At 69.8% G+C, this 55,911-nt stretch carries 55 protein-coding genes, 1 tRNA gene and 1 other RNA gene (2 of these 57 running past the window's edge); 31 read left to right on the top strand and 26 right to left on the bottom strand.

Translation table 11 applies throughout. From position 1 onward, the window contains the following. Positions 1-215, bottom strand: the 5' portion of a protein-coding gene (gene speA / locus ABOD76_RS05810; RefSeq protein ID WP_350243854.1) for a biosynthetic arginine decarboxylase. It extends 1,696 nt beyond the left edge of the window; only the first 215 of its 1,911 coding nucleotides appear in the window; the start codon lies at positions 213-215; the stop codon falls past the left edge of the window. A 224-nt stretch (positions 216-439) separates the two neighbouring features. After that, a tRNA-Asp gene (locus tag ABOD76_RS05805) sits at positions 440-515 on the bottom strand. Between the two features lie 158 nt (positions 516-673). On the opposite strand from ABOD76_RS05805, the gene ABOD76_RS05800 reads away from it, so the two are divergent. After that, positions 674-1,723, top strand: coding sequence for a GGDEF domain-containing protein (locus ABOD76_RS05800; RefSeq protein ID WP_350243853.1), 1,050 nt, complete (start codon positions 674-676; stop codon positions 1,721-1,723). A 58-nt stretch (positions 1,724-1,781) separates the two neighbouring features. Here the strand turns inward: ABOD76_RS05800 and ABOD76_RS05795 are convergent, their stop codons facing one another. From ABOD76_RS05795 to ABOD76_RS05765, 7 genes are all read right to left on the bottom strand, one after another. Beyond that, on the bottom strand, positions 1,782-3,185 hold the full coding sequence (locus ABOD76_RS05795) for a molybdopterin-dependent oxidoreductase (RefSeq protein ID WP_350243852.1): 1,404 nt from the start codon (positions 3,183-3,185) through the stop codon (positions 1,782-1,784). Positions 3,186-3,297: 112 nt separating this feature from the next. After that, positions 3,298-4,227 carry a phospho-N-acetylmuramoyl-pentapeptide-transferase gene (locus ABOD76_RS05790; RefSeq protein ID WP_350245226.1) on the bottom strand — a complete coding sequence of 310 codons (930 nt, stop codon included), beginning with the start codon at positions 4,225-4,227 and terminating at the stop codon, positions 3,298-3,300. Positions 4,228-4,317: 90 nt separating this feature from the next. Beyond that, complete coding sequence (locus tag ABOD76_RS05785) at positions 4,318-5,049, bottom strand: hypothetical protein (protein WP_350243851.1); 732 nt, start codon at positions 5,047-5,049, stop codon at positions 4,318-4,320. Further along, positions 5,046-6,323 carry a UDP-N-acetylmuramoyl-tripeptide--D-alanyl-D-alanine ligase gene (gene murF / locus ABOD76_RS05780; RefSeq protein ID WP_350243850.1) on the bottom strand — a complete coding sequence of 426 codons (1,278 nt, stop codon included), beginning with the start codon at positions 6,321-6,323 and terminating at the stop codon, positions 5,046-5,048. The genes ABOD76_RS05785 and murF overlap by 4 nt, the downstream gene beginning before the upstream one ends. 121 nt (positions 6,324-6,444) lie before the next feature. Further along, positions 6,445-8,049 (bottom strand): DAK2 domain-containing protein, encoded by a 1,605-nt coding sequence (locus ABOD76_RS05775; RefSeq protein ID WP_350243849.1) that lies wholly within the window; start codon positions 8,047-8,049, stop codon positions 6,445-6,447. Next, positions 8,042-8,374, bottom strand: coding sequence for an Asp23/Gls24 family envelope stress response protein (locus ABOD76_RS05770; protein ID WP_350243848.1), 333 nt, complete (start codon positions 8,372-8,374; stop codon positions 8,042-8,044). The genes ABOD76_RS05775 and ABOD76_RS05770 overlap by 8 nt, the downstream gene beginning before the upstream one ends. Before the next feature lie 241 nt (positions 8,375-8,615). Further along, the gene (locus ABOD76_RS05765) at positions 8,616-8,822 is read right to left on the bottom strand and encodes a hypothetical protein (protein WP_350243847.1); all 207 of its coding nucleotides are present in this window, start codon (positions 8,820-8,822) and stop codon (positions 8,616-8,618) included. On the opposite strand from ABOD76_RS05765, the gene pelF reads away from it, so the two are divergent. The 8 genes from pelF to ABOD76_RS05725 all read left to right on the top strand — a co-directional run bounded on the left by pelF (position 8,812) and on the right by ABOD76_RS05725 (position 18,211). Next, positions 8,812-10,272, top strand: a complete 1,461-nt coding sequence (gene pelF, locus ABOD76_RS05760) for a GT4 family glycosyltransferase PelF (RefSeq protein WP_350243846.1) — start codon at positions 8,812-8,814, stop codon at positions 10,270-10,272. The two genes, ABOD76_RS05765 and pelF, sit on opposite strands and share 11 nt — an antisense overlap. After that, on the top strand, positions 10,269-11,582 hold the full coding sequence (locus ABOD76_RS05755; protein WP_350243845.1) for a hypothetical protein: 1,314 nt from the start codon (positions 10,269-10,271) through the stop codon (positions 11,580-11,582). Before pelF ends, ABOD76_RS05755 begins: the two co-directional genes overlap by 4 nt. Before the next feature lie 40 nt (positions 11,583-11,622). Then, positions 11,623-12,660 carry a GDP-mannose 4,6-dehydratase gene (locus tag ABOD76_RS05750; protein WP_350243844.1) on the top strand — a complete coding sequence of 346 codons (1,038 nt, stop codon included), beginning with the start codon at positions 11,623-11,625 and terminating at the stop codon, positions 12,658-12,660. A 41-nt stretch (positions 12,661-12,701) separates the two neighbouring features. Further along, positions 12,702-13,442, top strand: a complete 741-nt coding sequence (locus ABOD76_RS05745; RefSeq protein WP_350243843.1) for a nucleotidyltransferase family protein — start codon at positions 12,702-12,704, stop codon at positions 13,440-13,442. Continuing rightward, positions 13,442-14,314 carry an NAD-dependent epimerase/dehydratase family protein gene (locus tag ABOD76_RS05740; protein ID WP_350243842.1) on the top strand — a complete coding sequence of 291 codons (873 nt, stop codon included), beginning with the start codon at positions 13,442-13,444 and terminating at the stop codon, positions 14,312-14,314. The genes ABOD76_RS05745 and ABOD76_RS05740 overlap by 1 nt, the downstream gene beginning before the upstream one ends. Before the next feature lie 72 nt (positions 14,315-14,386). Beyond that, complete coding sequence (locus ABOD76_RS05735; protein WP_350243841.1) at positions 14,387-16,552, top strand: hypothetical protein; 2,166 nt, start codon at positions 14,387-14,389, stop codon at positions 16,550-16,552. 1 nt (position 16,553) lies between these two features. Then, entirely contained in the window at positions 16,554-17,306 is a 753-nt protein-coding gene (locus ABOD76_RS05730) for an endo alpha-1,4 polygalactosaminidase (RefSeq protein ID WP_350243840.1), read from the top strand. Then, positions 17,303-18,211 carry an MJ1477/TM1410 family putative glycoside hydrolase gene (locus tag ABOD76_RS05725; protein WP_350243839.1) on the top strand — a complete coding sequence of 303 codons (909 nt, stop codon included), beginning with the start codon at positions 17,303-17,305 and terminating at the stop codon, positions 18,209-18,211. Before ABOD76_RS05730 ends, ABOD76_RS05725 begins: the two co-directional genes overlap by 4 nt. 60 nt (positions 18,212-18,271) lie before the next feature. On the opposite strand, the gene ald is transcribed toward ABOD76_RS05725, so the two are convergent. Continuing rightward, on the bottom strand, positions 18,272-19,378 hold the full coding sequence (ald, locus tag ABOD76_RS05720) for an alanine dehydrogenase (RefSeq protein WP_350243838.1): 1,107 nt from the start codon (positions 19,376-19,378) through the stop codon (positions 18,272-18,274). A gap of 143 nt (positions 19,379-19,521) precedes the next feature. Between ald and ABOD76_RS05715 the strand changes: the two genes are divergently transcribed. Beyond that, on the top strand, positions 19,522-20,001 hold the full coding sequence (locus ABOD76_RS05715; protein WP_350243837.1) for an Lrp/AsnC family transcriptional regulator: 480 nt from the start codon (positions 19,522-19,524) through the stop codon (positions 19,999-20,001). Between the two features lie 265 nt (positions 20,002-20,266). Here ABOD76_RS05715 and ABOD76_RS05710 read toward each other — a convergent pair whose 3' ends face one another. Both ABOD76_RS05710 and truB read right to left on the bottom strand, forming a co-directional pair. Beyond that, a complete protein-coding gene (locus ABOD76_RS05710; protein WP_350243836.1) occupies positions 20,267-21,139 on the bottom strand; it encodes an alpha/beta fold hydrolase in 873 nt (290 codons plus the stop codon). Between the two features lie 16 nt (positions 21,140-21,155). Further along, complete coding sequence (gene truB / locus ABOD76_RS05705; protein ID WP_350243835.1) at positions 21,156-22,091, bottom strand: tRNA pseudouridine(55) synthase TruB; 936 nt, start codon at positions 22,089-22,091, stop codon at positions 21,156-21,158. 46 nt (positions 22,092-22,137) lie between these two features. On the opposite strand from truB, the gene ABOD76_RS05700 reads away from it, so the two are divergent. The 5 genes from ABOD76_RS05700 (at position 22,138) to rnpB (ending at position 24,717) form a co-directional block, all read left to right on the top strand. Then, positions 22,138-22,485, top strand: coding sequence for a hypothetical protein (locus ABOD76_RS05700; RefSeq protein ID WP_350243834.1), 348 nt, complete (start codon positions 22,138-22,140; stop codon positions 22,483-22,485). A gap of 3 nt (positions 22,486-22,488) precedes the next feature. Beyond that, positions 22,489-23,250, top strand: coding sequence for a pseudouridine synthase (locus ABOD76_RS05695; protein ID WP_350243833.1), 762 nt, complete (start codon positions 22,489-22,491; stop codon positions 23,248-23,250). Positions 23,251-23,315: 65 nt separating this feature from the next. Further along, entirely contained in the window at positions 23,316-23,822 is a 507-nt protein-coding gene (locus ABOD76_RS05690) for an AAA family ATPase (protein WP_350243832.1), read from the top strand. Between the two features lie 249 nt (positions 23,823-24,071). Beyond that, positions 24,072-24,248 (top strand): hypothetical protein, encoded by a 177-nt coding sequence (locus tag ABOD76_RS05685; RefSeq protein ID WP_350243831.1) that lies wholly within the window; start codon positions 24,072-24,074, stop codon positions 24,246-24,248. Positions 24,249-24,301: 53 nt separating this feature from the next. Continuing rightward, positions 24,302-24,717, top strand: an RNA gene (gene rnpB, locus ABOD76_RS05680) — RNase P RNA component class A. 39 nt (positions 24,718-24,756) lie between these two features. On the opposite strand, the gene ABOD76_RS05675 is transcribed toward rnpB, so the two are convergent. Continuing rightward, on the bottom strand, positions 24,757-25,125 hold the full coding sequence (locus tag ABOD76_RS05675) for a DUF423 domain-containing protein (protein ID WP_350243830.1): 369 nt from the start codon (positions 25,123-25,125) through the stop codon (positions 24,757-24,759). A gap of 262 nt (positions 25,126-25,387) precedes the next feature. Between ABOD76_RS05675 and mraZ the strand changes: the two genes are divergently transcribed. The 6 genes from mraZ (at position 25,388) to ABOD76_RS05645 (ending at position 30,673) form a co-directional block, all read left to right on the top strand. Beyond that, on the top strand, positions 25,388-25,816 hold the full coding sequence (gene mraZ, locus ABOD76_RS05670; protein ID WP_350243829.1) for a division/cell wall cluster transcriptional repressor MraZ: 429 nt from the start codon (positions 25,388-25,390) through the stop codon (positions 25,814-25,816). A 26-nt stretch (positions 25,817-25,842) separates the two neighbouring features. After that, positions 25,843-26,724 carry a 16S rRNA (cytosine(1402)-N(4))-methyltransferase RsmH gene (gene rsmH, locus ABOD76_RS05665; protein WP_350243828.1) on the top strand — a complete coding sequence of 294 codons (882 nt, stop codon included), beginning with the start codon at positions 25,843-25,845 and terminating at the stop codon, positions 26,722-26,724. After that, positions 26,721-27,353, top strand: coding sequence for a cell division protein FtsL (locus ABOD76_RS05660; RefSeq protein WP_350243827.1), 633 nt, complete (start codon positions 26,721-26,723; stop codon positions 27,351-27,353). Before rsmH ends, ABOD76_RS05660 begins: the two co-directional genes overlap by 4 nt. Next, positions 27,238-28,407 (top strand): peptidoglycan D,D-transpeptidase FtsI family protein, encoded by a 1,170-nt coding sequence (locus tag ABOD76_RS05655; RefSeq protein ID WP_350245325.1) that lies wholly within the window; start codon positions 27,238-27,240, stop codon positions 28,405-28,407. Before ABOD76_RS05660 ends, ABOD76_RS05655 begins: the two co-directional genes overlap by 116 nt. 475 nt (positions 28,408-28,882) lie before the next feature. Beyond that, positions 28,883-29,416: a hypothetical protein gene (locus ABOD76_RS05650; RefSeq protein ID WP_350243826.1), complete on the top strand. Its 534-nt coding sequence runs from the start codon at positions 28,883-28,885 to the stop codon at positions 29,414-29,416. Positions 29,417-29,530: 114 nt separating this feature from the next. Beyond that, entirely contained in the window at positions 29,531-30,673 is a 1,143-nt protein-coding gene (locus ABOD76_RS05645) for an ABC transporter permease (RefSeq protein WP_350245323.1), read from the top strand. Positions 30,674-30,785: 112 nt separating this feature from the next. On the opposite strand, the gene ABOD76_RS05640 is transcribed toward ABOD76_RS05645, so the two are convergent. Both ABOD76_RS05640 and ABOD76_RS05635 read right to left on the bottom strand, forming a co-directional pair. Continuing rightward, entirely contained in the window at positions 30,786-31,799 is a 1,014-nt protein-coding gene (locus ABOD76_RS05640; protein WP_350243825.1) for an HD-GYP domain-containing protein, read from the bottom strand. A gap of 224 nt (positions 31,800-32,023) precedes the next feature. After that, on the bottom strand, positions 32,024-32,173 hold the full coding sequence (locus ABOD76_RS05635) for a hypothetical protein (protein WP_350243824.1): 150 nt from the start codon (positions 32,171-32,173) through the stop codon (positions 32,024-32,026). 34 nt (positions 32,174-32,207) lie between these two features. On the opposite strand from ABOD76_RS05635, the gene ABOD76_RS05630 reads away from it, so the two are divergent. From ABOD76_RS05630 to ABOD76_RS05605, 6 genes are all read left to right on the top strand, one after another. Continuing rightward, positions 32,208-34,118: an SARP family transcriptional regulator gene (locus ABOD76_RS05630; protein ID WP_350243823.1), complete on the top strand. Its 1,911-nt coding sequence runs from the start codon at positions 32,208-32,210 to the stop codon at positions 34,116-34,118. Positions 34,119-34,187: 69 nt separating this feature from the next. Then, a complete protein-coding gene (locus ABOD76_RS05625; protein WP_350243822.1) occupies positions 34,188-34,967 on the top strand; it encodes a TIGR00282 family metallophosphoesterase in 780 nt (259 codons plus the stop codon). Beyond that, complete coding sequence (locus ABOD76_RS05620) at positions 34,964-37,456, top strand: phosphoenolpyruvate carboxylase (RefSeq protein WP_350243821.1); 2,493 nt, start codon at positions 34,964-34,966, stop codon at positions 37,454-37,456. Before ABOD76_RS05625 ends, ABOD76_RS05620 begins: the two co-directional genes overlap by 4 nt. A gap of 162 nt (positions 37,457-37,618) precedes the next feature. Next, entirely contained in the window at positions 37,619-38,161 is a 543-nt protein-coding gene (locus ABOD76_RS05615) for an NYN domain-containing protein (RefSeq protein ID WP_350243820.1), read from the top strand. Beyond that, the gene (gene queA / locus ABOD76_RS05610; RefSeq protein WP_350243819.1) at positions 38,158-39,237 is read left to right on the top strand and encodes a tRNA preQ1(34) S-adenosylmethionine ribosyltransferase-isomerase QueA; all 1,080 of its coding nucleotides are present in this window, start codon (positions 38,158-38,160) and stop codon (positions 39,235-39,237) included. Before ABOD76_RS05615 ends, queA begins: the two co-directional genes overlap by 4 nt. A 457-nt stretch (positions 39,238-39,694) precedes the next feature. Continuing rightward, the gene (locus ABOD76_RS05605; protein ID WP_350243818.1) at positions 39,695-40,150 is read left to right on the top strand and encodes a tellurite resistance TerB family protein; all 456 of its coding nucleotides are present in this window, start codon (positions 39,695-39,697) and stop codon (positions 40,148-40,150) included. Here ABOD76_RS05605 and ABOD76_RS05600 read toward each other — a convergent pair. Continuing rightward, positions 40,119-40,931 (bottom strand): hypothetical protein, encoded by an 813-nt coding sequence (locus ABOD76_RS05600; RefSeq protein WP_350243817.1) that lies wholly within the window; start codon positions 40,929-40,931, stop codon positions 40,119-40,121. The two genes, ABOD76_RS05605 and ABOD76_RS05600, sit on opposite strands and share 32 nt — an antisense overlap. Beyond that, positions 40,928-41,926, bottom strand: a complete 999-nt coding sequence (locus ABOD76_RS05595) for an N-acetyltransferase (RefSeq protein WP_350243816.1) — start codon at positions 41,924-41,926, stop codon at positions 40,928-40,930. Before ABOD76_RS05595 ends, ABOD76_RS05600 begins: the two co-directional genes overlap by 4 nt. A gap of 123 nt (positions 41,927-42,049) precedes the next feature. Here ABOD76_RS05595 and ABOD76_RS05590 point away from each other — a divergent pair, with 123 nt between their 5' ends. Together ABOD76_RS05590 and ABOD76_RS05585 are read left to right on the top strand one after the other, a co-directional pair. Next, on the top strand, positions 42,050-44,119 hold the full coding sequence (locus ABOD76_RS05590; RefSeq protein ID WP_350243815.1) for a M3 family metallopeptidase: 2,070 nt from the start codon (positions 42,050-42,052) through the stop codon (positions 44,117-44,119). Between the two features lie 35 nt (positions 44,120-44,154). After that, entirely contained in the window at positions 44,155-45,303 is a 1,149-nt protein-coding gene (locus ABOD76_RS05585; RefSeq protein WP_350243814.1) for a sensor histidine kinase, read from the top strand. 135 nt (positions 45,304-45,438) lie between these two features. Here the strand turns inward: ABOD76_RS05585 and gyrA are convergent, their stop codons facing one another. Further along, complete coding sequence (gene gyrA, locus ABOD76_RS05580) at positions 45,439-47,868, bottom strand: DNA gyrase subunit A (RefSeq protein WP_350243812.1); 2,430 nt, start codon at positions 47,866-47,868, stop codon at positions 45,439-45,441. Positions 47,869-48,109: 241 nt separating this feature from the next. On the opposite strand from gyrA, the gene ABOD76_RS05575 reads away from it, so the two are divergent. Continuing rightward, complete coding sequence (locus ABOD76_RS05575) at positions 48,110-48,802, top strand: tyrosine-protein phosphatase (protein WP_350243811.1); 693 nt, start codon at positions 48,110-48,112, stop codon at positions 48,800-48,802. On the opposite strand, the gene ABOD76_RS05570 is transcribed toward ABOD76_RS05575, so the two are convergent. The 8 genes from ABOD76_RS05570 to ftsE all read right to left on the bottom strand — a co-directional run bounded on the left by ABOD76_RS05570 (position 48,795) and on the right by ftsE (position 54,612). After that, positions 48,795-49,394, bottom strand: coding sequence for an LON peptidase substrate-binding domain-containing protein (locus ABOD76_RS05570; protein WP_350243810.1), 600 nt, complete (start codon positions 49,392-49,394; stop codon positions 48,795-48,797). The genes ABOD76_RS05575 and ABOD76_RS05570 overlap by 8 nt on opposite strands. Before the next feature lie 45 nt (positions 49,395-49,439). Beyond that, entirely contained in the window at positions 49,440-50,261 is an 822-nt protein-coding gene (gene trmD / locus ABOD76_RS05565) for a tRNA (guanosine(37)-N1)-methyltransferase TrmD (RefSeq protein ID WP_350243809.1), read from the bottom strand. Beyond that, a complete protein-coding gene (gene rimM / locus ABOD76_RS05560; protein WP_350243808.1) occupies positions 50,258-50,788 on the bottom strand; it encodes a ribosome maturation factor RimM in 531 nt (176 codons plus the stop codon). The genes trmD and rimM overlap by 4 nt, the downstream gene beginning before the upstream one ends. 3 nt (positions 50,789-50,791) lie before the next feature. Beyond that, positions 50,792-51,034: a KH domain-containing protein gene (locus ABOD76_RS05555; RefSeq protein ID WP_350243807.1), complete on the bottom strand. Its 243-nt coding sequence runs from the start codon at positions 51,032-51,034 to the stop codon at positions 50,792-50,794. Between the two features lie 92 nt (positions 51,035-51,126). Next, on the bottom strand, positions 51,127-51,375 hold the full coding sequence (gene rpsP / locus ABOD76_RS05550; protein ID WP_350243806.1) for a 30S ribosomal protein S16: 249 nt from the start codon (positions 51,373-51,375) through the stop codon (positions 51,127-51,129). Between the two features lie 132 nt (positions 51,376-51,507). Next, entirely contained in the window at positions 51,508-53,058 is a 1,551-nt protein-coding gene (locus tag ABOD76_RS05545) for a murein hydrolase activator EnvC family protein (RefSeq protein ID WP_350243805.1), read from the bottom strand. Then, positions 53,055-53,918 carry a cell division protein FtsX gene (locus ABOD76_RS05540; protein WP_350243804.1) on the bottom strand — a complete coding sequence of 288 codons (864 nt, stop codon included), beginning with the start codon at positions 53,916-53,918 and terminating at the stop codon, positions 53,055-53,057. Before ABOD76_RS05540 ends, ABOD76_RS05545 begins: the two co-directional genes overlap by 4 nt. A gap of 10 nt (positions 53,919-53,928) precedes the next feature. Then, positions 53,929-54,612: a cell division ATP-binding protein FtsE gene (gene ftsE, locus ABOD76_RS05535; protein WP_350243803.1), complete on the bottom strand. Its 684-nt coding sequence runs from the start codon at positions 54,610-54,612 to the stop codon at positions 53,929-53,931. Positions 54,613-54,884: 272 nt separating this feature from the next. Here ftsE and ABOD76_RS05530 point away from each other — a divergent pair, with 272 nt between their 5' ends. Next, a protein-coding gene (locus ABOD76_RS05530; protein WP_350243802.1) for a S41 family peptidase crosses the window boundary here: on the top strand, positions 54,885-55,911 show its 5' portion. 323 nt of this gene lie beyond the right edge of the window; the window shows 1,027 of its 1,350 coding nt (coding positions 1-1,027); its start codon is at positions 54,885-54,887; its stop codon lies beyond the right edge, outside the window.

Raw genomic sequence — 55,911 nt, 5'->3', positions numbered from 1 at the left:
GCGGTGAGCACCTGGGGGAAGCGCAGGATCACCGGGAGGCTTTCGCCCCGGTCCACCAACTCATCCACCACATCGGCCAGCACGGTGCGCAGGCCCGGGGACGGCGTGACCTCCACCTGACCCGTATCGCTGACCCGGAAGTACCCGCCGCTCCAGCTGGGAATGCTGTACAGCTCGGCGGCGTCGGTGGCGGAAAAGGAACTTGACGTTTTCAATGCAGGCGTCCTCCAGAGAAGTGCCCGTGCCAGCAGACCGCTGGTCGGGGCCGGGATGGCGCTCGCCGTGCGCGGGTCTGGGGCCGGGTGCGGCAGTGCCCTGGAAGCCGTGCGAAACCGCTTCGAATAATACGGCCTGTGCGGCGCGAAAACGTCAGGGAAGCACACATGGGCAACAACAATGAAGTGGAGCTCCCACCTGGGGAACTCCACTTCACTGGCTCTGGCGGTCCGGACGGGATTTGAACCCGCGACCTTCTGCGTGACAGGCAGATATGCTAACCGCTACACTACCGGACCAGGCCTGGCTGCATTTGCAGCGGGATTAAGGATAGCCGCCCCCACCGGGCTTGTCAAATGCCAGTCGAGAACGCCACCGCCGATTGGGGGCAAACCGTTCAGCATTAAGCATATTCGCGCTCTGGCGGTCCGGTGAGCCGTTAGGATGGAGTGTCAGCATGTCCGCCCCTTCCTCCACCGACGCCTCTGCGGACCAGCTCGCCACCACCATTGAGCGTGGGCGCCGTCTGCTGCTGCTGCTGACGGCCGGCGGCTACCTGCTGTTCCTGCTGAGCCTGCGGGTGCTGCTGCCGGGGGTGCCGCTGCGTCCGCTGAGCGCCGAGATGCTGACCGGCTACGTGGCGCTGCTGGGCAGCGTGCTGGTGAGTATTCCCGGCATCAACCTGCGACTGCTGACCCTGATCCTGCTGCTGCTGACCGTCGTCCTACTGTTCACCCAGTTCCGCAGTGCCCTGACCACCCACGAGTGGCCGCTGGCCGCACTGAGCTGGCTGCCGCTGATGATCGTGCTGGCCTACGCCCTGCTCGGCTGGCGGCTGGGCGGGCTGGTGGTGGCCCTGGGGGTGGTGGGGGTGGGCGTGGCGGCCGCCCTGTCGCGGGCGGGCGGGGAGCTGATTTTCAGCCTGTGGCTGTCGAGTTTTTTTGTGCTGCTGGTGCTGGGGCTGATGGGCCTGCTGGTGACCCGCTTCATCGAGGAGCGGATCGAGACGGCGTACCGCGACAGCGAGCGGCTTCAGGCGGCCCGGATGGACAGCCTCACCGGCACGTTGGGCCGGGCGGCCATCCAGGAGGCGCTGCAGGACGGGCTGGCCTACGCCGAGCAGGGCCGCGGGCCGCTGAGCCTGGTGGTGTGCGACCTGGACAATTTCAAGACCATCAACGACCGGCACGGCCACAACATCGGGGACGAGGTGCTGCGGCTGGCTGCCCGTCGGCTGCGGCGCAATCTGGGCCGCAACGACCAGATGGGCCGCTGGGGCGGCGAGGAATTCCTGGTGGTGCTGCCGGGCGTCTCCAAGACCGACGCCCTGGCCATCGCGGAGCGGCTGCGCCGGGAGATTGCGGCGGCGCCGCTGGCCGGCCTGAACGTAACGGTCAGTCTGGGCGTCTCGGCGTGGCGGCTGGGCGACACCGTGAGCACCATCTTTGAGCGTGCCGATCAGGCGATGTACGAGGCCAAGGCTGCCGGCCGCAACCTGGTGAGATAAGGGCGGCGCGGCTGAGCAACAGGTGCGCCGCGGCACCGGATGCCGCCGGGAACCTTCTTTAGCTGACCGTGACCACCAGCTGATGGTAGCCGGTGGCCCCCTCCGGCAACGCCTCTCGCGCCGACGGGGTCTGGACCGTGGCGCCGCTGTAGGCCCGCACCATCAGCGAGTAGGTGCCGGGCGCCGGTGTCCACAGCAGTTCCCAGGGCGTCCAGGCGTACCGGGACCGGGGCGGCACCAGCCGGGCGTCCTGCCAGTGCTGACCGTTGTCGGTGCTGACCTCCACCCGCGTGACCGGACGGTTGCCGTAGAACGCCACACCCCGGATGGCGCCGGGTCCGGCCGGTGCCTGCGGATTGTCGGGGGACGGCTGGTCAATGCGGCTCATCAGCTCCACCCGCGCCTCTTTGCTCCAGCCGCGCTCGGCCCAGTAGCCGGGCTTGTCGGTGGCCGACAGGCGGATGCCGGTGATCCAGCGCGGCTGCTTCATGCCGTAGCGCCCCGGAATCAGCACCCGCAGCGGGAAGCCGTGCCGCTGGGTGAGCGGCTGGCCGTTCAGCCGGGTGACCAGCAGCACGTCCGGCTCCAGTGCCTGCCCCAGCGGCAATGACTCGGTGTAGCCGTCGGCGGCCTCCCACAGCACGTAGCGCGCCTGCGGCTGGATGCCTACCTGCCGCAGCAGGTCAGCCAGCCGGAAGCCCTCCCACAGCCCGTTGCTGATCAGCGGGCCGCCCACCGGGTTGCTGATGCACGACAGGGTCAGTTCCTGGCGCACCGCTGGGAACTGCGCCAGATCCGACAGGCGGAAGGTGGCAGGCCGCTGCACCAGCCCGCCCACCTGCAGGCTCCAGTCCTGGACGTTCAGGCGCGGATCAAAGATCTCCAGGTTCTTGGAAACGTAATAGAAGTGCTCCACCGGCGTCACGGCGAACGGCAGGGCGTCGCCGGCGACCGGGGCCGCCTCGTCGGCGGGGGTCTGGTCCTGGCGGAACAGGGCCACCAGACCGCCTCCGGCCAGCGCTGCGGCGCCCGCCGCCAGCACGCCAGTCAGGCTGCGCCGGGCCGGGTCGGGGACACGCCCGCCCGCCGGGGTCAGCCGCCGCGCCACCCCCCACAGCAGCGCGGCGAAGACGACGCCGTAGCCCACCGCCGTCTGCCAGGGCGCCAGCAGCAGGCACAGCACGGCGGTCACGGCGCCGGCTGTCAGTGGGCGCTGCAGGCCGCCCAGCAGCGTCAGCCCGCCCAGCCACAGCAGCGTCACCCCGCTGAAGGCGAAGATCTTGCCGCCCTGCCCCAGCCCGAACACCGCGTGGACCAGCTGGAACACCGCCGGCACCCCCAGCAGCTGGGTCAGCACCCCGTACAGCCGCAGCGGCGGAAACGCCCACCCGGCCTGCATCAGCAGCAGGTAGCCCAGCACACTCAGCAGCACGGCGGCGATCCAGGCTTGCAGCAGACGCATCAGGTTCTCCTTGAACGGCAGGTGTTCTGGTTATAGGCGGCTGCGCCCACCGCCGGCTGTCTGGAGCCTTACAGTGAGCGCAGCAGGTGGGGCCGGGCCGTCTGCGGGCAGGTCAGGGGACCAGAGGCGTCAGGCCGCGCAGGATGGACCACACGAGGGCGGTGCCCAGCGCCGTGACCAGCCAGAAGCGCAGCGTGACGTGCGTCTCGGGCCAGCCGAGTTCCTCGAAATGGTGCTGGATGGGCGACATGCGGAACAGCCGTTTGCCCTTGGTCTGCCGGAAGTACGCCACCTGCAGCACCACGCTCAGCACCGCAGCCACCGGGATAATGGCCGAGATCGGCAGCAGCCACACGTCGGCGTGCAGGATATACGCGCCCGCCGCCACCCCGCCGATGGCGTGCGAGCCCATGTCGCCCATGAACACCCGGGCCGGGTGCGCGTTGAACCACAGGAAGCCCAGCAGCACCCCCACCAGCAGGGCGCTCACCGGCGAGACCGCCAGCAGCGGCAGCAGCACGATGATGCTCAGGCCGCCCAGCAGGCTGTCGAGCCCGTCCGCGAAGTTGAAGGCGTTGACCGCGCCCACCATCGCCAGGGTGTACAGCGCGATGTCGCCGACGTGCCCCCAGCTGTGCACCCACAGGTGCGGGGCCAGCGGCGCGGCCAGCACCGCGAAGATCAGGCCCACCAGAAACTGCAGCGGGAACTTCTCGCGGGCCAGCAGTTCCTTCTTGCCGCCCACCATGCGCGAGCGGATCTTGAGCACGTCGTCCACCAGCCCGATGCAGCCCATGCCCACGGCGGCCAGCACCAGCAGCGTGGCCTTGGGGCCGCCGCCGTGGCCGGTGAGCAGCAGGCCCACCCAGCACAGCAGCAGCGCCAGCACGAAGCCGATGCCGCCGGCGGTGGGCGTGCCCTCCTTCTTGAGGTGGGTCTGCGGACCCTCCTTGCGGATCGGCTGACCCCAGCCGTAGCGGCGGGCCAGCGTGATGAACAGGCCCACCAGGAACCACGACACCAGCGCCGCGACCACGATCACGGGCGGCACTCCAGCAGGGCAGACGGGCACAGGAAGTCAGGCATAAGGCAAGGGCAAGCTAGCATATGCGGATTTGGAGGCTGGGGCCGCTCAGGGCTTCAGCTCGCGCAGGTCCGGCGCAAAAAAGCGCAGCAGTCCGCCGGCTGAAACCGTCACGATGGTGGCGCCCACCGCCCCGATCAGGCCCGGTGCATGCGACACGCGGGCCAGCAGCGCCCCGGTCAGGTCCCGGCGCTCCAGCGCCTCGCCGCTCAGGGTGTACAGGCCGTCCTGGGTCTGCAGGGTGGGGGCGTTGGCGGTGGCGGCCCCGGTGAGGGTGGCATACAGGAAGGGCCGCGCCGCCGCACTCAGCAGCACCGGACCGCCGCTGACCCGGTACAGCCGGCCCTGCTGCACTGCGTAATCCAGGCCGTCCGGGCCGGTCAGCACCGCGCCGGGCGCGCCGATCAACCCTTCGGTGGCGGCCCCGGCGTACGTCACGGCGCTGCCGTCCTGCCGGTAGACGCGGGTGCCGCTGAGCGCCACCACCCGGCCCACCGGCAGCGTGACCGGGCGTCCGTCGGCGCTCAGCAGGGCATTCAGGCGCGGAACCGCCACCCACGGCACGCCGCCCTGCCAGCTGACTGCCGTGGCCGGGGCCGGCAGACGGACGGTGCTGGCCTGGAATGTGGGGGCGCGGGCCACGTGGGCCTGCCCGCCCTCGCTCCAGACCACCCCGTCGCTGGAGAAGGCCGCCTGCAGCGCCAGACTCGCCGGAGCCTGCTGCAGGGTGGGCGCACACGCGCTGAGCAGCAGCCCGGCCAGCAGCGCGAGGCGCTTCACTGCGCGGCTTCCAGCGCGTCCCGGTGGGCAAGCAGCGCCTGCACCACCACGTCCAGCCCCACCCCCTCGGCCGCGCGGCGCTCCGGAGTCCAGCTGATGCCGCGCGAGGCCTTGACCAGCAGCACGTCGCCGGGCCGGACCTCCTGCAGCAGCGCTGAACGCAGCTCCGGCACGCTGGCGTAGGCACGGTCGCCCAGCAGCGCCGCGTACGGCCCCACCCCGTAGGTGAGGTCGGCGTGCTGCCGGGCCTGCTGTCCGGCCTCGCGGTGCAGCTGTTCGGCCAGCGGTCCCAGTTCCAGCATCTGGCCCAGCACGCTGATGCGGCGGCCCGGCAGGTGGCCCAGCGCCTCCAGCCCAGCCTGCACGCTGAGTGGCGAGGCGTTGTAGGCGTCGTCAATGACGGTATACACGCCCGGCAGCACCCGGTAGCGACCCCCCGGCACCGACACCTCCGCGAGCCGCTGCGCCGCTTCCGTCAGGTCCAGGCCGTCCATCTCGGCCAGGGTCAGCGCCAGCACCGCCGCCTCCGCCTGGGCGCGGCCTGCCAGCGGAAGCTGCACCGGCACCCCCTGGTACTGAAACTGTGCCGCTTCCGGGCTCAGGGTCAGCCCTTCCCCCCGGTGGTCGGCGCCGTCAAAGCCGTAGGTGGGCACGCCCGGAAAGTAGCTGCTGGCCTGCATTCCCACCAGACGTTCGGGCGCGGCCAGGATCAGCCCCTTCTCGCGGGCGGTGATGGCCGGGTCCTCGAAGTGGGTGGCCCCGATACTGGTGACGACGCCCACATCCGGCTGAACCAGCGTCATCAGCTCGGCCATCTCGCCCACCCGGTCAATGCCCATCTCGACCACCAGCGGGTCAGGCCCGCCGGAGTGCTCGATCAGGAAGCAGGCGATGGCCGGAATGGTGTTGTAGACCGGCATGAAGCGGGCCTGCAGCGCCGCCGCCACGTAACTCTTGGCGGTGGTCTTGCCGACCGTGCCGGTGATGCCCACCACCCGCCCGTTGCGGCGGCGCTCACGCTGGGCCCACTCCAGCAGGGCGGCGCGGGCATCCGGCACCCGCACGGCGCGCGGCACGTCCAGGTTGGTCAGCACGAAGGGGGCACCCGCTGCCAGCGCGGCCTCCACGAAGCGGTTGCCGTGCATCTGCTCGCCGGGCAGCGCGACGAAGGCGGTCTCGGGGCCGCACTCGCGGCTGTCCCAGGTCAGGCGCAGGGCGGGCCGCGCCTCCGGATGAATCTGGGCGGGGAAGGGGAGGGCATGGAGGTCGAGCATGGGCCGAGCATAGCGAAGCGGCGTGAGGAAGGCGGGGGCAGGCAGCGGCGGCCATCCATGCCCCACAACGGGAACAGCGCCGGGTTTCCCCAGGCGCTGTTCTCCCGGAGTTGTACCGCCCTTACTCCAGCGTCACGAGGTAGTCGTAGAGGTCCGGGCCGCCCTGGTGCAGTTCCAGCTCGGCCATCTGGAATTCCTCCCCCAGGCGCTCCTGAAGCTGCTGCTGCTGCTCCGGGCTCACGTTCGGCCCCACGAACACCGTGATGATCTCCTGCCCGCTGTAGGCGCGGGTCAGCATGCTCAGCACCGCGTCCTCCGGGCTGCCGCCGGCATGCACCAGCTCATCGTCCTGCAGCCCGATCACGTCGCCGTCCTGAATGTGCAGTTCCTCCCCGCGCGGGGTGGTGACGCTGGTGCTGCGGCTGGCCCGCGTGACCTCGAAGGTGCTGACCTGGGTGGCGGCCTGCTGCATCTCCTGGCTGAGCACCTCGGTCTCGGCCTGCGGGTTGAAGGCCAGCGCCGCCCCGATGCCCTGGCCCAGCGTGCGGGTCGGCACCACGATGGCGCGGCCCTCCAGCAGTTCGCTGGCCTTCTGGGCGGCCATCAGCACGTTCTTGTTGTTCGGCAGCACGATCACGCGCTCGGCCGACACGCTGCGCACCGCGTCCACGATGTCCTGCACGCTGGGGTTGGCCGTCTGCCCGCCCGACACGATCCGCGCTCCGAAGCTCCGGAACAGCTTGACCAGCCCGTAGCCGCTCGCCACCGCCACCAGCCCGGAGGCCGGGAGCTCCTCCTCGGCGCGGGCCGCGCTGCCCGCCTGACTCAGGATCTCGGTGTGCTGCTCGCTCATGTCCTCGACCTTGGTCTTGAGCATGCGCCCGTGCCGCGCCACGGTGGCCAGCAGATCGTCCGGCTCGTTGGTGTGGATGTGGCCCTTCACGAAGCCTTCGGCGCCCACCACCAGCAGGCTGTCCCCAAAAGGGGCCACGAGCTCGCGGATCTGCTCGATCGGCAGGGTGGCGTGTTCCATCAGGAACTCGGTGCAGTACCCGAACTCCTCGTGCTCGAAGTGTTCCTGGGCGTAGCTGCTCACCTCGGGGGCGGCCGGCAGCGCGTCGCCGCGCAGGCTGGCCAGCATGCCCTGCACCACGTACAGGTACCCCTGGCCGCCGCTGTCCACCACGCCGGCCTGCTTCAGCACCGGCAGCTGCTCCGGGGTGTGGTCCAGCGCCGCCTGACCGGCCAGGAGGGCGTTTTCGAGCACCAGATCCACCGTGTCGCCACTGGCGCCCTCGGCCAGACCGCGCGCCACCGACAGGATGGTGCCTTCTACCGGCTTCATGACCGCGCCGTACCCGGCCTTCTGGGCCGCCTGCAGGGCGCCGCGCAGCCGCGCCGCGTCGATGCTGCTGCAGTCGCGGATGTGGTCGGCGAAGCCCTTGAGCAGCTGGCTCAGGATCACGCCGCTGTTGCCGCGCGCGCCGAGCAGCGCGCCGTAGCTGATGGCCTTGGCCACCGCCGCCATGCTGGTGTCCGGGGCGGTGTCCAGTTCGCGCCGGACGCTCTGCATGGTCAGGTGCATGTTGGTGCCGGTGTCGCCGTCCGGGACCGGGTAGACGTTCAGCGCGTTGACCTGCTCTCGGAACACCCCCAGCCAGTCGGTCGCGTAACGCATCGCCTGGGCCAGCTGAGCTGGCGAGAGCTGTGTGGTGTGTTCAGGCATGGGCCACCCCCACGGCATGCACCCGGGTGGCGGCCAGTTCGATGCCCGCCTGACTCTTGACCACGTGCTCCACCCGCTCGGCAATGTTGCGCGCCACGGTGGGGATGCTGACCCCGTAGGCCATCACCACGTACAGGTCGGCGGTGTAGCGCTGCTCCTCGCGGCCGATCACCACGCCGTCGCGCGCCTGGGCGCGGCCCAGCACACGCTGGATGCCCTCGCGGAGATTGGCAGGGGCCATGCCCACCACCCCCGGAATCTCATGGGCGGTCAGACCGATCAGCGAGGCGAGGGCCGCCTCGGTGATATGAATACTTCCGTTCACAGTGCCTCCAAATGGCGTCCAGTATAGCGGCCACGCGGCGCCGGACAGCCCTGTCCGCCCGGCCGGCTGCCCCCATCAGGGTTCCCCCGGCGGCTCTGGAGAAAATTTAGTTTTCTATCATCCATCACCCATTTACGTTTCAGTAATGCCTCATTTGTGAATCTGATGCCGTCGTCAGGTTTGAAGGGTATGGCTGGACGCTGTCCTGTTCGCTCTGAACGGCCATTGCTCTGCGTCTGTGTCAGATGTTTACATTTTTCATCTTCAGCAAACTCACGGCTCCTCCACCTCCAAGACCCATTAAAAGACGTGAAAAACCTGACTTTTCTATCTTAAAATCATGAGGTTTTTCACGCCCCTCTCCTTCAGCTTCACCAGCCTTCTTCAGCTCACCTTTACGTTCTCCCGTTCGCTGCCCCGCGCTGAGGTCTGTCTGTATGGTTGACATCGCTCCCTCCACTGGAATCCGCGTGGCCCTCTACACCGAGGGCACGTATCCGCAGGCTCACGGCGGCGTGAGCGTGTGGGCGGACCAGCTGGTCCGTGGGCTGTCGGAGCACACTTTCCAGGTGGTGGCCATCACCGGGCTGCCGTTCGGGCGGCCGGCGCTGGACCTGCCGCCCAACGCCCGCCTGACCCAGCTGCCGCTGTGGGGTGAGGAGGTGCGTCCCCTGCGGCGGGGCGGCGGCCCCGCCCGGACCCAGGCGGTAGAGGCCGCCTACGAGCAGCTGCTGGACGGCTTGCTGACGCTGGACCTGCCGATCTTCACGGCCGCCATGCAGCGGCTCAGCCGGCTGGGGCTGGAAGGGTCCCTGACGCCGGGCCTCGGCTCGGCCCGCTCGGCGCGGCGCACCCTGGACCTGTGGACCGAGGCAGCGCGGCGCCCCCAGGGTGCCCAGCAGGCCCGCCTGCCGGCCCCCACCGTGGCCGACGCCCTGGACGTGCAGCTGTGGCTGGAACACGCGCTGCGTCCGCTGGCGAGCCTGCCGCCGGAAGTGGAGCTGGGCCACGCGGTCAGCAACGGGTTCAGCGCCCTGGCAGCGCTGCATGGCCACTGGAGCCACGGCACGCCGTTTCTGCTGACCGAGCACGGCGTGTACCTGCGCGAGCGCTACCTGGAGTTCCGCACCAGCAGCGCGCCGTTGGCATACAAGGCACTGCTGCTGCGCTTTCACCGGCTGCTGTGTTCGCTGGCCTACCGGGAGGCGGCGCTGATCCTGCCCGGCTCACACTACAACCGGCGCTGGGAAGAGCGGCTGGGTGCTGCCCCGGAGCGCATCGTGCCGGTCTACAACGGCATCGACCCGGACATCTTTCCGCCGGCCCAGAGCGAGCCGGACCGGCCGGTGGTGTCGTGGGCCGGGCGCATTGACCCGCTCAAGGACCTGGAGACCCTCATCCGCGCCTTCGCGATGGTGCGCCACCGCATGCCGGAAGCGCAGCTGCGCCTGTTCGGGGGGGTGCCGGCCGGGAACGAGGGCTACTTCCAGCATTGCCAGCGGCTGGTGGAGTCGCTGCGGCTGGAGCAGAGCGTCAGCTTCGAGGGCCGGGTGCCGGACATCACCGATGCCTACCGGGCCGGACAGGTGGTGGCGCTGAGCAGCGTCAGCGAAGGTTTCCCGTACACCGTGATCGAGTCGATGGCGATGGGTCGTCCGCCGGTGGTGACGCGGGTGGGCGGGGTGCCGGAGGCGATCGGGGAGACCGGACTGGTGGTGCGCCCCAGAGACGCGATGGCCTTCTCAAACGCGCTGTTGAAACTGCTGGGGGACGCGCCGCTGCGTCAGCGGCTGGGGCAGGCGGCCCGCGAGCGGGTGCTGAACATGTTCACGCTGGACGGCTGCCTGGAAGCCTACCGCCGCGCCTACCCCGGCGTGCTGACGGGTGGGACGCTGTGACCCGGCTGATGCGCTCCGGTCCGCTCGCCGAGCTGAGCGGGCGGCTCACGAATGAGCGTTCCCGGGCGGTGGACGCCGAGGAACTGGCCGCCATCCTGGAGGCCGAGGGCCTGACCGACGACCAGGCGCGCTCGCGGTACGGCGAGGCCGGCCTGTTTGCGCTGGCCGAGCAGCTGTACGCCCAGGAGCGCCGGGCGCGCGCCGGACGGCCGGTCCTGGTGCAGCGGCCCACCTTTCCGTGGCGCCTGACCCTGCGCGGTCCGCTGTACCTGCTGCCGGCCGTGAGCCTGCTGCTGACCGCGAGGCTGGCCCCGCCCGCCGACCGGGAGGCGCTGAATCTGGCGCTGGGGCTGGCCTCCGCCTTCGGCTGGGGCTGGAGCATGGCGGTGGCGCGGCTGCGGTTCCTGGACCCGCTGGGTGTGCCGGGACGGCTGCTGCTGCAGGCGGCCCTGCTGGGCCTGCCGCTGGGCCTGCTGCTGGGCACGCTGGGCGCGCTGATGGCGGGCCTGTCGCTGCCGCAGCTGCTGCTGGGCGCGCTGGCCTGCGGCATCTTCAGCCTGGCGCTGGGGGTGGCCGGCGCCCTGATCTCGCTGGACCGCCGGCAGGCCACCCTGGTGGCCTTTGTCCCAGCGCTGCTGGTGGCCGGCGCGCTGCCGCTGCTGCACGGCCCTTGGCTGCTGCCCTCCCTCCCGCTGGGCCTAGGCCTGATCGCATTGCTGCCGCTGGTCACCCTGATGCTGCAGTTCCGGCGCCCGGAGCACCGTGGCGAGCGCCGGCTGGACCGGGCGGCCCTGCGGCTGGCCATCCCACAGGCGCTGTACGGCTGGTCGGTGGCCGCCTTCTTCGGGCTGATGGCCCTGCGGCTCGGGTCCGGCGCGGTGCTGCTGCCCACGGTGCTGAGCGTGGGCCTGCTGGAGGGGCTGGTGTGGCACTTCCAGCACCGGCTGCAGCATCAGGTGCGCCACGCCTCGGTGCCGCAGCCGCTGCGGGGCCTGTGGCCGCTGCTGCGCCTGAGCGCCATCTATTTTGCGCTGCTCGGCACCCTGCAGCTGCTCACCCAGCAGCTGGGCCTGGGCAGTGCCCCGCTGGCGCTGCCGCTGTGTTCGGCCGCCTTCCTGCCCAGCGCCTGGCTGGCCAGCCAGGGCCGGCTGCGGGCCGTGACGCTGCTGTGGCTGCTGGGCGCGGCCACGCTGCTGTGGCCGCCGGCCGCCGCCCCCCCGGACCCGGCCATGACCGCGGTGCTGCTGCTGCCGTGTGCCCTGCTGTTGCTGTGCTGGACCGCCCTGCACGACCTGCGCGCCTACCGATGAGCCTCTCCCTTTCTCTTCCCACCTCCCGGAGGACCGTTTCATGACCCAGACCACCCTGCCCACTCCCTCCCTCGACACCCCGACTTCCCGTGAGCTGGTGGCCGTGACCGGCGCCGACGGCTTCATCGGCTCGCACCTCGTGGAGGAACTGGTGCGCGGCGGCAAGCGCGTGCGCGCCATGGCCATCTACAACTCGCTGGGCAGCTGGGGCTGGCTGGAGCAGCTGCCCAGCGAGGTGCTGCAGCACGTGGAGGTGCAGCTGGGCGATGTTCGCGACCCCGGCAGTGTGCGCGCCCTGATGCAGGGGGCCAGCACCGTGTATCACCTGGCCGCGCTGATCGCCATTCCGTACAGCTACGTGGCCCCGCGCAGCTACGTGGAGACCAACGTGATCGGCACGCTGAACGTGCTGGAGGCGGCCCGGGACCTGGGCACCGGACGGGTGGTACACACCAGCACCAGCGAGGTGTACGGCACTGCCCGCACCGTCCCGATCCACGAGACGCACCCGCTGCAGGGCCAGTCGCCGTATAGCGCCACCAAGATCGGCGCCGACAAGCTGGTCGAGAGCTACCACCTCAGCTTCGAGCTGCCGGTGGTGACGCTGCGCCCCTTCAACACCTACGGCCCGCGCCAGTCGGCCCGCGCCGTGATCCCCACCATCATCAGCCAGATCGCGGCGGGCGAGCGCGACCTGCGGCTGGGCGCGCTGGACCCGGTCCGCGACTTCAACTACGTGGCCGACACCGCCCGCGCCTTCCGGGCCGTGGGCGAGGCCGGGCCGCAGGTGCTGGGCCAGACCTACAATGCCGGCTCCGGCCGCGAGATCACGGTAGGCGACACGGTGCGTCTGATCGCCCAGGTGATGGGCGTGGACGTGACGGTGCGCCAGCAGGACGAGCGGCTGCGCCCGGAAAAGAGCGAGGTGATGCGGCTGCTGGCCGACAGCCAGGCGCTCACCGCCGACACCGGCTGGCGTCCGCAGGTCTCGCTGGAAGAAGGCCTCAAGCGCACCGCAGAGTGGTTCACCCAGCCAGGCAACCTGGCGTACTACAAGGTCGGCCAGTACACCGTCTGAACGCCCCTCTCATTGCGCCGGTCGGCGCGAAGGAGTCCATCATGCATGCAGTGATTCTGGCCGGAGGAAAAGGCACCCGTCTGCGCCCCTACACCACCTGCGTTCCCAAGCCGCTCGTCCCGATCGGTGACCGCTACGCCATCCTGGAGATTGTGCTGCACCAGCTCAAGGCCCACGGCTTCCAGACCGTGACGCTGGCCATCGGGCACATGGGCCACCTGATCCGCGCCTTCGTGGGCGACGGCAGCGGCTACGGCCTGCAGGTCAGCTACACCGACGAGACGCATCCGCTCGGCACCATCGGGCCGCTGCTGAACATCCTGCCGGAGCTGCCGGAGCAGTTCCTGGTGATGAACGGCGACGTGCTGACCGACCTGGACTACGGCAGCTTCCTGCGCCGCCACATCGCCTCCGGCGCCCCCACCACGGTGGCCACCTACCAGCGCGAACTCAAGAGCGAGTTCGGGGTGCTGGACGTGCAGGACGGGCAGATCGTGGGCTTCCGCGAGAAGCCGGCCTTCCACTTCCAGGTGAGCATGGGCGTGTATGGCGTGAGCCGCCGGGCGCTGACCAGTTACACGCCGGGTCAGGCGCTGGGCTTCGACCGGCTGATGCTGGACCTGCTGGAGAGCGGCAACAACCCCGGCAGTGACCTGTTCGAGGGGTACTGGCTGGACATCGGCCGCCCCGAGGACTACGACCTCGCCAACGCGCAGTTCGACGACATGATCGCGCAGCTGCTGCCGCAGGCGGGCCAGCCGACGCTGAGCGCCGCCGACTGATGCGCGCGCTGCTGATCGGGGCCGGCGGCTTCCTGGGCCGCCACATCCGGCAGGTGCTGGAGACGGCGGGCGTGACGGTGCAGCTGCCGCCCTCCGGCGACCTGAACCGCTGCGCCAGCGCCGAGCTGCAGGCGTTGGTCAGCAGCGTGGACGCCGTGGTGAACGCCGCCGGACGCACCGCCGGAAGCCTGCCGGATCTGGTGCAGGCCAACGTGCTGCTCCCCGCGCGACTGGTCGAGGCGGCGGCGGCCAGCGGCGTGCGGCTGGTCCACCTGGGCAGCGCCGCCGAGTACGGCGCCGGCACCGGTGCACCAGTGCGCGAGAGTGACCCCTGTCAGCCGCTCGGCAGCTACGGCATCAGCAAGCTGGCCGGCACGCAGCTGGTGGTGCAGGCGGTGGCGACCGGGCAGCTGCGCGGCACGGTGCTGCGCGTGTTCAATCCGCTGGGCGCCGGGATGCCGGCCGGCACCCTGCCGGGCCGCGCGGTGCAGCAGCTGCAGCAGGCCCGGTCCCACCCGCAAGCCGAGCTGCACTTCGGGCCGCTGGGCCAGCGCCGCGATTTCCTGGACGCCCGAGACGTGGGCCGGGCGGTGCTGCACGTCCTGCACACCGAGTCGCCGGCCCTGCTGAACGTGGGCCTGGGTGAGACCCTCAGTGGCCGCGAGCTGGTGGCGGCCCTGGTGGAGCTGAGCGGCTTCCGGGGCCGCATCGTCGAGGACGGCGACGGCAGCCTGCGGTCTGGCGGCGTGCCGTTCCAGCAGGCCGACGTGCAGCTGTTGCGCGCCAGCGGCTTTGCTCCGGCCCACACGGTTCACGATGCCCTGACCGCCCTCTGGAGCGAGGCCGCGCCCGCCTCCGCCCTGCCTGCCTGAGCGGCCCTCACACCCTCTGATTCCACTGAGCCCCGCCTTCCTCCACCTCCCCCGCCAAGAAAGGTTCCGTTCATGCCCAACCTCACCCGCCGTGCCCTCTCCACCGTGCTGCTCTCGCTCCCCCTGCTGATCGCGGCCTGTGGCCAGCAGCCGCAGAAGCCCACGCCCGTCGACACCAGCGTGGCCCCCAGCGACGCCCAGGTCAACGCGTACACGCCGCAGGCCCACAACCACAACCATGAACTGAACCTGGCGTCTCCGGCGCTGGACCCCTCGGTGGAGCGGACCCGTCAGGCGCAGCTGGGCATCGGCCGCATTCCGCCGTCCAGCCACCCGATCCGCACGCTGTCGCTGCCGACCAACGCCCAGACCAGCAAGGTGGCGCTGCGGATCCTGGTGCTGTCGAGCGGCGCCGGCGACTACGGCCTGGACAGCGCTCGCCTGATGCTGAACCGCGCCGGCATTCCCTACGACGTGCTGGACGCCAGCACCCAGGCGCTCAGCAGCAGCACCCTGATCGACGCGTCCGGGGTGGGCCGCTACTCGGGCGTGGTCCTGACCGACAACGCGCTGGTGACCCAGACCTCGCCGGGCGTGTTCCAGAGCGCACTGGACGCGGGCGAGTGGAGCCTGCTGTTCGAGTACGAGAAGGCCTACGCGGTGCGTCAGCTGGCGCTGTACGGGTATCCGGGCGTGGCCCCGGAAGACTACGGCCTGCGCGCGGTCAGCGGCGCCGAGGGCAGCAGCACCCAGTTCCACGTGACCGATGCGGGCAAGAGCATCTTCACGGACCTGACCGCCAACGACGTGCCGGTGCGGTACGCCTACAGCTACCCCTCACAGCTGGAGCCGGCGAGCGGTGTGACCACCCAGCCGGTGCTGCAGGACGGCAGCGGCCGCATCCTGGCCGTCACCAGCCAGACCGACGGGCGCGAACGGCTGCTGGTCACCACCGCCCAGAACCCCTACCTGCTGCACACCGAGCTGATGAGCTACGGCCTGATCAACTGGCTGACCAAGGGCGTCTACCTGGGCGAGTACCGCCGGTTCCTGCAGGTGGACATTGACGACTGGTTCTTGCCCGGTGACCACTACGACGCGGCCACTGGCGGCTTCTACCCCACACCGTTCCGGCTGTCGGCCCAGGACGCGGTGGCGACCCGCGACGACCAGACGGCGCTGCAGTCGGCCTTCCCGGTGGCCAAGTCCTTCCGCTACGCCGTCGCCTTCAACGGCTTCGGTGCCGACCTGAAGGCGCAGGCCAGCTGCGACCCGAACGTGAAGTCCAGCGATCCGCTGACCAGCGTGTCGCGCTGCATGAACAACAGCTTCGACTGGATCAACCACACCTACACCCACCTGCGGCTGGACATCACCGACTTCTTCACCAGCTACGCGGAGATTCGCAAGAACGTCCTGGTGGGCAAGCAGCTGGGGCTGAACATGAACAGCGTCAGCCTGATCACCGGCGAGCACAGCGGCCTGGGCTACAAGGACCCGAACGAGACGGACCCCGACGGCAACGTGGGCGCCAAGATCGACTTCGGGCTGGGCGCCAGCAACGTCAACATGCTGGCCGCCGCGCTGCTCAATGGGGTGTCGTACATCGCCTCCAACCACAGCGTGTCCAGCCAGTGGGACCCGAGCTGCACCGGCTGCGGCGTGGTGCACCCGCTGACCAAGGCGCTGTTCCTGGTGCCGCGCTACCCGAACAGCATCGGTTACTACGTCACCACCCCCGACGAGGCGGTCGCCGCCTACAACCGCATCTACGCGCCGGGCGGCACCATGCCGTACTACGACCACGCCCTGAGCTACAGCGAGTTCCTCGACAAGGACTCGGACATCTCGCTGGGGCACGTGCTGGCCGGGGAGGCATTCCCCACCTACATGCACCAGCCGAACCTCAATCAGTACGCACCGGGCCACAGCCTGGCCGGCGACTGGCTGCGCGCGGTGCTGACGAAGTACAGCCGCTACAGCACCCTGCCGCTCAAGACGCTGCGCTGGGACGCGCTGGGCGCCTATGTCCGCAACCGCACCCTCTCGATGAAGTCGGGCACCACCGCCGTGTGGGACCGCAGCACCAACACCGTGACGGTCCGCAACCCGGTGGGCGGTCCGGTGTACGTGACCGGCGGCGCAGCCAGCATCGAGGAGACGTATGCGGGGCAGAACATCTCGCGGCTGACGACGGCGGCGGGTGTGAATGTTCAGCTCAAGGTTCAGCCGCGCTGAGATGCCGCGCCCCCGCGCCACATCGCTGGAGCAGGTGCGTTCGCTGTGGGTGTATTACGGGGCCGGTCATGAAGCGCAGCTGCGCGGCCACGACCTGCTGATCGTGCAGGCCCCGCTGTACGGGCCGGCGGGAGTGGGGCGGCTGCGCTCCGGCGGGGCACTGGTACTCGGCTACCTGAGCGTGGGGGAGGACCACCGGCCGGCCGGCAGCGAGGTGTACCATCGCCGGGTCAATCCGCTGTGGGGCAGCTCGCTGGTGGAGGTGGCGCATCCCGCCTGGCAGCAGCACGTGCAGCAGCAGGCACGGTACGCGCTCCAGGAGTGCGGCTGCGACGGCCTGCTGCTCGATACCCTGGACAGCGGCGAGCCGGCCACCACCGCGCGGCTGGTGCAGGAGTTGCGGCGAACGTTCCCGCAGGCGCTGCTGCTGGCCAACCGGGGCTTCGGGCTGCTGGAGCGGCTGCGCCCGTCGCTGAACGGGGTGCTGTTCGAGGCGTTCTCCACCACCTGGGAGAACGGCTGTAAGGCCCACACGGCCAGCGGCCTGCACTACACCGCCCGCGAGCTGGCGCGGGTGCGGCAGCTGGGGCTCCCGGTGCTGGCAATCGACTACGCGCCGCCGGGCCAGCAGCACGGGCCGCTGGCCAGTTTTGCCCGCCGCCGTGCCGAGGCGTACGGGCTGGTCGGCTGTGTCAGTACCCGCAGCCTGGACTCGCTGCCGGAGCCGGGCGGGGCGTATAAAGGAGCATCATGACTGCTCCCTCCCGCCGGCTGCTCTCCGGCCTGCTCGCCGCGGCGCTGATGGGTTGTCAGGTCCAGCCGGAGGGGGCGGAGGCCGGCACCACGCCGGGCTCCGTCCGCAGCACGCGGGCGGCGGCGCTTCAGGAACTGGCCGTGGTCCAGAGCTGGAGCATCCAGCTCACCAACTACACGGCGGGCCTGAAGGAGGTGGGCGCCTCCAAGGCGGGGCTGGTGGTGGTGGAGCCGGAGGGCGACGGGGAGCGCTGGACGCCGGCTGAGGTGGCGGCGGCCGCGCAGGGCCGGCTGCTGTTCGGCTACCTGAGCGTGGGGCAGGCGGAGAACTACCGCAGCTACTGGCAGAGTGGCTGGCGGCCCGGCACCCCGGCGTGGCTGCAGACCGAGGACCCGGACTGGCCCGGCGACTACCGGGTGGCGTACTGGGACCCGGCCTGGCAGGCGATCATGCTGCGGCAGCTGGACGCGCTGCAGGACCAGGGTTTCGAGGGGGTGTTCCTGGACCTGGTGGACGCGTACGAGCTGTTTCCGCAGCGGGCCACGGCCCGGCAGGACATGGCCCGCTGGGTCTGCACGCTGGCCGAGCATGCCCGCCGCCGCAACCCGGGCTTCCTGCTGATGACCCAGAACGCCATGGACATCATCGAGGAGCCCGGCTACGCCGCCTGTGTGGACGCCACCAACCAGGAGGAGACCTACTACTACGCCACCGACGTGCCGGTGGACCAGCAGCGCTACCGCGACCTGATGCACTGGGACCCGGTCTGGCGCGCCCTGGGCAAGCCCACCTTCACGCTGGAGTACGCGACGCAGCCGGCGCATGTGGAACGGGCGTACGCCCAGGCGCGGGCGGACCGGCTGATTCCGTACGTGACGGTGCGGGCGCTGGACCGGCTGCCGTAGGGGAGGGCAAGACAGAGGGGGCCGGACAATTTGTCCGGCCCCCTCTGTCTGGTGCGGCGCTTACGCCAGCACACCCTCACTGCTGACATGGTCCATGCCGAAGGCCTCGGCCACGCCCCGGTAGGTCAGCTTGCCCTGGTGGGTGTTGAGGCCCAGGCTCAGGGCGCGGCTGCTGCGAATGGCGTCCAGGCCGCGGTCGGCCAGCTGCAGCGCATAGGGCAGCGTCTGGTTGGTGAGCGCGAAGGTGCTGGTGCGCGGCACCGCCCCCGGCATGTTCGCCACGCCGTAGTGGATCACGCCGTCCACGATGTAGGTGGGGTCGTCGTGGGTGGTGGCGTGGATGGTCTCCACGCAGCCGCCCTGGTCCACCGCCACGTCCACGATCACGCTGCCCTCCTGCATCAGCGGCAGCATGTCGCGCGTCACCAGATGCGGGGCCTTGGCGCCGGGAATCAGCACCGCCCCGATCAGCAGGTCCGCTTCCGGCAGCAGCGCGCGGATGTTGGCCTCGCTGCTCATCATGGTGGTCAGCTTGCCGAAGAACACGTCGTCCAGGTAGGTCAGGCGGCGGTGCGACACGTCCAGCACCGTGACCTTGGCGCCCAGCCCCATCGCCATCTTGGCCGCGTTGGTGCCCACCACGCCGCCGCCCACGATCACCACGTGGCCCGCTTGCACGCCCGGTACGCCGCCCAGCAGCACGCCGCGCCCACCCACCGGCTTCTGCAGGTGGTACGCGCCGGCCTGCACGCTCAGCCGCCCGGCCACCTCGCTCATCGGGGAGAGCAGCGGCAGCGAGCCGTCCTGCTCCTGCACCGTCTCGTACGCCACGGCAGTGGTGCCGCTCTTCAGCAGCGCGTCGGTGAGTGCGCGGTCGGCGGCGAGGTGCAGGTAGGTGAAGAGCAGCAGTCCGTCACGCAGGAACCCGTACTCGGAGGCAATCGGTTCCTTGACCTTCACCACCATGTCGGCGGCCCAGGCGTCCTGGGCGCTGCCGAGGGTGGCGCCCGCCTGCACGTACTCGCTGTCCTGGATGCCGCTGCCCACCCCGGCGCCCTGCTCCACCGTGACCCGGTGGCCACGCCGCACCAGCGTGCCCACGCCGCCGGGCGTCAGCGCCACCCGATTCTCCTTGACCTTGATTTCCTTCGGCAGTCCGATATGCATGATGCTCTCCCTGGTGAAGCGATTTGAGGTGATGGTCTGCTGTCCATGTTACTCAGCTGCCGCGTTTTTCGATTGCGTTTGATGCCCTCTTTGAAGCGATGTGTGCAACGGTGTTGCTCAGGACAGGTAGAATCTGACTGGAAATGTCAAAAGCCGAACTGGACGAGATTGACCGCCGTATCCTGGGCATCCTGCAGCGCGACGCCCGCATCCCCAACACCGAACTGGCCGACGAGGTGGGCCTGACCCCGGCCCCCACCCTGCGCCGGGTGCGGCGGCTGGAGGAGGAGGGGGTCATCCGGCGCTACGTGGCGCTGCTGGACCCCAAGCGGGTGGGCCGGGACCTGACGGTGTTCGTGGACGTGAGCCTGGACAAGCAGACCAAGCCGGGCTTCGAGACCTTCGCCGAGCAGATGCGCCGCCGCCCGGAAGTGCTGGAGTGCTACCTGGCGCTGGGCGAGAGCGACTTCGTGCTGAAGGTCTGCGTGCCGGACCTGGACGCCTACCAGCGGTTTCTGGTGGACGTGCTGGCGGCCATCCCGGGGGTCCGCAACACCAGCAGCACCATCGTGGTGCGGCAGGAGAAGTACACCACCAGCCTGCCGGTGGATGACCCCGCCTGAGGGTGGAAAGCAGGAGTTGATCCTGCCGGCCCCCGGCACTGGAGTGGGCAACTCCTGGGTGGGGGAGAGGACGAACAGGCGGCCCTGCGGGAGCCGGCGCCGCTGTGGGCGCGCGGACGGCCAACTGCAGGCATTGGGATTGTGCGGCACTGGTCCGGCCGCTGAGTTCGAAATGCAGTATTCCTGGTCAGGCCCTGACGCTTTCCGGTTTACACCTGCGGCTGGTGTGGGAGAGCGAATCGGTCCCACTTTCCGCCGTTCCGCCTCAGCCGAGCTGGGTCTTCAGGAAGTCGCGTACCACGTTCAGGTAGTCCTGCGGCTGCTCCACGAAGGGCATGTGGCCGCTCTGTTCGAAGATGTGCAGCTGGGCTCCGGGAATGCCGGCGGCGGTGGCTTCGGCCGCTTCCGGCACGCAGGTGCGGTCGTGACGGCCCGCCAGCACCAGGGTAGGAGAGCGCACCGCGCTCAGTCGGTCTTCCACGTCCAGCCCGCCGTAGCCGCTCTCGGCCATCACGCGCAGCACCTCAGGGCTGTAGCGGGTACCGGAGGTGCGCTCCTCGTACGCCGGAATGCGCGGGTCCTGCGGGTCCGCGAAGTGCCACGGCATCTGGTCGTGCATCAGCTGGGCAAACGCCGCCTCGGTCTGCACGCCTGCCTCGTCCGCCCACGAGCGGCGGACCTGTTCGCGCAGGTGCAGCGGCTCAAAGGTCTCCAGCCGGGCCGGCACGTCCTCCAGCCAGCGGGCCGCCGGGACCCCGCAGCTCACGACCGTGGCCGAGGACGCGCCGGGAAACGCCACCGCGTGCTGCAGCGCCACGAACGCCCCGAAGCTGTGGCCCAGCACGGCGTACCGCTGCGCCCCCAGCGCCGCCGCCACGGCGCTCACGTCGGCGGCCATCTGCGGCAGGGTCCAGGTCTCCGGGGCGGCGTCGCGGGCGCTGAGCCCCTGGGCGCGCAGATCCAGCAGCACCAGCCGCACCGTGTCGGTCAGCGGGTCCAGGTCGTCGGCGAACTCGTGGTGATCCAGGCCCGGGCCGCCGTGCAGCACGATCAGGGGCGGCAGATGCGCCTCGCCGCGCACCTCCGCGTACAGGCGGGTATCGCCCACATCCAGCATCCGGCCAGCGGGTTCGCTCATGCGGCCAGTATGGCGCTCAGGCCCAGGCACGCACCACCCGCAAGTGCTGCCCGTCGCCGTCCGCCACCGCCACCAACTGCCCCTGCAGCGTGACCACGAAGCGGCCCGCCTCTGGCCAGACGGGCCGCTTGCCCTGCCGCAGCTGCACGGCCAGCTCCGGTGTGGCCTCCAGCCGCGGCAGCTGCAGCGCCGAGAGGTCGTCCTGCGGTGTGGCTTCGGCCAGCTGGTCCAGCGGGCTGGCCTGCTCCAGGCCGAAGCGGCCAGCCCGGGTCCGTATCAGCCCCGAGAGGTGCGCCGGCACGCCCAGCTGCGCGCCCACATCGCGGGCCAGCGAGCGCAGGTAGGTGCCGCTGCCGACCCGCGCCCACACCAGCAGGGTGGGGTGCTCGCCCAGGGCCGGCGGCAGGGTGAACGTCTGCCCGCGCTCGGCAGGGGTCCAGCGGCCCGCCTCGTCCGGCGCGAAGGTCCGGGGCGCGTCCTGGACCTTCGGGTACTGGCCCAGCAGCCGCAGCTCATGGATGTGGATGTCGCGGGCCGGCAGGTCGAGTTGGCCACCCGCCCGAGCCGCCGCGTAGGCCCGCTGACCGTTGACCTGAATGGCGCTGTATTGCGGCGGCACCTGCTGCTGAGGCCCCAGAAACTGGTCCAGGGTGCGTTGCACCATCTCCGGCGTCAGCGGCGGCACCGCTTCCTCCCGGTCCAGCGGGCCCTCGGCGTCCAGCGTCGGGGTGCCGGCGCCCAGGCTGATGTAGGCCAGATAGTCCTTGCTGTCGCGCTCCATGAACTGCACCAGTTTGGTGCTGTCGTCCACGCACAGCACAAGCACGCCGGTCGCCAGGGGGTCCAGCGTCCCGGTGTGGCCCACCCGCCGGGTGCCGAGCAGGCGGCGGGCGCGGGCCACCACGTCGTGGGAGGTCAGGTGCAGCGGCTTGTCGGTGACGTACACGGGCATCTGTCCAGGGTAGCCTGCCCCGGAGGCGGGCGGTACACTGCGGGACGTGCTGAGCGCCGTGTTTGTTGTGAATGCCCTGCTGTTTCTGCCGCTGGGACTGCTTCTGTACTTCCTGCCCGGCAGCCTGCTGGCCGTGAATCCGCTGTGGCTGCTGCGGGTGGCCGCGGCGCTGGTCGCCGCCTGGGGGGTGCAGCTGCTGGCCGGAGCGTGGCGGCCCAGCGCTCAGGCGGTGACCGGGCTGGCGGCCGGCAACCTGCTGCTGGTGGCCACCCTGATTCCGGCGGCGTTGCGGACCGGCATGGGCGGCGCGTTGCAGGCGGGCGTGCTGGGCCTGAGCGGTGTGCTGCTGCTGCTGGCGGTGCTGGCGCTGCTGCTGCCCGGACGGAGGGGCTAGCCGATGGACGCGGAGCGCGAACGGCTGCAGAAGCGTCTGGCGCGCAGCGGGGTGGCCTCGCGCCGCGCCGCCGAGGCGCTGATCGAGGCTGGGCGCGTTACGGTCAATGGGGTGGTGGCCACGCTGGGCCAGTCGGTGGACCCCGCCGATGAAGTCCGGGTGGACGGCGAGCCGGTGGGTGAGCACGTGCAGCACGTCACCTACGCGCTCTACAAGCCGCGCGGCGTGCTGACCACCGCCGCGGACGAGCGTGGGCGGCCCACCGTGCTCGACGGCCTGCCGCCCACCCCGGGCCTGCATCCGGTGGGCCGCCTCGACCGCGACTCGGAGGGACTGCTGCTGCTCACCACCGACGGCGACCTGACGCTGCGCCTCACCCACCCGCGCTTCGGCCACGAGAAGGTGTACCGCGCCTGGGTGGAGGGTGGCGTGCCGGACGAGCGGACGCTGGATCAGCTGGAAGACGGGGTGGAACTTGAAGACGGCGTGACCAGTCCGGCGCAGGTGCAGCGGGCCGGGCGCGGCCTGTACGTCACGCTGACCGAGGGGCGCAACCGGCAGGTGCGCCGGATGCTGGACGCGGTGGGTCACCCGGTCACCCGGCTGGTGCGGGTGCGCATCGGGGGCCTGTGGCTGGAGGGGCTGGAGAGTGGCCAGTATCGCGAGCTGGACAGCCGTGACCTGCATGACCTACTCAACCCCCGGCTGGTGCCGGATCACGTCTGGGAGCGAAAGGCCCGCCTGACCCGCGAACGCTGGGGCTGAGTGGAGAGGAGCCGGCGGAGGCACGGAAGAGGTACTTGAAAGATACTTGCCTGCTCAAAATCAATATGAACACAGGAACGGTCCATCTGATCTACGGCCCACAGGGCGCTGGAAAATCGACCCTCGCGGCCCAGCTCGCGCGCGAACACGGCGCGGTTTCCTTTTCCATCGACGAGTGGATGAAGCGGCTGTACCTGCCGGACCTGACGCCGGCCACCAGCCTGGAGTGGGTGCTGGAGCGGACCCGCCGCTGCGAGGGGCTGATCTGGTCGGTCTGCCTGCAGGTACTGCCGCACGGCACCGATGTGGTGCTGGACCTCGGCCCGCTGCGGCGTGAGGACCGGCAGCGTCTGCGCGCCCTCGCCCAGACTGCGGGTGTGGCGGTGCAGGCCCACTTCGTGGACGCCCAGCTGGACGAGCGGCGAAGGCGGGTGTTCGGCAGAAATCAGCAGCAGGGCGAGAACTCCGCCTTCGCGGTGAGCCCGGAGATGTTCGCGCTGATGGAGGGCCAGTTCGGGCTCGTCGGGCGGCTCGAACTGGCCCTGTCCCGGCCCGCGCAGGCCGCCAGCTGAGCCCTCAGGAACTGCCCGACGGCCCGAAGCCCGGCGCCCCGCTGACCGGCTGCCTGGACCTGGCCCGCGCTGAAGCGTCCCTGAGCCGCCGCTTTAACCACCGTCTGGGCAGCCTGCATGGCCTGAGATTCGCGGATTTTGCCGTGCTGCTGCACCTCGGTCAGGCGCCCCAGGGACGCCTGCGCCGGGTAGAACTGGCGGGGCATCTGGGGCTCACCGCGTCCGGCATCACCCGCTATCGGGCTGGTGGTGCGCCAGAGTGACCCCCGGGACGCCCGGGCCGGGTACGCCGCCCTGACGCCCGCCGGCCAGGAACTGCTGGGCCACGCGCTGACCTCGGCGCAGGGCATCGCGGGCGAGATTATTCAGGACCTCTCGCCGGACGAGGTGACGGTGCTGGCCCGGGTGCTGGCCCGCCTGAACTGAGCCGGAGCGGCGGACAGGCCCGGCCCGCAGCAACCACTGCTATACTGCCGCCTGCGGGAAGGAACACGGTCGCGCACCCTTCAAGGGTGTGAGGAAAGTCCGGGCACCGCAGGGCAGGATGCCAGCTAACGGCTGGGCGGCGAGCAAACGCTGAGCGGCAGGCCCGCTGCTCAGGACGGCGCGAAGCCGACGGACAGTGCCACAGAAACCAGACCGCCACGCCGCACGTTCCGGGGCCATACGGAGCGGCGTGGTCAGGGTGAAACGGTGCGGTAAGAGCGCACCAGGCCCCGCGGAGACGCGGGGCGCTGGTAAACCCCATCCGGTGCAAGACCCGACAGTGGAGGAGGGCGGCCCGCCCGATGATTCCCAGGATGGTCGCTTGAGGCGTCTGGCGACAGGCGTCCCAGAGAGATGACCGTGACCGCGCAAGCGGACACAGAACCCGGCTTACTCCCTTCCCGCACCAGCAGAGCAGCGGTCCCCGAGCAGAGGGGACCGCTGCTGTTTACTGACGCGGACGGGCGTCCAATGCGGCCAGTCCCCAGCCGATCAACTGCAGCACCCCGCCGATGGGGGTGATGGCTCCCAGCCACTTCACGCCGCTGAGGCTCAGCAGGTACAGGCTCCCGCTGAACACCACCGTGCCGGCCAGCAGAAACAGGGGCGCGCGGCGCTGGTTAGGCAGTGCGCCCAGCGCCAGCAGGCCCAGTCCGTGGTACATCTGGTAGCGCACGCCCGTTTCGAAGGTGGCCAGCAGGTCCGGGGTCAGGACCGTTTTCAGGCCGTGGGCGCCGAAGGCCCCCAGGGCCACGCCGATGCCGGCCAACACGGCGCCGTAGAGGGCGGTGGGCGGTGGAGCAGAGGTGCGGGTCATGGCCGCAGTGTAGAGGCGCCTGCCCGGACGGAGGTCCCTGACGGTGGGCCCGCGAACCGGAGTGAGCAGGGTGCCGGGGTATCCGCGTGGGGAAAAGGGGAACACTTTCCCGCGTTTCGGGGGGAAATGTGGGAAACAGTGGTAAAACGTGGAAACGGGTGTTACACTTCGCGCATCGGCGCAGCACCGTGTCCAGGCGACTTTTCTGGCAGCAGATCGGCCACTTGGGGTGGGTGCCGGTGGGAAACCGTAGAGGAGCGTCTTGCCGTTTGGTGAATATCCGTACTCGATCGATGACAAGGGCCGGGTGGTGGTGCCGCCCGCGTTCCGTGAATTTGTGGAAGACGGCATGATCCTGACGCGCGGCATGGAAGGCTGCCTGTACATCTTTCCGCTGGCGGCCTGGAAGCGGGTGGAGGAGCAGCTGGAAACGCTCCCGCTCACCGATCCGGGCAGCCGCGCCTTCGTCCGCTTCTTCTACAGCGGCGCTAGCAAGAGCCGGCTCGACAACCAGAGCCGCGTTTCGGTGCCGCAGCCGCTGCGGACGTTCGCCGACCTGAACACCGAGGTGGTGGTGGCCGGCGCCCCCGGGCGCCTGGAACTGTGGAACCCAGCCCGCTGGGACGCCGCCATTCAGGCCGTGCAGGACGACCCGCCCCGCCCCGATCTGCTGGCCAACTTCATCGCCTGACTCTTGTGACTTCCGGGACCCCATCCATGACCCAGCCCCCCACCCTCACCCATCTGCCGGTCCTCGCTCAGGAGGTGCTGGAGGCCCTGAATCCCGGCCCCGGCAAGCTCTACGTGGACGGCACGCTGGGCGGGGGCGGCCACACCCGGCTGCTTCTGAAGAGCGGCGCGCGCGTGATCGGCATTGACCAGGACCCCTACGCGCTCAGCCGCGTGGAGGCCGGCGAACTGGAAGACCTGCAACTGGTGCAGGGCAACTACCGCGACATGGAGGAGCTGCTCGCTCCGCTGGGCGTGACGCAGGTGGACGGGGTGCTGCTGGACATCGGCGTGTCCAGCTTCCAGCTGGACGACAGCCAGCGCGGCTTCTCCTACCACACCGAGGCGCCGCTGGACATGCGGATGAGCCAGAGTGGCGACAGCGCGGCCGACGTGGTGAACACGCTCAGCGACGAGGAGCTGGCGGCCATCATTTACGAGTACGGCGAGGAGCGGCATTCGCGGCGCATCGCGCGGGCGATCGTGGCGGCCCGCGACCGTGCCCCGATCCGCACCACCACTGAACTGGCCGAGCTGATCAAGCGGGCGTATCCCGGCGGGCACGCGCGCGGCATCCATCCGGCCCGGCGCACCTTCCAGGCGCTGCGAATTCACGTCAACGACGAGCTGGGGGCGCTGCGGGACGGCCTGGAGGCGGCCCACCGGCTGCTGGCACCCGGAGGCCGGCTGGCGGTCATCAGCTTTCACAGCCTGGAAGACCGCATCGTGAAGCGCTGGATGAAGGGGCAGCCGGACCTGGAGCCGCTCAGCAAGCGCCCGCTGACCGCCACGCCCGAGGAAGAGGAGCGCAACCCGCGCTCGCGCAGCGCCAAGCTGCGCGCCGCCGAGAAACGGCCGGTGCAGCCATGACCGCGCAGCTCTCGGCCAGCACCTGGCGGGCGCGGGCGCTGCGCTACATCCTGATTTATCTGCTGCTGGCCTGCGCCCTGGTCACGCTGCGGTTTCAGACCCGCGACACCTACCAGCAGCTGCGCGACATCCGGCAGGAGCGCACCGATCTGCAGCGCCAGCGCGACGAGCTGAGCGTGGAGGTGCAGGGCCTGACCAGCGAACAACGCGTACGCGACTGGGCGCTGGCCAACGGCATGCAGACGTACGCCCAGGCCCCCAAATCGGTGCAGGTGCTGCCGTCGGTCCCGCTTCCCGCCGATCTTCCCCCCCACCCCCCCACCCCGCTCCGCTTGAGGTCACCACCCGATGGAAATGAAAATCCGTGCCCGCTCCAGGTTCATGCAGGTCCTCGCGCTGCTGGCGTTCAGCATGCTGGTCTGGGCCTATGCTCAGCTGGAATGGGGTCTGCCGCAGGGGGTCCGGCGCGCGGTGCTGCAGGTGCGCGGCAGCATCGTGACCGAGGGGGGCGCGGTGCTGGCCCGCTCGGTGGGCGACCGGCGGGTGTACCCGAACGGCGCGCTGGCCGGGCAGCTGCTGGGCATGATGGGCACCGAGCGGGGCCTGGAGGGGCTGGAGAACGCCTATGATGCCCAGCTCTCGGCCGGGCAGAACGTCACGCTGACGATTGATCCGGCGATTCAGGCGGCGGCCGAGGATGAGCTGAAGAAGGGTGTGCTGGCCCACGACGCCGAGTACGCCTCGCTGGTGGCACTGGACGTGCGGACCGGCAAGGTGCTGGCGGCCGCCAGCTACCCGCCCTTCGATCCGAACCACTGGCGCGACTACAACGACGCGGCCCGGCGCAACCGGCCCTTCTTGGACCGCTTCGAGCCGGGGTCCACCATCAAGGGGCTGGTGGTGGCGGCTGCGCTGCAGGAAGGCCTGACCAGCCCTGGCACCCTCTACGACACCCCGATGTCGCGGCGCGTGGGCGGGCGGTTCGGGTCCACCATTCACGACGCGGTGCCGCACCCCAAGGCCCTGACCACCCAGCAGGTCCTGCGCTACAGCAGCAACGTGGGCATGTCGCATGTGGTGGAGCATTTTCCCAATGAGCGCCTGCGCCGCTACCTCACCAGCTACGGCTTCGGTCAGGATGTGGAGCTGACCGGCCTGCCGAGCGCCAGCGGCACGCTGCAGCCGCTGCGCCGCTGGGATGATCTGGTGCGCACCACCAACGCCTTCGGTCAGGGCATGAGCAGCACCACCCTGCAGCTGGCCGCGGCCTACAACGCGCTGGCCAACGACGGGCTGTACGTCTCGCCGCAGCTGGTGGTGGGTGAGCCGCAGGGGGAACGGCGCGAGGTGATCAGCCCTCAGACCGCCCGCACCATCCGCACGCTGCTGCACAACGTGATTCGTGACGGCATTCCCACCCAGGCGGGCATCAAGGGCTTTGATCTGGCCGGCAAGACTGGCACCGCCCAGGTGGTGATTGATGGCCGGTACAGCAGCAGCATCTACGACAGCACCTTTGCCGGCTTCTTCCCGGCTGACCGGCCGCGCATCACGCTGGCCGTGATGGTTCACGGCGCCAAGGAGAATTACCACGGTTCGATGCTGGCGGCTCCCATCTACCGCGATGTGGCGGCGGCGGTGCTGTCCAAGTGGGCCGCTCTGCCCAGCCCTGAACATGAATAAAATGTGAGAATGAATGGCTACGCGCCTGCCTCTGCCGTGTTGGCAATGGGGGGAAAGGCCAAGCCGCCATTTTGAAACGTGATCTAGCCCACCGGAAGGTGGGCTTTCGCGTCTGAATTTGACCCTGAACCAGCCTATTCTAAGGACTTCCCCGAAAAGAAAATGAGTACATGGATGAGATGATTAGAACACTTCTCATTTAAAAAACACTGTTCTGCTGGACAGAAACTGGCAAGAATGAACTTTTTCACACGTTGATTTGGCCTGAAGTTATGAGTCGTTTCGGGCACATATCAAATTTGATGCTCATGCGTCGTCCATAAGCTCTGGGAAGTCGCAGTCCTGGTGATCTGCCGGGATCTGCAAGTTGAATTGAGCACCTCTGTATTGACGGTGTACCGCTCGGGCTGGCCCGTTCCGCTGGGCGGCCCCGAAGGAGTCTGACATGGTATCGAAGCACCTCATTGGAGCAGGCATGGGTCTGATCCTGGGCGCGGCCACACTGGCTTCTGCAACACCTGCCCTCCCCAGCGCCAGCGTGGCGCTTCAAGCTATTCAGACCGCCCTCGCACCGGTGAAGGCTGCATCCACCCCGGTCGCGGCTCCCGTCACCTCAGCCCAGTCGGCCGCCGCCGCACGCGCTGCCGGCATCCAGCTGGCCCAGGGCAGCGCCCGCAGCACCGGTCGGTCGGCCGTGGTGCGGTCCACCGCCTACAACAGCACGCCCGGTCAGACCGACAACTCGCCGTACATCACCGCCACCGGCACGCGCGTGCGGTTTGGGACGGTGGCGCTGAGCCGCGACCTGCTGCGCCGCTTTCCTTACGGCAGCAAGATCACCATCGAGGACCTGAGTGGCCGCTACAACGCGCTGCTCAAGGGCCGGATCTTTGTGGTCGAAGACACCATGCACCCGCGCATGGTCAACACGGTCGACGTCTGGATGGGCACCCGCAGCGAGGCGCTGCAATGGGGCACCCGCAACATCCGCATCACCGCCGTGAACTGAACGGAGGCCGCTGGACCGTGGCCCCCTGCGGGCCATTTTTTGATCCGGCTGCTATGCTCGCTGAACGTGGCTCCCTCGTCTTCGTCCGCCGCCCGGCTTCCCACCCTCAGCGGCATGCTCAGCCGGGCACACCTGCGCCGCCGCCGCACCCAGAACCTGATCACGGTGCTGGGGATCGCGGTGGGCGTGATGGTGCTGATCGCCGCCCTGAGCCTCACCAACGGCTTCTCGCGTTCCCTGATTGACGCCACCCTGCGCGCCAGTCCGCACCTGAGCCTCACCCGCTTTGTTCCGGCGCCGCGCGACACCGCGCTGGAACAGGCGCTGGCCAATGACCCACGGGTGCTGGCCTTCACCCCCTTCCTGGCCGACAAGGGGCTGCTTACCCGGCCGGCCAGCAGTGGGCGCAGCGCCGGGGTGGACTTTGCCACGCTCTTCGGCCTGACGCCGGACGCGGCGCGAGTGCTGCAGCTCCGGCCGGAAGAATCAGCCGTTCTGCGCACCCTCGGCCCCGGCGAAGTGATGCTGGGCAGCAGCCTGGCCCAGAGCGTCGGCGCCTTCACCGGCGACACGGTGCGGCTGCTCAACAGCCAGCAGCGCCGCGCCGAACTGAAGGTGCGCGGCCTCTTCAGCACCGGCAACTACCTGATCGACTCGGCCTACGCCTTTACCAGCCTCGGCACCCTGCAGCAGATCCGGCAGACCCAGACCATCACCGGCTACCAGATGCGGCTGCACGACCCGGCACTGGCCCCACAGGTGGGCCGGGGGCTGACCGAGCGGCGCAGCTACACGCCGCTGCCGTGGCAGAGCCTGTACGGCACCCTGCTGCAACAGCTGGACCTGCAGAAACGCGTGATCGGCTTCGTGGTGTTCCTGATCGTGGTGGTGGCGGCCTTCGGCATCGCCAACGTGCTGACGCTGACGGTCTTTGAAAAGACCCAGGAGATCGCCATTCTGCGGGCCATCGGGGCCACACGCGGCGATATCACCCGGCTGTTCGTGACCGAGGGCCTGCTGCTGGGGCTGGCCGGGCTGCTGCTGGGCGACTTGCTGGGGCTGGGCATCAGCGCCTACTTCACCGTGCGCCCGTTCCAGATTCCCGGGGACCTGTACTTCATCAGCGCCCTGCCGGTGGAGGTGCGCCCGCTGGACGTGCTGTGGGTGAACGTGGTGGGGCTGGCTACCACGCTGCTGGCGGCCCTGGTACCGGCCCGCCGCGCCGCCAACATTGAACCGGCCCGCATTATCCGCTGAGGAGGGCTGAGTGCAGCCGTTCCAGCAGAGCCCGCCCCGGGGCCGACGTCCGGGGTGTCCGTCTCACACTTCAGAAAAGCCGGCGCTGTGCGGGCGGGTTGCCGCTGCCGGGTCAGCCAGCCGGCTGGTCCAGCTGGTCCCGGAGACTTTCAAAATGCAGCACGTCCAGCACGAACACCCGCACCAGCCACGGGTCGAACTGCCGGCCTGCCCCCTGCACCAGATGCTCGGCCGCCTGCTGGTAGCTCCAGGCGGGCTTGTAGGAGCGCACGCTGGTCAAGGCGTCAAACACGTCCGCGATGGCCACCACCCGGGCGGTCAGCGGAATGGTGTCGGCGCTCAGGCCGGCCGGGTAGCCCTGGCCGTCATAGCGCTCGTGATGGTGCAGGATCGCCTCGCGCACCGGGAGCGGCAGGAAGGTCAGCTCCTCCACCAGCTGCGCGCCCCAGCTCGGATGGTGCAGCAGCACCTCGAACTCGGTGGGGGTGAGCGGTCCCTGCTTCCACAGGATCTCGGCCGGCACCCGCGACTTGCCCACGTCGTGCAGCGACGCGCCCCAGCGCACCCAGCGCACCTCCTCGGCCGACAGTCCGGCTGCCTCGGCCAGCCGGATGGCGTAGCGGCTCATGCGCTGCACGTGCGCGCCGTGGACCGCGTCCAGGCTGGCGCCCAGGCAGGACAGCGCCTCGTCCAGCGCCTCCTGCGCCTGCTGCTCGCGCACCGACGCCTCATAGGCCGCGCGGGCCGACAGCGTGTGCTGTTCTAGATGCCCGGCGATCTGTCGGCCCTGCCGCTGCCAGACCACCCGTACCCGCCGCGCTCCGCTCACGCCGGTCAGGATCGCCTCGTCACAGTGGCCGCTGACCGTGAAGAGCCCCTCCGGAAAGAGGGTGTTGGGCAGCCGCAGCCAGCTGCTGAGCGGCTGTCCCACCGCGTCGGCCGGCGCAATGCCGGTCACCTGCTGCCACGCTCCGCCCACCCGGCGCACCACGCCCGTGTCGTCCAGCAGGAACAGCGCCGACGGCTGAAGCGCCAGCAGCGGGTCCTGGCCCAGCGGTGTACGGTCCAGGTCTCGCTGCTGGGTGGTCAGCGTGGCGGGCACCACCGGGTCGTTGGATTGGGACAAGGGAAGGGAACTCCTTTAACAGACGGTCAGAGGGTTAAGTATAGGTGAGTCAGTTGGGGCCGCAGATGAGGATCAAATGTGCGGGCGCGGGGGCCAGGGCGGTGAACAGCAGCCGGTCCACCTTGGCTTCCAGCAGCCGGTCGGCTGGGGTTGGGCGCGCCGCTTCAGGGCTGGGGGTGCCCCCTGGAGCGCCGGCCCGCTGGGGAGCAGGCTCCGGTGCCATCTCAGTTGGTGCCGATGGAGAAGCCGCTGCCCACGCCCTGGGTGGTCTGGGTGGTGCCGGGCGTGACGCTGCTGGCCGTGGCGCCCGCCTGGACCAGCGTGAACGCACTCATGAGGGCCAGGACCGAGATCAGCTTACGAAGGCGTGTCATGCGACCACTCTACGATCACGGTTGTGATGCTACGGTGAACGTCGTGGAGGGCGATTTCGAGACGTTGTACCGGGCCGGCGCCTACCACGAGGCGATGGCCGCCCTTCCTGCGGTCCCGGACCGGGCCGACGCGCGTCAGCAGGCGGTGCTGGGCATTTCACTGCTGCGGACCGGCGCCATCGCCCTGGCCGAGGAGCCGCTGCAGCTGGCCATCCTGCTGGGCGATCTGGAGGCCTCGGTGGAGTACGGCAACCTGCTGCGGGCGCAGGGGCGGCTGCGCGAGGCGGACGAACATTTGCGGGCGGTGCTGCCACAGCTGTCAGGCGAGCTGCTGATGCGCGGCTCCCGCTGGCTGGGCACGGTGCAGTATCAGCTGGGACAGGCCCGCAGCGCCCAGCAGCTGCTGGACCGGGCGCGGCGTGGCTACCTGCTGCTGGGCGACGACCTGGGGGCCGCCAAGATCGGCCAGACCATCGCCGCCATTCAGTTCGACGACGGTCAGCTGCGCAAGTCCCGGCAGTCGTTGGAGCAGGCCATCGACGTGTTCCGCCGGCACCAGGCGCGGCCATTGCTGCTGACCGCGCTACGAAATCTGGCGCTGATCCTGTTCCAGCACAAGGACTACGGCCGCGTGAAGCAGGTGGTGGAGGAGCTGGAGACGCTGTCGGGGCCGGATGACCTGAGCGGGCAGATCTATGTGTCGGTGGCCCGCTCGATGCTCTACAGCGTGGGCGAGATCGAGCGCGAGGAGTATGTGCGGCTGGTGCAGCGGGTGATGGTGAATGCCGAGCAGCTGGGCGACTACGAGCACCTGATCTGGGCGATGGTGAAGCGCGCCGAGCTGCTGCTGCAGGCCGGGCAGCTGTCGGAGGCGATGCGCCTGCTGTATCAGGCGCCCGTGGACGAACACGGCCAGTTTCCGCCCACCTTGCGGGTGGTGCGCGCCATGATCAACCGCCGGATGGGCAACCTGGGCGAGGCGGTGGAAGAGCTGCAGGCGGTGGTGGCGGACCTGGAGGTGGCGGGTAACCTGGCCGAGCTGGCCCGCGTGCGGTTGCAGCTGGCCTACGCGCTGCACCTGAACGCGCAGGCGGAGGCGGCGGCGGCGGTGCTGAAGGACGCGCTGCAGGGGCTGCTGCGCAGCACGGTGCAGGCATCCATGCGTGCCGAGCTGGAGGAAATGTCCGAGCTGCTGCACTACGCCGCGCTGGAGCCGAGCCTCGCCCCGTACCTCACGCCGGTGATGGACAGCCTGGCCGGAGTGCTGAGCGGCGAGCAGGCGGACCACGAACCGGGCGAGCAGGTCCGGCTGCACCTGCACACCCTGGGCCGCATCAGCGTGCTGCGCGGCGGGGATGAGCTGCGCGCCCCCACCCGCTGGAGCGTGCCGCTGCTGGTGTATCTGGCGCTGCACCCGGGCCGCACCGTGACCGAGATCGGTCTGGACCTGTGGCCCGACAGCGAGCCGGGCCGGGCCAGCCAGAGCCTGCGCAAGACCATCCAGCTGCTGCGCGAGGTGCTGGGCCAGGACGCCGTCGTGCGCGAGGGGCCGCGCAACGTCTCGCGCTACCGGCTGGGGCCGGGGCTGAACATCGACCTGGACCTGACCCGCTTCCTGCAGGCGGTGCGCCAGGGTGAGATCGCGCGGGCGCTGTCGCTGTACCGCGGCGAATTCCTGCCGGGGCTGGATGACAGCGAGTGGGTGCGCCAGCAGCGTGAGGAGGCGCGGCTGGCCCTGACCTACGAGCTGCGCCACCAGCTGCAGACGCTGCACGCGGCGCACCAGTGGCGGCGGCTGATCCTGCTGGCCAACCAGTATCTGCGGGTGGACCCCTACGATCTGGAAGTGCATGAGCTGCGGGTAGAGGCGGCCCGGCGGGTGGGCACCGCCCCGGAGCTGGCCCGCTACGTGGCGGCCATGAACGCCAGCGGCCTGGACAGCTGAAGCGCTGAAGGCCCGCCACTGCCTACACCACTGCCGGCCCGCCGGACGGGGCTGCGTTAAGCTGCCCCCATGGCCCGCCCCTTTCGCATCCTCTTCGTCGGTGACGTGTACGGCAAACCGGGGCGGCGCGTGTTGAGCGCCCACCTGCCTGCCCTGCGCCCGGCCTACGACTTCATCATCGTGAACGGCGAGAACGCGGCGGGCGGCTTCGGCCTGAACCGCGAGAGCTTCGACGCAATCACCCGCGCCGGGGCCGACTGCATCACGCTGGGCAACCACGCCTGGCACCACAAGGAGGTGTACGGCCTGCTGGACGACGCCCGGCTGGTCCGGCCGCTCAATCTGCCGCTCGGCACGCCCGGGTCCGGCTACAGCACGTTTGAAGTGCAGGGCGAGCGTGTCACGGTGGTGAACCTGCTGGGCCGGGTGTTCATGGAGGCGGTCAGCAACCCTTTCCTGGCGATGGATGAGCTGCTGGAGCGCCCCGACCTGGGCGCCGTGTTCGTGGACTTCCACGCCGAGGCCACCAGCGAGAAGGCCGCCCTGGCGCACCATCTGGCGGGCCGGGTGGCGGCGGTGATCGGCACCCACACCCATGTGCCGACCGCCGACACGCGCATTCTGAGCGGCGGCACCGCCTTTCAGACCGACGCGGGCTTCACCGGGCCGCTGGACAGCATCATCGGCGCGGACCCGGAAGGACCGCTGCAGCGCTTTCTGACCGAACGCCCCCACCGCTTCACCGTCCGGGACGGCCCGGCCGAGCTGAATGCCGTGGCGGTGGAGCTGGTCTCGGGCCGGGCGGTGCGGGCCGAGCGGTATCACTACGAGGAGGAGAAGCGAACTTGAGTCTGAACGAAGATGTGGGGCTGCTGGGCCGGACGCTGGGACAGGTGCTGCGCGAGCAGGAGGGCGAGGCATTTTTCGAGACGGTGGAGCGGGTGCGCACGCTGGTGCGGCAGGCGCGGGCCGGCGAGGGGGACGGGCCGCTGCGCGAGCTGTTCTCGGGTGTGGACAGCGAGCAGGCCGAGAACCTGGTGCGCGCCTTCAGCCTGTATTTCCAGCTGGTGAACCTGGCCGAGGAGTACGAGCGCGTGCGGGTACTGACCAGCACCTCCGGTCCCCGGCCGCAGAGCCTGGCGCAGGCGCTGATCGAGCTGCAGCAGATGGGCCTGGACGCGGAGCAGACCGAGGCGCTGCTCTCCCGGCTGGACCTGGGCCTGACCTTCACGGCCCATCCCACCGAGATGCGCCGGCGCACCGTGCGGGCCCACCTGGTGCAGGTGGCCCAGGACATCCCCAACCTGACGCCCAATGCGGTGGAGCGCATCGCGGCCCACGTGGAGGCGCTGTGGAGCACGCCGGAGCTGCGCCGGCTCAAGCCCACCGTGCTGGATGAGGTCAAGGGCGGCCTGAACTACATCCAGGTGATCGCCCAGGCGCTGCCGGCCCTGCAGCGCGACCTGCGGCGGGCCTTCCGCGAGGTGTACGGCCGTGACACCGACGCGACCCTGCCAATCAGCTTCAGCAGCTGGATGGGCGGCGACCGCGACGGCAACCCCTTCGTGACGCCCCAGGCCACCCACGACACGCTGGAGCTGCACCGTGAGCGGGCCCGGGAGCTGCTGCTCCACAGCATCAGTCAGGCGTACGCCGACATCAGCCAGATGGCGCCGGAGGACCCGGCCGAGGAGCCGTACCGTCAGGAGCTGCAGCGGCTGCACGACCAGGTGCGCGACCACGGGCTGACCGACCTGCTGCCACGCCTGGAACAGCTGGACGCGGACCTGCGCCAGCACGGCCAGCAGCGCACCGCCGACCTGCTGCTGACGCCGCTGCTGACCACCGCGCGGGTGTTCGGGCAGCATCTGGTGAGCCTGGACCTGCGCGAGCACAGCGCCCTGACCGGGGCAGCGGTGGCCATGCTGCTGCAGGAAGCGGGGGTGGAGGCGGGGTATCAGGCGCTGCCGGAGCACGCCCGGCTGGACCTGCTGACCCGTGAGCTGGGCTCGCGCCGCCCGCTGTGGGCCGCCGGCACGCCGCTCACCGAGGAGCTGGAACGCGCCATCGGCCCGATCCGCGAGGTGGCGCAGGCGGCGGCGGTGGTGGGGCCGCGCGCCTTCGGGCGTTACATCATCAGCATGTCCGAGAGCGTCAGCGACGTGCTGGAGCCGCTGATCCTGGCGCGCGAGGTGGGCTTCCGGGTGCTGCCGGTGCCGCTGTTCGAGACGCTGGGCGACCTGGAGCGGGCGCCCAGCGTGATGTGGGAACTGCTGTCGCTGCCCGAGTACCGCCGCCACCTGGGTGACGACGTGCAGGAGATCATGCTCGGCTACAGCGACAGCAACAAGGACGCCGGCTTTCTGGCGGCTAACTGGGCGCTGCACGAGGCCCAGCGCAAGATCTCGGAGGTGTGCCGCCGGGCGGGGGTACCGTGGCGCTTCTTCCACGGGCGCGGCACCAGCATCGGACGCGGCGGCGGTCCGGCCAGCCGCGCCATCCTGGGCCAGCCGGCCGGCACCATTGACGCCGGGCTGCGCATCACCGAGCAGGGCGAGGCGCTGGCCGACAAGTACAGCCACCCGGTGCTGGCCCAGCGCAACCTGGAGCAGTCGCTGTACGGCCTGCTGCTGGCCGCCGCCCGCCCCGCCACCGAGCTGAGCCCGGCGTGGGTGGAGGCGCTGGACCGGGCCAGCCGCGCGAGTGCGGCCGCCTACCGCGCCCTGGTGGAGGACCCGCGCTTCCTGCCGTTCTTCGAGCAGGTCACGCCGATCCACGAGATCTCGCGGCTGAACATCGCCTCGCGGCCGGTGCGGCGGCCCGGCCCCCCCACCCTCGGCAACCTGCGGGCCATTCCCTGGGTAATGAGCTGGACCCAGAACCGCGCCAACCTGCCCGGCTGGTACGGCCTGCAGGTGGGCCTGCGCGAGATCGGGCCGGAGCTGGCCGGCCAGATGTACCGCGAGTGGCCGTTCTTCCGCTCGATGCTGGACAACGCGCAGATGAGCCTGGCCAAGAGCGACCTGCTGATCTTCGAGGAGTACCTGCGGCTGGGTGACGACAGCGGCCTGGCTGGCGAGCTGGAGGCGGCCTTCCGCGAGGCGGTCAGCCTGGTGGAGCAGGTGATCGGCACCGAACTGCTGCACGCCGAGCCGCGCCTGAAGCGCAGCATCGAACTGCGCAACCCCTACATCGACCCGATTCACCGCCTGCAGGTGGAACTGCTGCGCCGCTCGCGCGAGCAGGGGGAGGGGCCGGAGGACGTGCCGGAGAACCTGGAGCGGCCGCTGCTGCTGAGCGTGCAGGGCATCTCGGCGGGGGTCCGTAACACCGGCTGAGCCGCCCCGGGGGGAGTGCGCCTCTCCGGGCCGGTTCGCGGTCTTCACTTTCCCGGTACACTGAAGCCATCCTTCATGGATGGCTTCTTTTGATGTGGCTTGTTCCTTTCGGCCCCGCCCTTTTCAGTACCCCCTCTTTCCCGAGCGGTTCTTTGGAGACGCATGCAGTACGTTGTTCATAAACCCAGAGTCGGTCTGTTTATCGATACCCAGAACCTGTACCACAGCGCCCGCGACCTTGCGGAGCGCACCGTCAACTTCGAGACGCTGCTGAACGTGGCGCGCAAGGACCGTGAGCTGGTGCACGCCATCGCCTACACGGTCGAGAAGGACGGCGAGGGCACCGCCCGGCCCTTCATCTACAAGCTCTCGGCGCTCGGCTACAAGGTGCGCCGCATGACCTTGACGCTGCATCACGTTGCGGAGGGCGGGCGGCCCATCTATGAGGGCAACTGGGACATGGGCATCGTGGCCGACATGTTCCGGCTGATCGACCACCTGGACGTGGTGGTGCTGGGCAGCGGCGACGGCGACTTCACCGACATCGTGGAGGTGTTGCAGGAGCGCGGCAAGCGGGTGGAGGTGATCGCCTTCCGCGAGCACACCGCCCAGAAACTTGTGGATGCCGCCGACCGCTTTACCCACCTGCCGGACATCGAGGAGGCGCTGATGCCGGCCCGCGCCAAGGCCACCCCGACGCCGTGAGCGGGCCGGCCCAGAGCGCGCCCGGCGAACTGGACCGGGTGCTGGAGCGGCTGTCGTTCGACCTGCCGCCCGAACGCATTGCCCAGAGTGGCGCCGAGCCGCGGGACACCTCCCGGCTGATGGTGGTGGGGCAGGGCAGCCTCAGCCACCACCGCTTTCACGAGCTGCCCCGCTTTCTGCGGCCCGGCGACCTGCTGGTGTTTAACGAGAGCCGGGTGATTCCGGCCCGCGTGCTGGCCAGGAAGCCCAGCGCGGGCGGGCAGGGGGGCGGCCGGGTGGAGGTGCTGCTGTTGCGCGAGGAAACGGCCAACACCTGGAGTGCCTACCTCAAGCCCGCCCGCCGGGCCGGGCCGGCCCTGCTGCTGGGCGATGAAGATCCGCTGCGCGCCGAGGTGGTGGGCGTGTTGCCGGACGGCGCGCGGCTGTTGCGCTTCGACACCGATATCCGCCCGCATCTGGACCGTATCGGCACGCTGCCCCTGCCGCCCTACATCGCTGCTGATCCGGCCGCTTTTCAGGAGCGCTACCAGACGGTGTACGCCCGCACGCCCGGCTCGGTGGCCGCGCCCACGGCAGGGCTGCACTTCACGCCGGAGCTGCTGGGCCGCCTGGAGGCGATGGGGGTCACGCTGGCCCACATCACGCTGCACGTGGGGGCCGGCACGTTCAAGCCCATCAGCGGGCCGGTCTCGGAGCACGTGATGCACGCCGAGCAGTACAGCATCTCGCCCGAGACGGCGGAGGCCGTCAACCGGGCCAGGCGTGAAGGCCGGCGGGTGGTGGCGGTGGGCACCACCACGGTGCGGGCGCTGGAGAGTGCGTGGCGGGATGGCGAGCTGCGACCCGGTGACGGCGACACCAGCATTTTCATCACGCCGGGCCACCATTTCGGGGCGCCGGACCTGCTGATCACCAACCTGCACCTGCCGGGCAGCACCCTGCTGCTGCTGGTGGCCGCCTTCGCCGGCGAGGAGCGGATCCGGGCGGCCTACGACGCGGCCCTGGAGCACGACTACCGCTTCTACAGCCTGGGCGACGCAATGCTGCTGGAACGGGCTGGACCTGAGGACCTCTGACCCAGAGGTGACAAGCGCAAGGATCAGGGCCGGCCGAATGCAACGGGTCCTCTCTGGGCTCAGGGGTCACCGGCTCGGCCCTCGTCATTTACGGAGTTCATCGCCTCAGCAGAGTGCTCTCGTTCTGGCCTGCGGGAAAGTGGCACAACGGATCTGGCCGGCGCTATGGGCGTTGGTTGGAGCGACAACGCCGTGGTAGCTCAGCCTCCGGCCGGACCTGGTGTTGGTCGGCGCACTTCAGCGGGGGGCTGCATACGGCCAATGGTGAGACAGCCCTGGCCAACACGAATGCCCTGTGGGTGAGACGCAGGGTTCACGCCCTGAGCAGCGGCTGCGTCCACGTTAAAGCTCGCCTCGGCCCCTGCCCGGAGCCAGTCTCATTCTGGCCTGCCTGGAACAGTTCGGCGCGGTAGGCTGGTAGCGGCCGCCTGAGAAGGGCGCCACAGGAGGAATACCCATGGGCTTTCTCGATAACCTCAAAAACAGTCTGAGTACCGTCAGCGGGCAGCTCACCGATCAGGTGTCGCGTTTCCGCAGCGCCGACTTCGCCGAGGCCACCATGAGCATCTGCGCGCTGATTGCGGCGGCCGACGGCAGCATCAGCCCGGACGAGCGCCGCAAGGTGGCGGGCTTCATCACCAGCAATGACAGCCTGAAGGTGTTTCAGGCGGCGGACCTGAAGGCCCGCTTCGACAAGTACTGCGACAAGCTGACCCAGGACTACGATTTCGGCCGCATCGAGGCGATCCAGGCCATCGGCAAACTGCGCAGCAAGCCGGATCAGGCGCGCGCCGTGATTCAGCTCGGCCTGATCATCGGCGCGGCCGACGGCACCTTCGACGAGGCCGAGCGCGTGCAGGTGCGCGACGCAGCGCGGGCCGTCAACCTCGATCCGGTGGAGTTCGGAGTCTGAGCCACGCGCCCAGTTGAGCGTCCAGGCGGGTGAGCAGTTCCGGGTGAGCGTCCAGCTGAAGCTCTGCGGCCAGGTCCCGGCAGATGTGCAGGGCCGCCAGCCACGCCTGTTCCAGCCCGTCCAGTCCGGACGTGCAGCGGGCCAGTCGCTCCAGCCGGGCGGGGGACAGCTGCAGTTCGGCCTGCCGGGTCACGGCCAGCGGCTGCTCGGCGTGTTCGGCCATCCGGCTGAGCCGCAGCAGGCCGCCGTGGACCCAGGTCATCAGCTCCAGCGCCCGCCAGCGTTCACCTCGTTGCAGCACGGCGCTGCTGAAGGCCAGCCAGTTCAGCGTCTGGTCCAGCACCTGCTGGGGCGGGTCCGGCGTGAAGACCGGCTGGGCGGCCAGCTGTTCCAGGGCCGCCCGCAGTTGGCCGCCACGGTCCTTGATCAGCATGGCGTCCGGCCGGGTCCGGCGATTGGGCCAGGTCTGAACGGCGGCCATGCGTTCCAGCGGTTCCACGTGCAGCTCGATGCGGTGCAGCTCCGGCGTGATGGCGTTGGGCGTGCCGAACGGGTTGACCACGAAGTGGAGCAGCGGCGTGATGGCTTCCACCCAGCGGCGGGCATCGAACGCGTCTCCGGGGGCGTACCAGGCGTAGTACTCCAGGTCGCTGTAGCGGTCGCCCAGGCCCTGTGGCCGGCTTCCGTAGGTCAGGGCGCAGCGCACGCGTGGGTCCTGGACCAGCCGGTCGCGGATGCGGCGGTCCAGATCATCGAGCGACGCGAGGTCCGGGCCGCTCACGGTGCGCCGTGGGCGGCTGGCCCGCCATGGCGGCGGATGAAGCGGATCACCGCCCGCCCGCGCACGAAACCCAGCCGCTCGTTGATGCTCAGGATGGCCGCGTTGCCGGTGTGGTTCCTGGTCTGCACGAAGTGGAAACCGCGTGCCCGGGCGCCCCGGGCCGCCTCCAGCTTCAGCAGCCAGGCGGCGCCCAGCCCGCGCCACTCCGGCAGCACGGCGGTCAGGCCCTGGTGCAGGGTGCCGGGGCGGCCCGCCACCGGCCGGTACAGCTCGCTGACGCCGGCCCATTCGTCCTGGGCGGTCCGCAGGACGTACAGGCCGCCCGGATCGAAGTCGTCGGCCAGCAGGATGCGCTGACGCCAGACCTCGAAGGGCCACGGCTTGATCGGTTCGCTGAACGGCACGTCCGCCAGCAGCCGCACCATCAGGTGGTACAGCCGGCGCTGCTGGTCCTCGTCGTTCAGGTCCGCCACCTCACGGAGCGGGCGCGTCGTCAGTCCGGCCTCGCGGGCGCGGCGGCTCTGTGCCTCAAGGCGCCGCGGGTCCAGCGTCTGGAGGTCCAGGGTGCTGGTCCACATCCGCTCCTGCTCCTCGAAGCCCTGCGCCGGATAAAGGTCGGCCTGCCAGCGGTCTTCGGTGGCAGAGGCCAGCAGCACCACAGGCGGGTCAGGGAGCGTCTGCAGCAGCCGCTCCAGCGCCTCCGCCGGCAGGGAACCATGCTGCTGACCCGGCGCGGCCCACAGGTGCACCATGAACCAGCCGGGATGCGGGTACGAGCGCGGCACCTCCGCCATGGCCAGCAGGTCCGGCCGGTCTCTGGCCCCAGCACCGAGCAGGGCGGCGAACTCATGTTCGGGCCGCTCGGCACTCTGGCGGATCAGCAGCGGGGCCAGGTCCGGCTGGTCCGGTTCGGCCTGCTGCAGCCAGGGGGTCAGGGCCTCGAGAAGGTCCGGTGTGGGTCGCTGCGGCTGCCAGAACGTGGAGCGGTCGGCCATGCTCCATGGTGAGGGGTCCGGGTCGGGGCTGGCATCCGCCGTGTGGCGGAGGGGCCTGGATCTTCACGGAACCGTCACGGGCTGTGCAGTCACGGCGGCGCCGGCATGGCTATACTCGCCAACATGACCTCGTTGCAGAGCACGCCCGAGTCGGATACGGCCCAGCAGAATCCGCTGCTGGAGCTGGGCTTCAAGATTCCCTTTGACCGTATCCGGCCCGAGCACGCCGAGCCGGCCATCGACCGGCTGGTCGGTGAGGCCCGCCAGACGCTGGAGACGCTGGCCCAGGCGCCAGAGCAGCAGTTTGCCGGCTTTCTGGACCAGCTGGACCGCTTCACGGCGCAGCTGGGCACCGTGCGGACCATCGTGGGGCACCTCAATCAGGTGGTCTCGGACGAGCACTGGCGGGCCGCCGAGCAGGCCATCCTGCCGAAGGTCAGCGCCTTCAACACTGACTTCAGTCTGCACGAGGGGCTGTGGGCGGCGCTCAAGGGTTACGCCCAGACCGAGGAGGCCCAGACACTGCCACCGGTGCCGGCCCGCTTCCTGCAGCTCACCATGGACATGTTCCGGCGCGGCGGCGCGGACCTCCCCGAGGACAAGAAGGCCCGGCTGCGGGCGCTCAACGTGGAACTGGCCGAGCTGACCAACCGCTACGCCAACAACAGCCTGGACGGCATCAAGGCCTATGAGCTGTACGTGGGGCCGGAGCGGCTGGCCGGGCTGCCGGAGCGGGTGCGGGAGGCCACGGCCCAGGACGCCGAGCAGCACGGCCATGCGGGCCAGCACCGGCTGACGCTGCATGCGCCCACCCTGCAGCCGGTGCTGACCTACGCCGACGACCGCGAGCTGCGTGAGACGCTGTACCGCGCCAACAACCAGGTGGGCACCAGCGAAAGTGGCGACAACCGCCTGCTGCTCCCGCAGATCCTGCGCCTGCGCCGCGAGAAGGCCGAGCTGCTGGGGTACCGCACCTTCGCGGACCTGGTGCTGGAAGACCGGATGGCCGGCACCGGCGAGCGGGCCATTCAGTTCGAGCAGGACCTGGAGGAGCGGACCCGGCCAGCCTTCGAGCGCGAGAACGCCGAGCTAGAAGCGTTTTACCGCGCGCAGGCGGGCCAGGACGCGCCGGAGCTGGCACCCTGGGACCTCTCGTACTGGGCCGAGCGGCAGCGCCTGGCGCTCTACGACTTCGACGAGGAGCTGCTGCGGCCGTACTTCTCGGTGGACCGGGTGCTCAGCGGCCTGTTCGAGATCGTGCGGCGGGTCTTCGGGGTGACGGTACGCGAGGCGCAGGCGCCCGGCTGGCATCCCGAGGTGCGCTTCTATGAGCTGCTTGATGAGGACGGCCAGCACCGCGCCAGCTTCTACACCGACTGGTTCCCGCGCGACAGCAAGCGGGGCGGCGCCTGGATGAACGCCTTCCGGACCGGCGGCCCGCGCGAGGAAGGCTTCGAGCCGCACCTGGGCCTGATGTGCGGCAACCTGACGCCGCCCTCGGCCGGCCGGCCGGCCCTGCTGAGCCACCGCGAGGTGGAGACGGTGTTCCACGAGTTCGGGCACCTGCTGCACCACGCGCTCTCGACCGTGCCGGTGCGCAGCCTGTCCGGCACCAGCGTGGCCTGGGACTTCGTGGAGCTGCCGTCGCAGATCATGGAGAACTGGACCTGGAACCGCGAGGCGCTGAACCTCTTCGCGCGGCACTTCGAGACGGGCGAGCCGCTGCCCGACGACCTGTACCAGAAGATGCTGGCCGCCCGCAACTTCCGGGCCGGCAACGTGGCGATGCGGCAGTACTCGCTGGGCCGCATGGACCTGGGCCTGCACGTGGAGTATGACCCGCAGGACGGCGACGTCACCGAGTACGCCCGCCGGATTCAGGCGCGCTTCATGCCGGTGCCGCCGCTGCCCGACAGCGCGATGGTCGCCAACTTCGGGCACCTGTTCAGCAGCCCGGTGGGCTACGCGGCCGGGTACTACAGCTACAAGTGGGCCGAGGTGCTGGACGCCGACGCCTTCTCGCGCTTCGAGCAGGAGGGCGTGTTCAACCGCGCCACCGGCCAGGCCTTCGTGGACGCAGTGCTGAGCCGCGGCAACAGCCGGGCGGCGGGTGAGCTGTTCCGCGAGTTCATGGGCCGCGATCCGGACCCGGAAGCGCTGCTGCGCCGCAGCGGGCTGATCCAGGGCGCCTGAAGTGGGGATGAAGGCGGTATGCTGAGCAGCACGTGATGGGACAGAAACCTGTGGTGCTGGTGGCGGCGAGCGATCCCCTTCGGAGCGTGACCCTCGGCGGGCTGGTGCCCGGCAGCGAGCTGCGGCCGGTGAGCGACACCGAGAGCCTGCTGCGAGAAGCGCATCTCACGCCGCCCGACGTGGTGGTGCTGTACACCGATACGCCCAGCAAGCTGCCGCTGCCGGACGTGCTGACCATGCTGCGCTCGCGGCCGGAACTGGCGCACACCCGCTGGCTGGCGGTGGGCACCCAGGGGCTGGGGCCGCTGCTGCAGGCGGGCGCCGACGCCCTGATGAGCGACACCACCCCCAGCGAGGCGCTGGCCACCCAGGTCCAGACCATGCTGGACCGGGTGCGCCAGGGCCGTGAGCTGGCCGAGCGCCACCAGCTGATGCAGCGCCGCATGGAGAGCTGGGAGCACGAGGAGCGGGTGCGCGACCAGCTGGTCCACATGCTGGTCCACGATCTCAAGAACCCGATCACGGCAGTGCTGGGGCTGCTGGAGGTGGTGGGCGAGGACGAGCGGATGCCCGAGGACATGCGAGAACTCTTGGACCTGGCCCGCGAGGAGACCCAGCACCTGCTGCACCTCTCGGTGAACATGCTGGATGTCCGCAAGATCCAGGCGGGCAAGATGAAGCTCAACACCGAACTGGTGTTCGCGTCCAAGCTGCTGGAGGTGATCGAGCAGGCCAGGGGAGACGTGGGGGCCGGGCTGCGCGAGCGCCACCTGCGGGTGGACATTCCGCAGAGCATCCGCCCGGTGTACGCCGACCCGGAGATCCTGCGCCGCATTTACGCCAACCTGCTGTCCAATGCCATGAAGCACACCACCACCGGCGGCGTGATCACGGTGCTGGCCCAGGAACGCGGTCAGGAGCTGCTGTGCAGCATCCGTGACGACGGCGAGGGCATTCCCGCCGAGGACATCCCCAACCTGTTCGCGGCCTTCGAGCAGTCCCGGCTGACGCTGCACGGCCGGTTTGACACCGGCATGGGGCTGGCCTTCTGCAAGCTGGCGGTGGAGGGGCACGGCGGTCAGATCTGGGTGGAGTCCGAGCGCGGCCGGGGGGCGACCTTCTACTTCACCCTCCCGCTGGAAGCCGAAACCGACGACGACGACTTCGTGGAACTGCTGAGCTGAGCGGCAGACACAGGCAGGCGGCTGGTCCGGGTGTGGACCAGCCGCTGCTGTTTGGGGTGGAGGGTTGTAGTTCAGCCGGCCTCAACAGAAAAGGGCGTGGGCCGAGATCGGCCCACGCCCCCTCTGCTGTTGGCTTTACAGCTCGTCTTCGCGGCGCACCGGGAAGGCGCTGATCACGCTGTCGCGCTCCTGGATGTTGATGACCTTCACGCCCTGGGCGTTGCGCCCGGTCACGCGGATGTCGTCCACGCGGGTGCGGATCACCACACCCTTCTCGGTCAGCACCATCAGTTCCTCGTTGCCGCCCACGCGGGTCAGCGTCACCAGCGGGCCGGTCTTCTCGGTCACGTCCAGCGTGATCACGCCCAGCCCGCCGCGTCCCTTGCTGGGGTAATCGCTGACCGGGGTGCGCTTGCCCAGGCCGCATTCGGACACGGCCAGCAGCTCGCTCTCCTCGTCGCCGCCCGGCACCAGCGCCAGGCTCACGACCCGGTCGCCCTCACGCAGCCGGATGCCGATCACGCCCTGGGTGGCCCGGCCGGTGTCGCGCACCTCGTTCTCGGAGAAGCGCATCGCCTGACCGTCACGGGTGGCCAGCACCACGTGGTCGCCATCGCGGACGATGCCCACGCCGATCAGCTCGTCCCCGTCCTGCAGGTTGATGGCAATCAGGCCCGCTGAGGTGATGTTGCCGTAGTCGGTGATCATGGTCTTCTTGATGATGCCCTTGCGGGTGGCGAACACGAAGCAGCCCGGCTCGTCGAAGCCCTTGACGCTCAGCACGCTGGCGATGTTCTCGTCCTGGCGCAGGCTGGGCAGCAGGTTCTTGATGTGGGTGCCCTTGGCGTCACGGCCCGCCTCCGGCAGGTCGTAGATCTTCTCGTGGAACACACGGCCCTGGTCGGTGAAGAACAGCAGGTAGTCGTGGGTGCTGCCCACGAACACGCGGGTGTTCACGTCCTCCTCGCGCAGCTTGCCGCCCGACGCGCCCCGGCCGCCGCGCTTCTGCTCACGGTAGGCGTCCAGCTTGGTGCGCTTCAGGTACCCGGCGCGGGTCATGGTGATGACCATGTCCTCCACCGCGATCAGGTCTTCCTTGCCGATGTCCTCTTCCAGCAGGGTGATCACGCTGCGCCGCTCGTCGCCGTAGCGGTCGCGTACGTCGCGGATCTCCTTGCGGATCTCGCGCCACAGCAGCCGCTCGTCGCCCAGGATGGAGCGCAGCCGCTCGATGGTGGCCATCACCTCGGCGTGCTCGGCCTTGAGCTTGTTCACTTCCAGGCCGGTCAGGCGCTGCAGCCGCATGTCCAGAATTGCCTGCGACTGCGCCTCGCTCAGCGCGAAGCGGGCCATCAGCGCGTCCTTGGCCTCCGGGCCGGTCTGCGACTTGCGAATCAGCTGGATCACTTCGTCAATCGCGTCCAGCGCGATGATCAGGCCTTCCAGGATGTGGGCGCGCTCCTCGGCCTTGCGCAGGTCGTAGCGGGTCCGCCGGGTCACCACGTCGCGGCGGTGCTCCAGGAAGTACTGCATGGTGTCCTTGAGCGGCAGGATGCGCGGCTCGCCGTTCACGATGCTGAGGTTCATCACCGTGAAGGTGGTCTGCAGCTGGGTGTACTTGTACAGCTGGTTCAGCACCAGGGTCGGGATGGCCCCGCGCTTCAGCTCTACCACGATCCGCACCGGATCCTTGCGGTCCGACTCGTCACGCAGCGCCGAGATGTCCGGGATCTTGCCGGCCTTGTACATCGCCGAGATGGTCTGCAGCAGGTTGGTCTTGTTCACCTGGTACGGAATCTCGGAGATGATGATCTGGCTGCGCCCGTTCTTCTCGTCGATGCGGGCCTTGCCGCGTACCTTGAGGCTGGCGTGGCCGGTCGCGTAGGCCTCGCGGATGCCGGTGCGGCTGATGCGGCCGCCGGTGGGGAAGTCCGGGCCCTGCACGTGCACCATCAGCTCGTCCAGGCTCAGGGCAGGGTTCTCGGTCAGGGCCAGCAGGCCGTTGCAGATCTCGGTCAGGTTGTGCGGCGGGATGTTGGTGGCCATGCCCACCGCAATGCCCACTGCGCCGTTGATCAGCAGGTTCGGCACCGCCGACGGCATCACGGTCGGCTCGCTGGTGGTCTCGTCGTAGTTGGGCTTGAGGTCAACCGTTTCCTTCTCCAGGTCGGCCACCAGCTCCTCGGCCAGCCGGGTCATGCGGGCCTCGGTGTAGCGCATCGCCGCCGGCGGGTCGCCATCGATGCTGCCGAAGTTGCCCTGCGGGTCCACCATGCTGTAGCGGATGTTCCACCACTGGCCCAGCCGCACCATCGCGTCGTAGATGCTGGTGTCGCCGTGCGGGTGGTACTTCTTCATGACCTCGCCCACCACCGACGCACTCTTGGCGTGCTTCTGGTTGGCGGCCAGCCCTTCCTGCAGCATCGCGTACATGATGCGGCGCTGCACCGGCTTGAGCCCGTCGCGGACATCGGGCAGCGCCCGGTCCACGATCACGTTCATCGCGTAATTGATGAAATTGGTCTTGACTTCCGATGTGATATCAACAGGCAGGATTCCAGTCACGTTTGCTCCAGGCCTGCCGCTTGAGTTCGTTCGGGCGGCAGTAATTCAGGTCTGGCCCAGGGAGCCAGACGGGGGATGAGAACGGCCCGGTGCGGTACCGAGCAACGTCCAAGTATAGCATATTCTGCTGTGGGCGTAATAGATCGGCACCTTTTCTACCTCTCTATTTTAGCGCCTGAGGCGGCCGGAAACTGGAGTCGGCGGGGGCGAGAATGGCGCGCCCCGGAGCCTACAGTGCCGTATGTCCGAGCCTGTCACCTGGGATGGAGCCCTCAACACCCGACAGCCTCTTCCGGGGCTGATTCGCAGCGCCAACCTGTCGTTTCTGAGCGAGCGGGGACGCGCCCAGCTGCTCGGCAGTGGCGTGTCCCGGATCATCGATCTGAGAAACCGGGGTGAACGGCAGATCGACCCGGCTCCGTTTGCGGGCCAGGCCCTGTACCTGAACCTGCCGTTGATCCCGGCCCGGAATCCTGTGCTTGAGGCCCTGAACCGCTCGGCGCGGAGCAACGCGGAATACGACCGGGGGCTGCTGGACCAGGCGGGCACCCCGCTAGCTGCCGTCTTCGGCGCCATGGTGGATGCCCCTGAAGGGCCGGTGCTGATCCACTGCCACGCGGGCAAGGACCGTACCGGGCTGGTGAGTGCGCTGGCCCTGGACCTGTGTGGCGTGCCGCGCCCGGAGATCGCCGCCGACTATGCCGAGTCGGATCGGCAGCTCACGCACTTCTACGCCGCCCAGCAGAGCCGGGAGCCAGACCCGGCCAGACGCGCGAGGCTGGCCACGTTTCAGGTGAGCCGGGCGGGCGACATGCTCGGGCTGCTGGAGCATCTGGACCGGCGTTGGGGCGGCGTGGCCGCCTACCTGACGGACGTGGGGTTCGGGCGACTGGAGCAGGCGACCGTGGTCCGCCGGTTGCTCGCGGTCAGTTGAGGGTGCGCTGGTCGCGCGGCAGGTAACTGATCAGGGTTTCCAGCCGGTCCAGCAGGTCGGTCGCCTCCAGCGCCCGTTCACGCTGATCGGCCGACAGCGGCAGCAGGGTGGCCGCGAACGAGGCGATCAGCAGCGGTTCGGTCGGAGCGTGCTCGCGGATCGTCACGCTGTCCTGGGGGCGCTGTTGAAGTACACCCTCCAGCAGCCGCTGTCCCAGCGCCCGGGCCACCTGATCCTCGCGGTCCTGGCCCGGCAGGGGGTCCTCGCGGATCACCGCGCTCAGGTACAGCTGGGCCTGATCAAACTGCTCCACACGGAAGCGCTCCCCGCCCACCACCACGATGCTGGCGGTGCCGTCGTCGTGATCGGTGACGCTCCGCAGATGAGCCAGGGTGCCCACCTGCGCCACCCGCTCGTGAAACGGCTCGTCGCCGGAGCGCAGGATCCGCACGATCCCGAACGGCTCGCCGCTCTGGCGCACCCGCGCCAGCAGCGCCCGGTAGCGCGGCTCAAAGACATACAGCGGCAGAATCAGGCCGGGAAACAGCACCAGATCGGGCAATGGAAACAGGGGCGTGGTGACGTCGGCCATCCGGTTCATGCTGGACCCTTTGTGGGCAGGCAATATCAGCAGGTCTTACAAAGGACTGCTGGACGGTGAACGGCGCCGCCGTTTGGGACTGGGAGGCGGCGGTGCGTGCCAGTGCTGAAGCTGCTCGACCGTGGCGCCCAGCGCCAGCAGGGTGCGGCTGTCCTCCGGGCTGAGCCCGGCGTTCGGCAGCAGGTCCGGGCGGCGCGCCAGCGTGCGGGCCAGCGCCTGATCGCGCCGCCAGCGCTCGATGGCCGCGTGGTTGCCGCCCAGCAGCACCTCCGGAATCGTCTCGTCCTGCCACACCGGCGGCCGGGTGTACTCCGGGTAGTCCAGCAGGCCGCTGGAAAAGCTGTCGGCGCGGTGGCTCTCGGCGTCCCCGATCACGCCGGGCCGCAGCCGCCCCACCGCCTCCACGATGCAGGCGGCCGCCGCCTCACCGCCCATCATCACGTAGTCCCCGATGCTCACCTCGCGGGTGGCCAGCCGCTCCACCCGCGTATCGAAGCCCTCGTACCGCCCGCACAGCAGCGCGAGGTGCTGCCGCTCCGACAGCTGCTCGGCCAGCCGCTGGGTGAACGGCTGGCCCGCCGGGGTCAGCAGGATCACCTCGTCCGGCGGGGTAGGCAGGCTGGCCAGCGCCCGCTCCACCACGTCCACCCGGATCACCATGCCGGCCCCGCCACCGGCCGGCGGGCTGTCCACCTTGTGGTGCCGGTTGCCGGCGAAGTCGCGCAGCTGAATCACGTCGAAGGCCAGCAGGCCCTGCCGCGCCGCCTTACCGAGCAGCGCCTCCTGGGTAAACGGGAGCAGCAGCTCCGGGAACAGGGTGAAGAGGCTGAAGCGCAGCGGGCCGGCCTCGGGGTTCACGGCTGCTCGCCCTCCACCACTTCAGCGCCCTCGCCCAGCAGGCCCTCCGGCGCGTCCCGCAGCACCACGCACAGCCCACGCTTCACAATCACGTAGGGCGCCTGCAACGGCACCAGCGACTCGCCGCCCGGATGCTGCACCACCAGCAGGTCCTGGTGGCCGGCGTCCTGCACGTCCACCACCTCGCCCAGCCGGGTGCCGGCATCGTCCTCAACGCTCAGGCCGCGCAGCTCATGGTAGTAGTACTCGCCCTCCGGCAGGGCGGGCAGTTCACGGTCGTGGGCGTACACCTGCAGGCCCTGCAGCCCCTCGGCAGCCGTGCGGTCTGATACGCCCGCCAGCTGCACCACCAGCCCCGGGCCCATCATCTGCAGGCCCTGCACCTTGCGCCAGCCGAGCGTCTCCACGTACAGCCGCTGAAGCTTGAGCAGCTGGGCCGGCTCGCCGATCACGAACAGTTTGATGGCCCCACGCACGCCGTGCGGCGAGAGCAGGTGCCCGATGCGGGTCACGTCTTCAGGAATCAATGCTCAGCGCTCCTTGCGGGGGGCGTCCAGGTCCACGTTGATGCGCTCGCCGGGGTCGGTGACGGCCCGGACCAGCGTGCGGATCGCCTGGATCACCCGGCCCTGGCGCCCGATCAGCCGCCCCTCCTCGCCCGGCGCCACCCGCACCAGCACGTTGGACCCGCGCCGCGTGACGCGGACCTGCGACGGCTGCTCCACGATGCTCACGGCGATGAACTGGGCCAGATCCGAGGGGTCGGTTTTCATGGGCGAATGATAGCAGGGCGCGGCCATGGCGCCCGGCCGGCACAACAGACCGGGGCGGGCAACCGCAGCTGCCCGCCCCGGCCGGAAGCGGCTTACTTGACCTTGACGCCCTGGGACTTCAGCAGGCGGCGGGCGGTCTGGGTGGGCTGGGCGCCCTGCTCCAGCCAGTACGCGGCGCGCTCGGCGTTGACCTTCAGGAAGGTCTCGCTGGTCTTGCGCGGGTCGTAGTGGCCCAGGCTCTCGATGTAGCCGCCGTCACGCGGACGACGCACGTCGGCCACGACGATGCGGTAGTGGGGGTTGTGGGTGGAACCGAAACGGGACAGGCGAATCTTGACCATGGTAGTTAACGACCTTTGTTGAGGTGAGGGTTCAGCTTCCGCTAGGTGGCGGTGGTGATGCACCCGCCAGCAGCCAGCCGGAGCGCACCGAAGAAGCCTAGCAGATGCGGGGCTGCCGGGCAAGTGCGTGGCTCAGAACGGCGGAGCCACGTTGCGCCGCAGGCCCCCCTCCACCGAGATCAGCTGGAAGGCCATGCTCTCCGGGCCGAACTGCGGGCTGCCGCCCACCAGCCCGATGGGAGAGCCGCGCTGCACCCGGTCGCCGACGTTGACCAGCGGCTGCGACAGGCCAAAGTAGGCGCTCACCAGCGGGCCGTGGTTCACGAACACCACCCAGCCCAGGTTGGCGTACTGGGCGGCGGTGAACACGTTGCCCTCCGCCACCGCCACCACCTGGGCCCCCGGCTGGCCGCTCAGCACCGTCCAGGGGCCAGCGGTGTTGTAGGCCTGCGTGACCTGCCCGCCCGGCAGCGGGGTGCCGATGTTGCCCACCGCCGACGGCAGCGGGGCCAGGTCCGCGGCGCTCTGCTGCTGCTGGCTCTCCAGCTGGGTCTGGCGGTCCCGCAGCGCCTGCTGCTCGCGGGCCAGCTGAGCCTGCCGCGCCTCGTCGGCGGCGCGCGCCTGTTGCGCTGCGGCTGCCGCCCGCGCCTGTTCCCGGGCCTGCTGGGCCCGCGCCTGCTCCCGTGCCTGTTGTGCCCGTGCCTGGGCGGCGGCCTGCGCCCGGGCACGGGCCTGAGCCGCCTGCTGCGCCCGCAGCGCCGCCAGCCGGGCGGCCTCACGCCGGGCCGCCTCCTGCGCGGCCCGGATGCGGGCCAGCTCGGCCTCGCGGCGGCGGCGTTCCTCCTCCAGACGGCGTTGCCGCTCCGCCTCGATCTGGGCCCGCTCCTGCACGATGCCGGCCGACAGCGACTCGATGCTCTGGGCGGTCAGCAGCTGCTGCGCCTGGTTCTGGGTCGCCAGCGCCTGCTGCCCGGCCTGATCCTGCTGCAGCCGGGCGACCAGCGCGTTCTGCTCGCCGCGCTGCTGTTTCAGGGCCGCGAGCTTCTGGAGCTGCTGCTGCTGCAGCGCCTGTAGCTGGTCGGCGCTCTTCTGCCGCTCCTGACGCTGCGCCTGCAGCTGCTGGCTCTCGGCCCGCAACGTCTGCACCACCTTCACGTTGTGCTGCCCGCTGTAGTTGGCGTAGCGCACCCGGATCAGCAGGTCCGAGAGGCTGCTCGCCTGAGACATCAGCTGCAGGTAGCGCCCGCTGCGCTCGTGGTACAGCGCGTTCAGCAGCTCACGCACGTCGGTCTGCAGCCGCGCCACCCGCGCCTCGGTGCCCTGGATCTGCAGGTCCAGGTCGCGCAGCTGCTGCTGGGCCGTCTGAATCTGCAGGTCCAGGTTGCGCCGCTCGGTGTCCAGCCGGGCGATGCTGACGCTCAGGGCGTCAATCCGGTCCAGGGCGGTACGCTGCTGCTCCCCCAGCTGCGCGATCCGGCCACGCAGCGTATCTAGCTGCTGACGCTGCTGTTCCGAGAGCTGTTGCTGTGAGGAGAGCTGCTGCTGCAGCTGCTGCAGCCGTTCCGAGGTGGTGGGCAGGGTGCGGGTGAAGCTCGGGTCGTTGGCCGGATTCACCGTCTGGGCCAGCGCCGCCGACACCAGCAGCAGGGCCAGCAGCCCGGATTTTGCCCGCGCTGGGGTCATTCCAGCTCCCGCAGGTAGCGGCCCGTCGCGAGGAAGCTGCCCACCAGCCCCACCAGCACGCCCAGCGCCAGCAGCAGGCCCAGCAGCGGCGCGATCACGTGCAGGTCCGTGATGATCGGCAATACCGGCACCAGCGCCTGCACCCGCCCGGCCAGCTGCGCGTAGCTGGGGGCCAGCACGCCCACCGCGATCACGCCGGCCAGCAGGCCCAGCAGCACGCCCTCGATCAGGTGCGGCATGCGAATGAAGCCGCGCGTGGCGCCCAGCAGCCGCATCACGCTGATCTCGTGGCGGCGGGCATAGATCGCCACCCGCACCGCGTTCAGGATGTTCAGCAGCGTGCCCACCAGCAGTAGGCCCACCAGCACGTACCCGGCGCCCCGCACCGCCGAGAGCGTCCGCACCGTCTGGTCCACGTAGCTCGCGCCGTACTCCACGTCCTGCACCCCGCTCAGCCGTGACACCGAGGCCGCCACGGTGGTCGAGTCCTGCACCCGTGCCACCCGCAGCCGCAGCGTGTCGGGAAAGGGATTGCCGGCCAGTTCGGCGGCGTCGCGGGCATACGGATAGTCGCGGGTCATCTCGTCCAGCACCTGATCGCGCGTGACCAGCCGCGCCGACTGCACCTGCGGCAGCGCCCGCACCTGATTCAGCAGGGCCTGCCCGTCGGCGCCGTCGCGCAGGAAGGCCGCCACCTCCACCTGCGACTCCAGCTGCGACAGGGTGCGGCCCACGTTCTCGGTCAGCAGCACCACGAAGCCCAGCATCAGCAGCGTCAGGGTCATGGTGCCCAGGGTGGAGAGGGTGGCGGTGACGTTGCCGCGCATGGCCAGCAGCGCCTGACGCAGATGGTAGATCACGTCCGGGCCTTCACAGCGCGTAGCCGCCGTAAGGATCGTCGCGCACCAGCCGGCCCTTGCGCAGCGTGAGGGTGCGGTGCCGGAACTGCTCCACCAGGTCGCGGGCGTGGGTGGCCACCAGCACGGTGGTGCCGCGCAGGTTCACGTTCTGCAGCACCTTCAGCACCTCCCGGCTGTTTTCCGGGTCCAGGTTGCCGGTCGGCTCGTCGGCCAGCAGCAGCGGTGGATCGCCCACCACCGCCCGCGCGATGGCCACCCGCTGCTGCTCGCCCTGCGACAGCTGCACCGGCAGCGCGTACTTCTTGTGCTCCATCCCTACGGTGCGCAGCGCGGCCGTGACGCGCGCCGGCCACTCGCGCTGCGGCACGCCGGTCACGCGCAGCGCAAACGCCACGTTGTCGTAGGCGTTCAGATGCGGCAGCAGCAGGTTGTCCTGGAACACCATGCCGATGCGGCGGCGCAGCTGGGCGGTCCGGCGGCCCCGGTAGCGGGTCAGCAGCTCACCGTTCACCTGCACCGTGCCGCGGCTCGGCAGCGTGCGTTTGATGATCAGGTTCATGAAGCTGCTCTTGCCGGCCCCGCTGTGGCCCACCAGGTACACAAACTCACCCTTCTTGATGTGCAGGTTCAGGTCGTCCAGCGCCAGCGTGCGGGTGACCGGGTACTCCAGGCTGACGTGCTGCAGCTGAATCATCGCGCGGCTCCCGGTACCGGGAAGGCTGGAGCCGCGCCGGGAGCGGCAGCGTGGGGCCGGACAACCGCAGGGACGAACGTGAGAACAATGCCAATCATATAACCCGCACAGCATAGCTTAAGGCCCACTCAGGGCAGATGAATGGGCGGTGTGGCAGGGCGCAGCGGGGAGGCATCCGGCGGGGGGCACAGCCGCTGCAGCCGCTGTCAGTGCAGCTTGAGCTGCAATTTGCCCCCAGTCCAATTCTCACCTGCAGGCCCTATTCTGCTGGGGTGAAGCGGACGAACGTGATGATTGTGGCCGGCGCGCTGGCCGCCACCGCAGCGGTGGGCTACGCCCAGATGAACACCTACTCCTCAGGGACGCTGCCCACCACCAAGACGGCGCAGGCCTTCGTGCAGGTGTACAACGCCCTGAACCAGCTGTACCTGACCAAGCCGGACTCGGACAAGCTGCTGCGCGGCGCCATCAACGGCATGATCGGCGCGCTGGACGACCCGTTTACCTACTACGAGCAGCCGGAAGACAACGCCGTGGACCAGCAGAACCTGGCCGGTGAGTTCTACGGCATCGGGGTGCAGCTGACCGCCGTGAACGCCGACGGGACCGGCGGCAAGGTGGACACCGTGTTCAAGGTGGGCGCGGCGGCGCAGGCGGGCGTGCAGGCCGGCGACGTGTTCCTGAAGGTGGGCGACAAGGATGTCAGCACCGCCAAGCTGAACGACATCGTGAAGCTGATCCGGGGCGAGAAGGGCACCAACGTGACCATCACCTTCGGGCGCGGCGGCAGCAACGCCGGGGCCGGCAGCACCGGGGCGGCCTCCAGCTACACCGTCACCATGCAGCGCCAGCCGGTCACCATCGTGTCGGTGGAGAAGGCCATGCTGCCGGGCAACGTGGGCTACATTGCCCTGAACACCTTCTACAACCAGCAGGTGAACCAGCAGTTCCAGGCGGCGGTCGCGGACATGAAGAAGGCCGGCGTCAAGAAGCTGGTGCTGGACCTGCGCGACAACGGCGGCGGCCTGCTGAACAGCGGCATCTTCGTGGCCGACCAGTTCCTGCAGAAGGGCAAGATCGTGTCGGTGCGTGACCGCAGCGGCCAGACCGACGTGATCGGGCAGGCCAAGGATCAGGCGAGCGATTACACCGGTCAGCTGGTGGTGCTGGTCAACAAGAACAGCGCCTCGGCCTCCGAGATCGTGGCGGGCGCGCTGCAGGACAGTGGCCGCGCCAAGATCGTGGGCGAGCAGAGCTTCGGCAAGGGCGTGGGCCAGCAGGTGGTGTCCACCGAGGACG

Source organism: Deinococcus sonorensis KR-87, assembly GCF_040256395.1.
Classification (GTDB): Bacteria; Deinococcota; Deinococci; order Deinococcales; family Deinococcaceae; genus Deinococcus; species Deinococcus sonorensis.
This window is presented reverse-complemented; position numbering and strand designations above follow the sequence as displayed.

Bases quoted from the DNA above. Each gene is read 5' to 3' on its own strand.
- ABOD76_RS05800 (WP_350243853.1), top strand. From the start codon at position 674: ATGTCCGCCCCTTCCTCCACCGACGCCTCTGCGGACCAGCTCGCCACC.
- ABOD76_RS05795 (WP_350243852.1), bottom strand. From the start codon at position 3,185: ATGCGTCTGCTGCAAGCCTGGATCGCCGCCGTGCTGCTGAGTGTGCTG.
- murF (WP_350243850.1), bottom strand. From the start codon at position 6,323: ATGCTCGACCTCCATGCCCTCCCCTTCCCCGCCCAGATTCATCCGGAG.
- ABOD76_RS05775 (WP_350243849.1), bottom strand. From the start codon at position 8,049: ATGCCTGAACACACCACACAGCTCTCGCCAGCTCAGCTGGCCCAGGCG.
- pelF (WP_350243846.1), top strand. From the start codon at position 8,812: ATGGTTGACATCGCTCCCTCCACTGGAATCCGCGTGGCCCTCTACACC.
- ABOD76_RS05765 (WP_350243847.1), bottom strand. From the start codon at position 8,822: ATGTCAACCATACAGACAGACCTCAGCGCGGGGCAGCGAACGGGAGAA.
- ABOD76_RS05750 (WP_350243844.1), top strand. From the start codon at position 11,623: ATGACCCAGACCACCCTGCCCACTCCCTCCCTCGACACCCCGACTTCC.
- ABOD76_RS05745 (WP_350243843.1), top strand. From the start codon at position 12,702: ATGCATGCAGTGATTCTGGCCGGAGGAAAAGGCACCCGTCTGCGCCCC.
- ABOD76_RS05740 (WP_350243842.1), top strand. From the start codon at position 13,442: ATGCGCGCGCTGCTGATCGGGGCCGGCGGCTTCCTGGGCCGCCACATC.
- ABOD76_RS05735 (WP_350243841.1), top strand. From the start codon at position 14,387: ATGCCCAACCTCACCCGCCGTGCCCTCTCCACCGTGCTGCTCTCGCTC.
- ABOD76_RS05730 (WP_350243840.1), top strand. From the start codon at position 16,554: ATGCCGCGCCCCCGCGCCACATCGCTGGAGCAGGTGCGTTCGCTGTGG.
- ABOD76_RS05725 (WP_350243839.1), top strand. From the start codon at position 17,303: ATGACTGCTCCCTCCCGCCGGCTGCTCTCCGGCCTGCTCGCCGCGGCG.
- ald (WP_350243838.1), bottom strand. From the start codon at position 19,378: ATGCATATCGGACTGCCGAAGGAAATCAAGGTCAAGGAGAATCGGGTG.
- ABOD76_RS05715 (WP_350243837.1), top strand. From the start codon at position 19,522: ATGTCAAAAGCCGAACTGGACGAGATTGACCGCCGTATCCTGGGCATC.
- ABOD76_RS05710 (WP_350243836.1), bottom strand. From the start codon at position 21,139: ATGAGCGAACCCGCTGGCCGGATGCTGGATGTGGGCGATACCCGCCTG.
- truB (WP_350243835.1), bottom strand. From the start codon at position 22,091: ATGCCCGTGTACGTCACCGACAAGCCGCTGCACCTGACCTCCCACGAC.
- ABOD76_RS05695 (WP_350243833.1), top strand. From the start codon at position 22,489: ATGGACGCGGAGCGCGAACGGCTGCAGAAGCGTCTGGCGCGCAGCGGG.
- ABOD76_RS05690 (WP_350243832.1), top strand. From the start codon at position 23,316: ATGAACACAGGAACGGTCCATCTGATCTACGGCCCACAGGGCGCTGGA.
- ABOD76_RS05675 (WP_350243830.1), bottom strand. From the start codon at position 25,125: ATGACCCGCACCTCTGCTCCACCGCCCACCGCCCTCTACGGCGCCGTG.
- rsmH (WP_350243828.1), top strand. From the start codon at position 25,843: ATGACCCAGCCCCCCACCCTCACCCATCTGCCGGTCCTCGCTCAGGAG.
- ABOD76_RS05660 (WP_350243827.1), top strand. From the start codon at position 26,721: ATGACCGCGCAGCTCTCGGCCAGCACCTGGCGGGCGCGGGCGCTGCGC.
- ABOD76_RS05650 (WP_350243826.1), top strand. From the start codon at position 28,883: ATGGGTCTGATCCTGGGCGCGGCCACACTGGCTTCTGCAACACCTGCC.
- ABOD76_RS05645 (WP_350245323.1), top strand. From the start codon at position 29,531: ATGCTCAGCCGGGCACACCTGCGCCGCCGCCGCACCCAGAACCTGATC.
- ABOD76_RS05635 (WP_350243824.1), bottom strand. From the start codon at position 32,173: ATGACACGCCTTCGTAAGCTGATCTCGGTCCTGGCCCTCATGAGTGCG.
- ABOD76_RS05625 (WP_350243822.1), top strand. From the start codon at position 34,188: ATGGCCCGCCCCTTTCGCATCCTCTTCGTCGGTGACGTGTACGGCAAA.
- ABOD76_RS05615 (WP_350243820.1), top strand. From the start codon at position 37,619: ATGCAGTACGTTGTTCATAAACCCAGAGTCGGTCTGTTTATCGATACC.
- ABOD76_RS05605 (WP_350243818.1), top strand. From the start codon at position 39,695: ATGGGCTTTCTCGATAACCTCAAAAACAGTCTGAGTACCGTCAGCGGG.
- ABOD76_RS05595 (WP_350243816.1), bottom strand. From the start codon at position 41,926: ATGGCCGACCGCTCCACGTTCTGGCAGCCGCAGCGACCCACACCGGAC.
- ABOD76_RS05590 (WP_350243815.1), top strand. From the start codon at position 42,050: ATGACCTCGTTGCAGAGCACGCCCGAGTCGGATACGGCCCAGCAGAAT.
- ABOD76_RS05585 (WP_350243814.1), top strand. From the start codon at position 44,155: ATGGGACAGAAACCTGTGGTGCTGGTGGCGGCGAGCGATCCCCTTCGG.
- ABOD76_RS05575 (WP_350243811.1), top strand. From the start codon at position 48,110: ATGTCCGAGCCTGTCACCTGGGATGGAGCCCTCAACACCCGACAGCCT.
- ABOD76_RS05570 (WP_350243810.1), bottom strand. From the start codon at position 49,394: ATGGCCGACGTCACCACGCCCCTGTTTCCATTGCCCGATCTGGTGCTG.
- ABOD76_RS05555 (WP_350243807.1), bottom strand. From the start codon at position 51,034: ATGAAAACCGACCCCTCGGATCTGGCCCAGTTCATCGCCGTGAGCATC.
- rpsP (WP_350243806.1), bottom strand. From the start codon at position 51,375: ATGGTCAAGATTCGCCTGTCCCGTTTCGGTTCCACCCACAACCCCCAC.
- ABOD76_RS05545 (WP_350243805.1), bottom strand. From the start codon at position 53,058: ATGACCCCAGCGCGGGCAAAATCCGGGCTGCTGGCCCTGCTGCTGGTG.
- ftsE (WP_350243803.1), bottom strand. From the start codon at position 54,612: ATGATTCAGCTGCAGCACGTCAGCCTGGAGTACCCGGTCACCCGCACG.